General features: G+C 64.8%; 59 protein-coding genes and 1 tRNA gene (2 of these 60 only partly in view). 32 read left to right on the forward strand and 28 right to left on the reverse strand.

Annotation, left to right across the window (positions count from 1 at the left end; all coding sequences use genetic code 11):
- From CIT40_RS00505 to CIT40_RS00535, 7 genes are all read left to right on the forward strand, one after another.
- On the forward strand, positions 1-681 hold the 3' portion of the coding sequence (locus tag CIT40_RS00505; RefSeq protein WP_094894190.1) for a CaiB/BaiF CoA transferase family protein. It extends 540 nt beyond the left edge of the window; only the last 681 of its 1221 coding nucleotides appear in the window; its start codon lies off the left edge, out of view; it ends in the stop codon at positions 679-681.
- Between the two features lie 381 nt (positions 682-1062).
- Positions 1063-2379, forward strand: a complete 1317-nt coding sequence (gene ugpB, locus CIT40_RS00510; RefSeq protein ID WP_094894188.1) for a sn-glycerol-3-phosphate ABC transporter substrate-binding protein UgpB — start codon at positions 1063-1065, stop codon at positions 2377-2379.
- A 50-nt stretch (positions 2380-2429) separates the two neighbouring features.
- Positions 2430-3311 carry a sn-glycerol-3-phosphate ABC transporter permease UgpA gene (gene ugpA / locus CIT40_RS00515; RefSeq protein WP_094894185.1) on the forward strand — a complete coding sequence of 294 codons (882 nt, stop codon included), beginning with the start codon at positions 2430-2432 and terminating at the stop codon, positions 3309-3311.
- On the forward strand, positions 3311-4159 hold the full coding sequence (ugpE, locus tag CIT40_RS00520; RefSeq protein ID WP_094894183.1) for a sn-glycerol-3-phosphate ABC transporter permease UgpE: 849 nt from the start codon (positions 3311-3313) through the stop codon (positions 4157-4159). Before ugpA ends, ugpE begins: the two co-directional genes overlap by 1 nt.
- 10 nt (positions 4160-4169) lie before the next feature.
- Positions 4170-5258 (forward strand): sn-glycerol-3-phosphate import ATP-binding protein UgpC, encoded by a 1089-nt coding sequence (locus CIT40_RS00525; RefSeq protein WP_094894180.1) that lies wholly within the window; start codon positions 4170-4172, stop codon positions 5256-5258.
- A 280-nt stretch (positions 5259-5538) separates the two neighbouring features.
- Positions 5539-5964: an Hsp20 family protein gene (locus CIT40_RS00530; protein WP_028139463.1), complete on the forward strand. Its 426-nt coding sequence runs from the start codon at positions 5539-5541 to the stop codon at positions 5962-5964.
- Positions 5965-6014: 50 nt separating this feature from the next.
- Complete coding sequence (locus CIT40_RS00535; RefSeq protein ID WP_094894178.1) at positions 6015-6287, forward strand: BQ00720 family protein; 273 nt, start codon at positions 6015-6017, stop codon at positions 6285-6287.
- A 285-nt stretch (positions 6288-6572) separates the two neighbouring features.
- Here CIT40_RS00535 and ptsN read toward each other — a convergent pair whose 3' ends face one another.
- The 8 genes from ptsN to CIT40_RS00575 form a co-directional block, all read right to left on the reverse strand.
- Positions 6573-7034, reverse strand: coding sequence for a PTS IIA-like nitrogen regulatory protein PtsN (gene ptsN, locus CIT40_RS00540; RefSeq protein WP_008141251.1), 462 nt, complete (start codon positions 7032-7034; stop codon positions 6573-6575).
- Positions 7035-7256: 222 nt separating this feature from the next.
- Positions 7257-7868, reverse strand: coding sequence for a ribosome hibernation-promoting factor, HPF/YfiA family (gene hpf, locus CIT40_RS00545; RefSeq protein ID WP_094894175.1), 612 nt, complete (start codon positions 7866-7868; stop codon positions 7257-7259).
- An 81-nt stretch (positions 7869-7949) separates the two neighbouring features.
- Positions 7950-9572, reverse strand: a complete 1623-nt coding sequence (gene rpoN, locus CIT40_RS00550) for an RNA polymerase factor sigma-54 (protein ID WP_094894172.1) — start codon at positions 9570-9572, stop codon at positions 7950-7952.
- Positions 9573-9663: 91 nt separating this feature from the next.
- On the reverse strand, positions 9664-10686 hold the full coding sequence (gene lptB / locus CIT40_RS00555; RefSeq protein ID WP_094894170.1) for an LPS export ABC transporter ATP-binding protein: 1023 nt from the start codon (positions 10684-10686) through the stop codon (positions 9664-9666).
- Between the two features lie 248 nt (positions 10687-10934).
- Complete coding sequence (locus CIT40_RS00560) at positions 10935-11657, reverse strand: LptA/OstA family protein (RefSeq protein ID WP_162307797.1); 723 nt, start codon at positions 11655-11657, stop codon at positions 10935-10937.
- A 5-nt stretch (positions 11658-11662) separates the two neighbouring features.
- Positions 11663-12391, reverse strand: coding sequence for an LPS export ABC transporter periplasmic protein LptC (lptC, locus tag CIT40_RS00565; RefSeq protein ID WP_094894165.1), 729 nt, complete (start codon positions 12389-12391; stop codon positions 11663-11665).
- Positions 12392-12523: 132 nt separating this feature from the next.
- Complete coding sequence (locus CIT40_RS00570; protein ID WP_094894162.1) at positions 12524-13138, reverse strand: ribonuclease D; 615 nt, start codon at positions 13136-13138, stop codon at positions 12524-12526.
- A gap of 105 nt (positions 13139-13243) precedes the next feature.
- On the reverse strand, positions 13244-14557 hold the full coding sequence (locus CIT40_RS00575) for a UbiA family prenyltransferase (protein WP_094894160.1): 1314 nt from the start codon (positions 14555-14557) through the stop codon (positions 13244-13246).
- Positions 14558-14808: 251 nt separating this feature from the next.
- Between CIT40_RS00575 and CIT40_RS00580 the strand changes: the two genes are divergently transcribed.
- The 6 genes from CIT40_RS00580 to CIT40_RS00605 all read left to right on the forward strand — a co-directional run bounded on the left by CIT40_RS00580 (position 14809) and on the right by CIT40_RS00605 (position 17739).
- Entirely contained in the window at positions 14809-16080 is a 1272-nt protein-coding gene (locus tag CIT40_RS00580) for an MFS transporter (RefSeq protein WP_094894158.1), read from the forward strand.
- Between the two features lie 127 nt (positions 16081-16207).
- The gene (locus tag CIT40_RS00585; protein WP_244611887.1) at positions 16208-16789 is read left to right on the forward strand and encodes a lysozyme inhibitor LprI family protein; all 582 of its coding nucleotides are present in this window, start codon (positions 16208-16210) and stop codon (positions 16787-16789) included.
- 209 nt (positions 16790-16998) lie between these two features.
- Complete coding sequence (locus CIT40_RS00590) at positions 16999-17157, forward strand: hypothetical protein (RefSeq protein WP_155526007.1); 159 nt, start codon at positions 16999-17001, stop codon at positions 17155-17157.
- A gap of 33 nt (positions 17158-17190) precedes the next feature.
- Positions 17191-17448: a type II toxin-antitoxin system ParD family antitoxin gene (locus CIT40_RS00595; protein ID WP_094894152.1), complete on the forward strand. Its 258-nt coding sequence runs from the start codon at positions 17191-17193 to the stop codon at positions 17446-17448.
- Positions 17445-17612, forward strand: coding sequence for a type II toxin-antitoxin system RelE/ParE family toxin (locus CIT40_RS00600; protein WP_334265233.1), 168 nt, complete (start codon positions 17445-17447; stop codon positions 17610-17612). The genes CIT40_RS00595 and CIT40_RS00600 overlap by 4 nt, the downstream gene beginning before the upstream one ends.
- Positions 17551-17739 (forward strand): type II toxin-antitoxin system RelE/ParE family toxin, encoded by a 189-nt coding sequence (locus tag CIT40_RS00605; protein ID WP_334265234.1) that lies wholly within the window; start codon positions 17551-17553, stop codon positions 17737-17739. The genes CIT40_RS00600 and CIT40_RS00605 overlap by 62 nt, the downstream gene beginning before the upstream one ends.
- A 44-nt stretch (positions 17740-17783) precedes the next feature.
- Here the strand turns inward: CIT40_RS00605 and CIT40_RS00610 are convergent.
- Positions 17784-17870: transfer RNA gene (locus CIT40_RS00610), tRNA-Leu, on the reverse strand.
- 151 nt (positions 17871-18021) lie between these two features.
- Between CIT40_RS00610 and CIT40_RS00615 the strand changes: the two genes are divergently transcribed.
- The gene (locus CIT40_RS00615) at positions 18022-18987 is read left to right on the forward strand and encodes a complex I NDUFA9 subunit family protein (protein WP_094894150.1); all 966 of its coding nucleotides are present in this window, start codon (positions 18022-18024) and stop codon (positions 18985-18987) included.
- A 177-nt stretch (positions 18988-19164) separates the two neighbouring features.
- Here CIT40_RS00615 and CIT40_RS00620 read toward each other — a convergent pair whose 3' ends face one another.
- From CIT40_RS00620 to CIT40_RS00630, 3 genes are all read right to left on the reverse strand, one after another.
- Entirely contained in the window at positions 19165-19905 is a 741-nt protein-coding gene (locus tag CIT40_RS00620; RefSeq protein WP_094894147.1) for an SDR family oxidoreductase, read from the reverse strand.
- A gap of 3 nt (positions 19906-19908) precedes the next feature.
- Positions 19909-21234 carry an FAD-binding oxidoreductase gene (locus CIT40_RS00625; protein WP_094894145.1) on the reverse strand — a complete coding sequence of 442 codons (1326 nt, stop codon included), beginning with the start codon at positions 21232-21234 and terminating at the stop codon, positions 19909-19911.
- Between the two features lie 111 nt (positions 21235-21345).
- Positions 21346-22152 (reverse strand): undecaprenyl-diphosphate phosphatase, encoded by an 807-nt coding sequence (locus CIT40_RS00630; RefSeq protein WP_094894142.1) that lies wholly within the window; start codon positions 22150-22152, stop codon positions 21346-21348.
- 169 nt (positions 22153-22321) lie between these two features.
- Between CIT40_RS00630 and CIT40_RS00635 the strand changes: the two genes are divergently transcribed.
- The 3 genes from CIT40_RS00635 (at position 22322) to CIT40_RS00645 (ending at position 25242) form a co-directional block, all read left to right on the forward strand.
- Positions 22322-23014, forward strand: a complete 693-nt coding sequence (locus CIT40_RS00635; RefSeq protein WP_094894140.1) for a glutathione S-transferase family protein — start codon at positions 22322-22324, stop codon at positions 23012-23014.
- A 97-nt stretch (positions 23015-23111) separates the two neighbouring features.
- Positions 23112-24269, forward strand: a complete 1158-nt coding sequence (gene queG / locus CIT40_RS00640; RefSeq protein ID WP_244611888.1) for a tRNA epoxyqueuosine(34) reductase QueG — start codon at positions 23112-23114, stop codon at positions 24267-24269.
- Positions 24270-24444: 175 nt separating this feature from the next.
- Positions 24445-25242, forward strand: a complete 798-nt coding sequence (locus CIT40_RS00645) for an acyl-CoA thioesterase domain-containing protein (RefSeq protein ID WP_094894135.1) — start codon at positions 24445-24447, stop codon at positions 25240-25242.
- A gap of 8 nt (positions 25243-25250) precedes the next feature.
- Here the strand turns inward: CIT40_RS00645 and CIT40_RS00650 are convergent, their stop codons facing one another.
- Complete coding sequence (locus tag CIT40_RS00650) at positions 25251-25715, reverse strand: nuclear transport factor 2 family protein (protein ID WP_162307798.1); 465 nt, start codon at positions 25713-25715, stop codon at positions 25251-25253.
- Here CIT40_RS00650 and CIT40_RS00655 point away from each other — a divergent pair.
- A complete protein-coding gene (locus CIT40_RS00655) occupies positions 25702-25848 on the forward strand; it encodes a hypothetical protein (RefSeq protein WP_162307309.1) in 147 nt (48 codons plus the stop codon). The genes CIT40_RS00650 and CIT40_RS00655 overlap by 14 nt on opposite strands.
- Before the next feature lie 8 nt (positions 25849-25856).
- Here CIT40_RS00655 and CIT40_RS00660 read toward each other — a convergent pair whose 3' ends face one another.
- Entirely contained in the window at positions 25857-26645 is a 789-nt protein-coding gene (locus tag CIT40_RS00660) for an alpha/beta hydrolase (protein WP_094894130.1), read from the reverse strand.
- Positions 26646-26889: 244 nt separating this feature from the next.
- Between CIT40_RS00660 and infC the strand changes: the two genes are divergently transcribed.
- Complete coding sequence (gene infC, locus CIT40_RS00665) at positions 26890-27429, forward strand: translation initiation factor IF-3 (protein WP_094894656.1); 540 nt, start codon at positions 26890-26892, stop codon at positions 27427-27429.
- A 62-nt stretch (positions 27430-27491) separates the two neighbouring features.
- Here the strand turns inward: infC and CIT40_RS00670 are convergent, their stop codons facing one another.
- Complete coding sequence (locus CIT40_RS00670; RefSeq protein WP_162307800.1) at positions 27492-27896, reverse strand: hypothetical protein; 405 nt, start codon at positions 27894-27896, stop codon at positions 27492-27494.
- A gap of 270 nt (positions 27897-28166) precedes the next feature.
- On the opposite strand from CIT40_RS00670, the gene rpmI reads away from it, so the two are divergent.
- The 6 genes from rpmI to CIT40_RS00700 all read left to right on the forward strand — a co-directional run bounded on the left by rpmI (position 28167) and on the right by CIT40_RS00700 (position 33821).
- Positions 28167-28367: a 50S ribosomal protein L35 gene (gene rpmI / locus CIT40_RS00675; protein WP_008143958.1), complete on the forward strand. Its 201-nt coding sequence runs from the start codon at positions 28167-28169 to the stop codon at positions 28365-28367.
- Positions 28368-28457: 90 nt separating this feature from the next.
- Entirely contained in the window at positions 28458-28817 is a 360-nt protein-coding gene (rplT, locus tag CIT40_RS00680) for a 50S ribosomal protein L20 (RefSeq protein WP_028179126.1), read from the forward strand.
- Between the two features lie 207 nt (positions 28818-29024).
- The gene (gene pheS, locus CIT40_RS00685) at positions 29025-30107 is read left to right on the forward strand and encodes a phenylalanine--tRNA ligase subunit alpha (RefSeq protein ID WP_094894126.1); all 1083 of its coding nucleotides are present in this window, start codon (positions 29025-29027) and stop codon (positions 30105-30107) included.
- A 71-nt stretch (positions 30108-30178) separates the two neighbouring features.
- Positions 30179-30649 carry an endonuclease domain-containing protein gene (locus tag CIT40_RS00690; protein ID WP_094894125.1) on the forward strand — a complete coding sequence of 157 codons (471 nt, stop codon included), beginning with the start codon at positions 30179-30181 and terminating at the stop codon, positions 30647-30649.
- On the forward strand, positions 30646-33054 hold the full coding sequence (gene pheT / locus CIT40_RS00695) for a phenylalanine--tRNA ligase subunit beta (RefSeq protein ID WP_094894124.1): 2409 nt from the start codon (positions 30646-30648) through the stop codon (positions 33052-33054). Before CIT40_RS00690 ends, pheT begins: the two co-directional genes overlap by 4 nt.
- On the forward strand, positions 33051-33821 hold the full coding sequence (locus tag CIT40_RS00700) for a sulfite exporter TauE/SafE family protein (protein ID WP_094894123.1): 771 nt from the start codon (positions 33051-33053) through the stop codon (positions 33819-33821). Before pheT ends, CIT40_RS00700 begins: the two co-directional genes overlap by 4 nt.
- A gap of 8 nt (positions 33822-33829) precedes the next feature.
- Here the strand turns inward: CIT40_RS00700 and CIT40_RS00705 are convergent, their stop codons facing one another.
- The gene (locus tag CIT40_RS00705; protein ID WP_094894122.1) at positions 33830-35218 is read right to left on the reverse strand and encodes a flavin monoamine oxidase family protein; all 1389 of its coding nucleotides are present in this window, start codon (positions 35216-35218) and stop codon (positions 33830-33832) included.
- A 192-nt stretch (positions 35219-35410) separates the two neighbouring features.
- Between CIT40_RS00705 and CIT40_RS00710 the strand changes: the two genes are divergently transcribed.
- Complete coding sequence (locus CIT40_RS00710; protein ID WP_094894121.1) at positions 35411-36388, forward strand: YiiX/YebB-like N1pC/P60 family cysteine hydrolase; 978 nt, start codon at positions 35411-35413, stop codon at positions 36386-36388.
- Between the two features lie 135 nt (positions 36389-36523).
- On the opposite strand, the gene CIT40_RS00715 is transcribed toward CIT40_RS00710, so the two are convergent.
- Positions 36524-36799 (reverse strand): metal-sensitive transcriptional regulator, encoded by a 276-nt coding sequence (locus tag CIT40_RS00715; protein WP_018645028.1) that lies wholly within the window; start codon positions 36797-36799, stop codon positions 36524-36526.
- A gap of 61 nt (positions 36800-36860) precedes the next feature.
- Between CIT40_RS00715 and CIT40_RS00720 the strand changes: the two genes are divergently transcribed.
- From CIT40_RS00720 to CIT40_RS00730, 3 genes are all read left to right on the forward strand, one after another.
- Entirely contained in the window at positions 36861-39311 is a 2451-nt protein-coding gene (locus CIT40_RS00720) for a heavy metal translocating P-type ATPase (protein ID WP_094894120.1), read from the forward strand.
- Between the two features lie 135 nt (positions 39312-39446).
- Positions 39447-39893: a nickel-responsive transcriptional regulator NikR gene (nikR, locus tag CIT40_RS00725; RefSeq protein WP_094894119.1), complete on the forward strand. Its 447-nt coding sequence runs from the start codon at positions 39447-39449 to the stop codon at positions 39891-39893.
- 298 nt (positions 39894-40191) lie between these two features.
- A complete protein-coding gene (locus CIT40_RS00730; RefSeq protein ID WP_094894118.1) occupies positions 40192-40932 on the forward strand; it encodes a sulfate transporter family protein in 741 nt (246 codons plus the stop codon).
- A 6-nt stretch (positions 40933-40938) separates the two neighbouring features.
- Here CIT40_RS00730 and CIT40_RS00735 read toward each other — a convergent pair whose 3' ends face one another.
- Genes CIT40_RS00735 through nth form a run of 3 tightly spaced genes read right to left on the reverse strand, consistent with a single transcriptional unit; the run spans position 40939 to position 44477 of the window.
- Complete coding sequence (locus CIT40_RS00735) at positions 40939-42567, reverse strand: MFS transporter (protein ID WP_094894117.1); 1629 nt, start codon at positions 42565-42567, stop codon at positions 40939-40941.
- Positions 42554-43690: an HlyD family secretion protein gene (locus CIT40_RS00740; protein WP_094894115.1), complete on the reverse strand. Its 1137-nt coding sequence runs from the start codon at positions 43688-43690 to the stop codon at positions 42554-42556. Before CIT40_RS00740 ends, CIT40_RS00735 begins: the two co-directional genes overlap by 14 nt.
- A gap of 34 nt (positions 43691-43724) precedes the next feature.
- Positions 43725-44477 carry an endonuclease III gene (gene nth / locus CIT40_RS00745; protein ID WP_162307801.1) on the reverse strand — a complete coding sequence of 251 codons (753 nt, stop codon included), beginning with the start codon at positions 44475-44477 and terminating at the stop codon, positions 43725-43727.
- A gap of 22 nt (positions 44478-44499) precedes the next feature.
- Between nth and CIT40_RS00750 the strand changes: the two genes are divergently transcribed.
- Both CIT40_RS00750 and CIT40_RS00755 read left to right on the forward strand, forming a co-directional pair.
- Positions 44500-45030 (forward strand): DUF2244 domain-containing protein, encoded by a 531-nt coding sequence (locus CIT40_RS00750; protein ID WP_094894114.1) that lies wholly within the window; start codon positions 44500-44502, stop codon positions 45028-45030.
- A gap of 54 nt (positions 45031-45084) precedes the next feature.
- Positions 45085-45981 (forward strand): methylated-DNA--[protein]-cysteine S-methyltransferase, encoded by an 897-nt coding sequence (locus CIT40_RS00755; RefSeq protein ID WP_094894113.1) that lies wholly within the window; start codon positions 45085-45087, stop codon positions 45979-45981.
- 109 nt (positions 45982-46090) lie between these two features.
- Here the strand turns inward: CIT40_RS00755 and CIT40_RS00760 are convergent, their stop codons facing one another.
- The 8 genes from CIT40_RS00760 to dnaK form a co-directional block, all read right to left on the reverse strand.
- The gene (locus tag CIT40_RS00760; RefSeq protein ID WP_094894112.1) at positions 46091-46714 is read right to left on the reverse strand and encodes a 2,3-bisphosphoglycerate-dependent phosphoglycerate mutase; all 624 of its coding nucleotides are present in this window, start codon (positions 46712-46714) and stop codon (positions 46091-46093) included.
- 80 nt (positions 46715-46794) lie between these two features.
- Positions 46795-47610: a 4-hydroxy-tetrahydrodipicolinate reductase gene (gene dapB / locus CIT40_RS00765; RefSeq protein WP_094894111.1), complete on the reverse strand. Its 816-nt coding sequence runs from the start codon at positions 47608-47610 to the stop codon at positions 46795-46797.
- A 263-nt stretch (positions 47611-47873) separates the two neighbouring features.
- Positions 47874-48185 (reverse strand): DUF1330 domain-containing protein, encoded by a 312-nt coding sequence (locus CIT40_RS00770; RefSeq protein ID WP_094894110.1) that lies wholly within the window; start codon positions 48183-48185, stop codon positions 47874-47876.
- Between the two features lie 24 nt (positions 48186-48209).
- The gene (gene pyrF / locus CIT40_RS00775) at positions 48210-48920 is read right to left on the reverse strand and encodes an orotidine-5'-phosphate decarboxylase (protein ID WP_094894109.1); all 711 of its coding nucleotides are present in this window, start codon (positions 48918-48920) and stop codon (positions 48210-48212) included.
- Between the two features lie 5 nt (positions 48921-48925).
- Positions 48926-49504, reverse strand: coding sequence for an NADPH-dependent FMN reductase (locus CIT40_RS00780; protein WP_094894651.1), 579 nt, complete (start codon positions 49502-49504; stop codon positions 48926-48928).
- 57 nt (positions 49505-49561) lie between these two features.
- A complete protein-coding gene (locus CIT40_RS00785) occupies positions 49562-50161 on the reverse strand; it encodes a class I SAM-dependent methyltransferase (protein ID WP_027534962.1) in 600 nt (199 codons plus the stop codon).
- A gap of 88 nt (positions 50162-50249) precedes the next feature.
- Positions 50250-51377 carry a molecular chaperone DnaJ gene (dnaJ, locus tag CIT40_RS00790; RefSeq protein WP_094894108.1) on the reverse strand — a complete coding sequence of 376 codons (1128 nt, stop codon included), beginning with the start codon at positions 51375-51377 and terminating at the stop codon, positions 50250-50252.
- Between the two features lie 242 nt (positions 51378-51619).
- Positions 51620-53521: a molecular chaperone DnaK gene (gene dnaK / locus CIT40_RS00795; protein WP_094894107.1), complete on the reverse strand. Its 1902-nt coding sequence runs from the start codon at positions 53519-53521 to the stop codon at positions 51620-51622.
- Between the two features lie 393 nt (positions 53522-53914).
- Between dnaK and CIT40_RS00800 the strand changes: the two genes are divergently transcribed.
- A protein-coding gene (locus tag CIT40_RS00800; RefSeq protein WP_162307802.1) for a hypothetical protein crosses the window boundary here: on the forward strand, positions 53915-54754 show its 5' portion. Its footprint extends 102 nt past the window's final position; only the first 840 of its 942 coding nucleotides appear in the window; the start codon lies at positions 53915-53917; the stop codon falls past the right edge of the window.

The following is a 54754-nucleotide window of genomic DNA, read 5'->3' on the forward strand; positions in this document are numbered from 1 at the left end:
ACCGGCCTCTATGCGGCGATCGGCATCCTGATGGCGCTGTCGGAGCGGCAGCGCTCCGGCAAGGGCCAATTCCTGGAGACGACGCTGTACGAGACCGGCCTTGCCATCATGCATCCGCACACCGCGAATTACTTCATGCATGGCAAGCCGCCGTCGCTCACCGGCAACGAGCATCCGAACCTCGTGCCTTATGCGATCTTCCCGACCAAGACCGACAACATCTTCATCGGCGTCGGCAATGACGGCACCTTCCGCAAGCTGGCCAAGGAGATCGGCAAGCCCGAGCTCGGCACCGATCCACGTTTCGCCCGCAACAAGGACCGCATCGCCAACCGCGAGGCGCTGCGCGCCGAGCTTGCCGCCGTGTTCAGCCAGCACGAGGCCGAGCCGCTGTGCAATCGCCTGCTCGCCGCGGGCCTGCCCGCAGGGCCCGTGCAGAAGATCGACCAGGCGTTGACGAACCCGCACACGATCGCGCGCGGCGATATTGTCGAGAAGGATTGGTACAAGGGCGTCGCCTCGCCGATCCGGCTCGATCGCAGCAAGCCGAGCCTGCGCCGGCTGCCGCCGAAGTTCAGCCAGCACTCGGCCGAGGTGCTGGGCGAGTTCGGCTACTCCAAGGCCGAGATCGACGCGATGGTCGAGAAGGGCACGGTCTGCGGGCCGGAGCGCAAGCGCTGAGATAAGCCAGACGTCGCTCGTCAAGGTGGTGCGCTCCCTCTCCCGCTCGCGGGAGAGGGTTGGGGAGAGGGCGTCTCCACTGTGGGATTCCCCTCGAGGAGAGAACCCTCACCCGCGCTACGCGCGACCTCTCCCGCAAGCGGGAGAGGTCTTAGAGCGTGCGGCCCGGTCTTCGGCTCACATCCCGAATGCCGCACTGCGGCGCGATCCACGTGTGTGCACCGCGAACGGAGGAGGCCGCCCGCTTCGTCTTCGCCTATTTGCCGGCTTTCCTTTTCCAGCGCTTGCCGCTTTCGTTTCGCCCGCTTACACAGTCATGTGAACGTCATATGGCGCTGCTAGCGCAAGCGCTTCTCGTGACGGCCAAGGGAGGTTTACTTGATGGCTCTTCGACAATTTGGCGCAGCTACCGCATTTGCACTCACGGTCGGCATGACGGCGTCGCCGGCGCTGGCCGTGACGGAAATCCAGTGGTGGCACGCGATGACCGGTGCCAACAACGACGTCATCGTCAAGCTCGCGAATGATTTCAACGCGGCGCAGAGCGACTACAAGGTCGTTCCGACCTACAAGGGCAATTACGCCGACACAATGAATGCGGGCATCGCGGCGTTCCGTGCCGGCAACGCCCCGCACATCATGCAGGTCTTCGAGGTCGGCACCGCCACCATGATGGCTGCGACCGGCGCCGTGAAGCCGGTCTACAAGCTGATGGCCGACGCCGGCGAAAAGTTCGATCCCAAGATCTACCTGCCCGCCATCACCGGTTACTACTCGACGTCGAAGGGCGAGATGCTATCCTTCCCCTTCAACTCGTCGTCGACCGTCATGTGGGTCAATCTCGACGAGCTGAAGAAGGCCAACGTCGAAATCCCCAAGACCTGGCCCGAAACCTTCGCGGCCGCCAAGAAGCTGCACGACAACGGTCATCCGACCTGCGGCTTCTCCGGCTCCTGGGTCACCTGGGTCAACCTCGAGCAGCTCTCCGCCTGGCACAACGTCCCGCTCGCCAGCAAGGCCAACGGCCTCGACGGCTTCGACACCAAGCTCGAGTTCAACGGACCGCTCCAAGTCAAGCATCTCGAGAAGCTGGTCGAGCTCCAGAAGGACAAGACCTACGACTATGCCGGCCGCACCAACACCGGCGAAGGCCGCTTCACGTCGGGCGAGTGTCCGATCTACCTGACCTCGTCGGCGTTCTTCGGCAACGTCAAGGCGCAGGCCAAGTTCAACTTCACCGCGGTGCCGATGCCGTATTATCCCGACGTCAAGGGCGCGCCGCAGAACTCGATCATCGGCGGCGCTTCGCTCTGGGTCATGGGCGGCAAGCCGGCCGAGGAATACAAGGGCGTCGCGAAATTCCTAACCTTCCTCTCGGACACCGATCGCCAGGTCTACATCCACAAGGCCTCGGGCTATCTGCCGATCACCAAGGCGGCCTATGAGAAGGCCAAGGCCGAGGGTTTCTACAAGGACCAGCCCTATCTCGAGACCCCGCTGCTCGAGCTGACCAACAAGGAGCCGACCGAGAATTCGCGCGGTCTGCGCCTCGGCAACATGGTTCAGCTGCGCGACGTCTGGTCGGAAGAGATCGAGCAGGCGCTGGCCGGCAAGAAGACGGCCAAGCAGGCGCTGGATGCCGCCGTCGAGCGCGGCAACACGATGCTGCGTCAGTTCGAAAAGACCGCCGTCAAGTGAGGCGATGAGCGGCAGGCCGGCCACCCGGCCTGCCGCTTTCGGCGGACACCATGCAAAAGCAAGCCATTTTCCAATCCAAGCTATTGCCTTACGCGCTGGTTGCGCCGCAGCTCGCGATCGTCCTGATTTTCTTCTACTGGCCGGCCTTGCAGGCCGTGATCCAGTCCTTCCTGCTGCAGGACGCCTTCGGTCTCTCGACCACCTTCGTCTGGTTCGACAATTACGTCGAGCTGTTCAGGGATCCCGCCTATTTCGAAGCGATCGTCCGGACCTTCGTGTTCTCGTTCGCGATCGCCGTCTCGTCGCTGTCCTTTGCGCTGCTGCTCGCCGTCATGGCGGACAAGCCGCTGCGCGGCTCGATGCTGTACCGCACCCTCCTGATCTGGCCCTATGCGGTGGCCCCGCCGGTCGTCGGCGTGCTCTGGATCTTCATGCTGCATCCCTCGCTGGGCATCATCGCGCGCTATTTGCGCGCGATCGGGGTCGACTGGAATCCGCTGCTCGACGGCGACCAGGCGGCAACGCTGATCATCCTCGCCGCCGCCTGGAAGCAGATCTCCTACAATTTCCTGTTCTTCCTCGCCGGCCTGCAGGCGATCCCGAAAAGCGTGCTCGAAGCCGCCGCGATCGACGGTGCGCGTCCGATGCGCCGGTTCTGGACCGTGACCTTCCCGCTGCTGTCGCCGACCATCTTCTTCCTACTGGTCGTCAACATCGTCTACGCCTTCTTCGACACCTTCGGCATCATCGACACCATGACCCGCGGCGGTCCGGGCACCTCGACGGTGACGCTGGTCTACAAGGTCTATTCCGACGGCCTGCTCGGCGGCAATCTCGGCAGCTCAGCGGCGCAATCGGTGATCCTGATGATCATGGTCATCGTGCTCACGGGAATCCAGTTCCGCTTCGTCGAACGCAAGGTGACCTACTGATGGTCGAGGAAGAGGGCTTCCGGCGCTACGTCGCCCATTTCATTCTCTGGATCGGGATCGCGGTCGTCGCCTTCCCGGTCTACATCGCGTTCATCGCCTCGACGCAGGACAACGCGCTGATCGCGAACGGGCAGATGTCGCTGCTGCCGGGCGGACATTTCTTCGAGACCTATTACCAGACCATCTTCGTCGGCACGAGCGGCTCGACCCGAGAGCCGGTCGGCAACATGATGCTGAACTCGCTGGTGATGGCGCTGCTGATCGCGGTCGGCAAGATCGCGATCTCGATCATCTCGGCCTATGCGATCGTGTATTTCCGCTTTCCGTTCCGGATGCCGATCTTCTGGATCATCTTCATCACGCTGATGCTGCCGGTCGAGGTCCGCATCTATCCGACCTACAAGATCGTCGCCGATTTGCACATGCTCGACAGCTATGCGGGCCTGGCGCTGCCGCTGATCGCCTCGGCCACCGCGACGCTGCTGTTCCGCCAGTTCTTCATGACGGTGCCCGACGAATTGCTGGAGGCGTCGCGCATCGACGGCGCCGGCCCCCTGCGCTTCTTCTGGGATACGCTGCTGCCGCTGTCGCGCACCAACATGGCGGCGCTGTTCGTGATCCTGTTCATCCTCGGCTGGAATCAATATCTCTGGCCACTGCTCATCACCACCCGCGACGACATGCAGACCATCCAGGTCGGCATCCGCAAGATGATCACCACCACCGACGCGCTGACCGAATGGCCGATCGTGATGGCGACCGCCGTGCTGGCCATGCTGCCGCCGGTGTTCGTCGTCGTCGTCATGCAAAAACTGTTCGTGCGCGGACTGGTCGAGACCGAGAAGTAAGTGAGTTTTTATGGCTAACGTCACCCTGCGCAACGTCCGCAAGACCTATCCCGGCGGCTTCGAGGCCATCAAGGGCGTCAACGTCGATGTCGGCGACGGACAGTTCTGCGTGCTGGTCGGCCCCTCCGGCTGCGGCAAGTCCACCTTGCTGCGGATGGTTGCCGGCCTCGAAACCGTCACCGGCGGCGAGATCGACATCGGCGGCCGCATCGTCAACCAGATCGAGCCCGCCGATCGCGACATCGCGATGGTGTTCCAGAACTACGCGCTCTATCCGCATATGAGTGTCTTCAACAACATGGCCTACGGCCTGCGCAACCGCGGCATGAAGGAAGCCGAGATCAAGACCCGCGTCGACGAAGCCGCGCGCGTGCTCGAGCTCACGCCGATGCTGGAGCGCAAGCCGCGCCAGCTCTCCGGCGGCCAGCGCCAGCGCGTCGCCATGGGCCGCGCCATCGTGCGCCAGCCGAAGGTGTTTCTGTTCGACGAACCGCTGTCGAATCTCGATGCGAAACTCCGCATCGCGATGCGGGTCGAGATCCGCAAATTGCAGCGGCGGCTCAACACCACGTCGATCTACGTCACCCACGACCAGCTCGAAGCGATGACGCTCGCCGACATCCTGGTGGTGATGAACGGCGGCCAGGTCGAGCAGGTCGGCAATCCCCTCGCGATCTACGAGAAGCCGGCGACCACTTTCGTCGCCTCCTTCATCGGCGCGCCACCGATGAATTTGATGGCGACGCGCCCCGAGGAGATCCGATCGCAGCTCGCGGGCAGCGCCGCGGCCGATGCCGGCATCCTCGGCATCCGCCCGGAGGATTTCGTCATCACCGACCAGACCCCGGACGGCGGCGTCACGTTGCCGCTGACCGTGGAGGCGATCGAGCGCGTCGGCGCCGAAACCTTCGTCTACGGCTCGCGCGAACAGGAAGAGCAGCGCATCGCCGCGACGCCCGGCGAGCTGCCGCCCGGCGAGATCATTGTCCGCATTCCCGGCACCGAGGCTCCCGCCATCGGCGCGAAAATCCGCGTCGCGGCGCTGCGTAACAAGCTGCATCTGTTCAGCGGTGACGGCCGCACGCGGTTAGAGGCCTGAGGGTTCCGAGGCCCTCAAACTCAAAAACGCGAAAACAACCCCATGCACAGTAGAAGGGGCTTTGTTTTCGCTGAGAGATTTCAGTCGTGAGATCCGTCATGTCCGCCAGTCCCGGCCATGACAAACCGGGGCATTTTTGGGCGACGGCGGGCAGTCGCTCGTCCACAAGCCTTCCCGCTACATCCTTGAACCACCACAGGGATATGCCCATATTGCTCATCAAGGGGTGCCAGTACGGGCCCTGATGCACCAAAGTCGCTTTGCGAGGACTTTGTAAACTATGTCTCGTGTTCCCACGTTATCCAGTCCGTTCCTTCTGGGCTTCGACGAGATTGAGCGCGTGCTCGATCGCGTCGTCAAAGGCGCCGACGGCTACCCTCCCTACAATATCGAGAGGTGCGGCGGCGCGGACGGCCAGCCCGAGCGCTTACGCATCACCCTGGCGGTCGCCGGATTTACGCGCGACCAACTCGATGTAACCATTGAGGAAAACCAGCTCGTGATCCGCGGGCGTCAGCAGGACGACAAGACCCGGCAATACATCCATCGCGGCATCGCCGCGCGCCACTTCCAGCGCACTTTCGTGCTGGCGGAGGGGATGCTCGTGCTGGGTGCGGATCTGAAGAACGGGTTGTTGTCGATCGATCTCGCCCGGCCTGAACCGGAGAGGATCGTTAAGACAATCGCTATCAATGAGCACGAATAATGGAACGAGTAGCGGACTCGACCGCTTAGTGTTCCAGAGGAGTCGAGACCATGAGTGAAGGTCACGTTGCGTTCGAATACGAAGCCAAGAATGTCTCTCCGGAGACGCTGGCAACCCTGGGCGAAGGCCATATCGCCTATGTGAGGCAGATCCGCTCGGAAGACGTGCCGGGCCTGTTTCCCGAAGCGCCGAAAATCGCGCCGGGCCTCAAGCTCTTCGCGCTCCACGCCGCCGACGGCACGCCGATCATGCTGACCGACAGCCGCGAAGCCGCAGTCGCCAATGCCTGGAGCAACGAGCTGCAAGCGGTGAGCGTGCACTGAGCACGCAAGCTTCGAACGAATAGAGTTTCAAGCGGGCATGCCTTCGCGCGAAGGCGTGCCCGTTTTTATTTTGAGTGATGGATCGCTGTACTCTCCGCGTCATTGCGGGCGAAGCGAAGCAATCCAGAATCTTTCCGCGGAGAGATTCTGGATTGCTTCGTCGCTGCGCTCTTCGCAATGACGGAGTGGGAGGCTCCGGCGAGCTCAACGCTCGTGTCCCGGACAAGCTGCAACGCGCAAGCGTTGCTGCGCCGCGTCCGGGGCACGAGTGCAAATTGCAGATGATCAGGCTGCGGTCGCCGGCGGCAGCGCCAGTACCGAATAGATCGCCTGGGCGTCGCGCGAGGCGCGGAGCTTCTTGGCGATGTCCTGGTCGCGCAGCAGGCGGGCGATGCGGGCGAGCGCCTTGAGGTGGTCGGCGCCGGCGCCTTCGGGGGCGAGCAGCAGGAAGACGAGATCGACCGGCTGGCCATCCATCGCCTCGAAATCGATCGGACGATCGAGCCGCGCGAACAGGCCGAAGATCTTCTCGAGCTTGGGCAGCTTGCCGTGGGGGATGGCGACGCCGTAGCCGACCGCGGTGGTACCGAGCTTCTCCCGCTGCAGCAGCACCTCGAACACCGAGCGCTCGTTCTGCCCGGTCAGCTCGGCGGCCTTGGCCGCGAGCTCCTGCAAGGCCTGCTTCTTGCTGTTGACCTTCAATGCCGGGAGAATCGCCTCGGGTGCGACCAGATCGGTAATCGGCATGGAGGGTTTCCGAGGTGAATTAAACCGTCAGGTTCCGAAATGGCCGGCCTGGAGACAAACCACGCCGGGCCGGCGCGAGAAGGTGAAGCAGGAAGGGGACTTAGCCCCGATCCTGATGTGGGGCGCTTCTACTCCAACGCAATCCCGGTGCCAACTCCCGCGTGCGGCTTTGCCACGGGCATTGTTAAGGCCTGGGGATCCTACGGGGGCTTGCGGTTTCGCCTAGCTGCCCGCCTTGCCGTCCGGTTTCGCACCAGGCGGGTCGATCCAGCCGACATTGCCGTCAGCCCGACGGTAAATGATGTTCACCCGGCCGCTGGAGCCATGCTGAAAGACCAGGCAGGGCGCCCCGCTCAGGTCGAGTTCCATGACGGCCTCGCTGACCGACAGCGGCTTCAGCGAGGTGGTCGATTCGGCGATGATGACCGGGCTGTAGCCGGTGACCTCATCCTCATCCTCGCCCTCACCCGGCGCCTCCAGCACGTATGCGGTGGCGTCCATGGCGGCGAGCGCAGCGGAGGCGACATGGGCCTTGCGGGCCGACCGGTCCTTGAGACGGCTCTTGTAGCGCTTGAGGCGCTTCTCGATCATCACGAGCGCCTGGTCGGCGCTGGCATAGGCATCCGCCGCGTTCGAATCGGCTTCCAGCGTGATGCCGGAATCCAAATGCAGCGCGCAGTCGGTACGGAAGCCGAAGCCGTCCTTGCTGAGCGTGATGTGGCCGGAATAATTGCCGTCGAAATATTTGCGCAGGACCTCTTCAGTCCGGTCGGTCACGCGGCCGCGCAGGGCCTCGCCGACACTGACGCTCTTGCCCGAAATCCGAAGAGTCATGTGATACCTCGCTTGGTTTGCTTGCCAAGATTGGATCGGTCGCGAATGAGGGGAGAGTAGCGCGATTTCGCGCCAGCGCAATCAGGCCGGTTCGGTGTTGCGGGAGCGATCGGACAATGCGGTCGAGAGAACGTTACCAAGAGCGCTCTGTTTGTCGCGGCGACGTTGCACCGAGGAAGGAATGCGCATCGCTTCGCGGTATTTCGCGACCGTGCGGCGGGCGATATCAATGCCCGAGGCGCGCAAGCGTTCCACGATGGTGTCGTCGGACAGGATTGCCGCGGGCTCCTCCGAATCGATCAGCTGCTTGATGTGGTGACGCACGGCTTCCGCGGAATGCGCCTCGCCACCGTCGGCCGAGGCGATCGACGCCGTGAAGAAATATTTCAGCTCGAAGGTGCCGCGATTGGTCGCCATGTATTTGTTGGCGGTGACACGCGACACCGTGGATTCGTGCATCTGGATGGCGTCGGCAACGGCCTTCAGATTGAGCGGCCGCAGATGCGCCACGCCGTGGGTGAAGAAGCCGTCCTGCTGACGCACGATCTCGGTTGCGACTTTCAGGATGGTGCGGGCGCGCTGGTCGAGCGCGCGCACCAGCCAGGTCGCGTTCTGCAGCGCGTCGGTGAAGTAGGACTTGTCGCCGTCCTTGCCGATCTTCTTCGACAGCTGGGAATAGTAGGTCTGGTTGACCAAGACGCGCGGCAAGGTGTCGCTGTTGAGCTCGACATGCCAGCCGCCGTCGGGACCCGGGCGGACATAGACGTCCGGCACCATGGTCTGCAGACGCGCCGAGCCGAACTTCATGCCGGGCTTGGGATTGAGGCGGCGGATCTCGCCGATCATGTCGGCGATGTCCTCGTCGTCGACGCCGCAAAGCTTGCGCAGCGCCACGATGTCGCGCTTGGCCAGGAGATCGAGATGCTCGACCAGCGCCTGCATCGCGGGGTCATAGCGATCGAGCTCGCGGAGCTGGATCGCCAGGCATTCGCTCAGATTGCGCGCGCAGACGCCGGGCGGGTCGAATTTTTGCAGCACGGCAAGGACGCCCTCGACGTCGGCCTGCGTCGCGCCGAGGCGCTCGGCGGCCTGGCCGAGATCGGCCGGCAGATAGCCGGCCTCATCGACGAGGTCGATCAGGTACTGGCCGATCATCCGCTGGGCGGGGCCGGTGAAGGCCACCGAGAGCTGCTCGGCGAGATGGTCGCCGAGCGTTGTCTCGGCTGCGACAAAGGCTTCGAGATTGTAGTCTTCGTCACCCGAGGCGCCGCCGCCCCATTCCGTATAAGTGGTCGGCGCGGCGTCCTGGGCGTTGCGCGCCGCCGCCTCGGCCGGCTCCTCGGAGAAGACGTTGTCCAGGCCCGTGTCCAGGGTCTGCTCGATCTCGGCGCGGGTGCCGAGATCCTTGCTCATCCATTCTTCCTGGCCCGGCTCGAACGCCTCGCCCGGACCGCCGCCCGGCTCGTCGCTGTGGCTGCCACCGAAATCGTCGTTATCGCCGTACTGGCCGGCCTCGGCCGGGGCCTCGCCCGCGGGGGCCTCGTCGTTGGCCCGCTCCAGCAGCGGGTTCCGCTCGAGTTCCTCTTCCACGAAGGTCGTGAGATCGAGATTGGACAATTGCAGCAGCTTGATCGCCTGCATCAACTGCGGCGTCATGACCAGCGACTGCGATTGACGGAACTCTAATCTCTGCGTGAGCGCCATGAAGCAAGAACCGTTCCCAAAAAATTGGTCCGATTTTTGCTTATCCTAGTCCGAGACCGATGTACACGCCTTGACGAAACGCAAAAACGGGCTAGAGGCGGAATTCCTCGCCAAGGTAAAGGCGGCGAACATCCGGATCGGCGACGATCTCATCCGGGCTCCCCTCGGTCAATATTTCACCGGCATAGACGATGTAGGCGCGATCGGTAAGGCCGAGCGTCTCGCGGACATTGTGGTCGGTGATGAGAACCCCGATGCCGCGATTGGTGAGATGGCGGACCAGATCCTGGATGTCGCCGACCGCGATCGGGTCGATGCCCGCGAAGGGCTCGTCGAGCAGCATGTAGTTCGGACGCGTTGCCAGCGCACGTGCGATCTCGACGCGGCGCCGCTCGCCGCCCGACAGCGCGATCGACGGCGATTTGCGCAGCCGGGTGATGTTGAACTCGTCGAGCAGCGAATCGAGCTGCTGCTCGCGCTTCTTGCGCGAGGGCTCGACCACTTCGAGCACGGCGCGGATGTTCTGCTCGACGGTGAGGCCGCGGAAGATTGAGGCTTCCTGCGGCAGATAGCCGATACCGAGCCGCGCGCGCTGATACATCGGGAGTTTCGTGACGTCGTGGCCGTCGAGCTCGATGGCACCGCGATCGGCCTTGATCAGGCCCGTGATCATGTAGAACACGGTGGTCTTGCCGGCGCCGTTCGGACCGAGCAGGCCGACGGCTTCGCCGCGGCGCACATAGATGCTGACGCCGCGCACCACCTGGCGGCTGCCGAATGACTTTTCCACGCTATGCACAGCCAGGAAACCCGGCCGCTTCAGAAGCTGCGGCCCGCCGGCGCCATTCGATTTGGTGGTGCCCCTCAGCGGGTGGACGGCCTGCGGACGCGGCGCCTCGGTTTGATAATCACCTTGATAGTCACCCTGGAACTGATTGGGCGCATGGATCGTCTGGTCCCGGGCCAACGGCGGCGTATCCCTGACAGGGCTGGGCACGAGCCCGCCGACGCCGTCACCGAGCGCGGTGATGTCCTGCCGGGTGTTTTGGCGCGCAAATCCTGGCCGGCCGCGCTTGGCGGGGCGCCGACGGAACATGCTGAAGAGATCGACCATCCCCGCCTTCTAAGCCTTTCGCGACGATCCTGCGCGACGATCCCGCGCGAATTCGCGCGACTTGCCGCACCGGCCATTCGATTCGCCGATGCAGCATGGGTGAAGGGATGTCTCATGCCCAGTGAAACACGCCCGAAAAGCGGCGGACCCCGCTTCGAAAGACCGAACGGATATCCTGCGCGCTAGATACAGTCTCACCGGCCAAGCTTCAACCTCGGTTCGGGAGCATTCGAACCAAGCTGTTGAATTCATTTCGGTTTAGTTGCGCCAGGCAATTGCAAAGGCGGCGCCCCGCCAGGTTTGCCTGAACCGCAATCATTGCCGCCGCCCTGCGGCAGCAGGGCCTGAACCCGGCCGTTGTCGGATTCCACCCGCGACACGCCCGTCGTCATATCGACCATCAGACGGTCGCCGCGCAGCACGTTCTTGCACTGCGTCAGAACCACCTGACCCCCACCGCCCAGCATGGTGATGAGATTGGTCTTGGTGTCGAACACGGCGGTCTCGCCCGTCACCACCTGGTCCTTCTGGGTCACCACGACGTTGCCGCGCGCCTCCAGGCGCTTGATCGAGGAACTGCCGCCGGGGCCCGGCTGCGCCGACTGCATCGGGGCGCCGGTCCCACTGTTCTTGGTCGCCTTGGCCGCAGGCTGCGGCGTGGCGGGCTTGTCGCCGCCCGATTCGTAGAACACCACCAGCGTCTTCGAGGTCATGGTGGTGTCGCCCTGGATGACCTTCACATTGCCGGCGAAGGTCGCCTCCTTCTTCTTGTCGCGCATCTCGAGCGAGGCGGCTTCGATCTGGATCGGCTGATCGCGGTTCTGCGAGAAGCCCTGCATCGCGTTGGGCACGCCCTGCATCGTGCTCTGCGCAAATGCGGCGCCGGCTGCAGCAAGCGCGACAGTGGCGGCGAGTGCCGCCGCACCGACGATGACATTGCGCGTGTGGTTGCGCGGAAAAGACCTGATCATGAAAATCACTTTGAATTGGCAGATTTGTTCTTTGACTTGGCCGACGGCACCGCCGGCGCAGGCTCGACCGCTGCAGGCTGCGCAGCGGCAGGGTCATCCAGCTTGTCCAGATGCATCACCACATTGCCTTCGAAGCGGATGACGTCGCCGCCTTCGGTAATGCGCAGTTTGTCCGCGGTCAGCGTGCCGTTGGTCAGCTTGACGTCGACGCGCTCGTCCGAGGAGACCGTGCCCTTGTTCATGTCGACGAACGCGGAGTTCAGTCGCGCCTCGTAGCCGGTGGAGGTGCGCAGGAAGATGTCCTTGTGCAGATCGAGCTGCTGCTGCTTGTTGTTGAAGCGGCCGGTGCGGGCATCGAGGAACAGGGTCGATTGGTCCTCCATCAGCACCTTGGCGCGCAGGTCCTTGAGATCGACATGGTCGGGGTCGGTGACGTCCTGTGTCGCGGTCTTGGCCCAGAGCTCGTAGGGCCGCTGGTCCGGGGTGAAGCCGGACAGATGCGGCGATTCCATCGTGATCTTGGTGCCCGACACCACCATGTTCTCGACGGTGAGCGGCAGCTCGGGGATCCTGAACTTGTTGAAGAACGCGATGTAGATGATCACGGCCATCGCCATGACCACCGTCGCCGGCACCGAGACCCGCAGAATCCGCACTAGGCGGCTGTGGCGCGCCGCGCTGGCAAACTTCGCCGCAAGCGCGGCGTCGTAGGTGGGATTGTGGGCCGAATTCACCTGAGCTCCAGGGTGCCTGCTAAGCCTGTTCGGGTCGACGGTGCATTGTACCCGGCGCCGGCAAGATATGCAGCTGGCGACAGGCCGTTACGAAAGTGTCCGAAACGGGGCGGCAACTCCCTCCAGATGGCCTCAGGAGTGCGCGAAAATGTCCTCCTCCTCCCAGCCCTGAAGGTCGAGCAGGGCACGGGTGGGCAGGAAGTCGAAACAGGCTTTGGCCAGCGCGGTGCGGCCTTCCCGCACCAGCATGGCATCGAGCCGCTCGCGCAGGGCATGCAGGTGCAGCACGTCGGAGGCGGCGTAAGCAAGCTGCGGCTCGGTCAGGCTGTCGGACCCCCAATCGCTGGACTGCTGCTGCTTCGAGAGATCGACATTGAGCACCTCGCGCACGAGGTCTTTCAGGCCGTGGCGGTCGGTGTAGGTGCGGATCAGGCGGGAGGCAATCTTGGTGCAATAAATCGGGCCGGTCATGACGCCGAAGGTCTGGTACAGCACCGCGACGTCGAACCGCGCGAAGTGGAAGATCTTGGTGTTGGCGGGATTGGCCAGCAGCGCCTTCAGGTTCGGCGCGTCGGTGTGCCCCTTGGGGATCTGCACCACGTCGGCGCTGCCGTCGCCGGGCGAGAGCTGCACCACGCAGAGCCGGTCGCGGTGCGGGTTCAGCCCCATGGTTTCGGTGTCGATCGCCACCGCTCCGGTGTAGCGGGACAGGTCGGGCAGGTCGCCGCGATGCAGGCGTACGGTCATGGCGTTTCAAAACCTCGGGTCGAATCGGTTACGTCGTCACAATATCTAATTCGGATTGCCCGCGATGTAGCCATTGCCGGCGGGCCGCGCAAGCACGGGCTTCGCTCAGATCGCCGCCAGCATGATGCAGATCATCGCCGCAACCGCAATGCGGCTGGGGCCGTCGCGGAAGGCGTACAGGATCGGATCATCGGGCATCTCGCGGCGATGCGCCATCATCAGGGCGCGGCCGAACCAGTACAGCAGCAGCGGATTGAGCAGCCACAGCATCCAGGGACGGCTGTAGAGCGGCGTCACGGCGGACGAGGAGACGTAGAGCGAGAACACGGTCACCGCGTTCATCGCGCTCGCCGCCGCCAGCGCGCCGATGACGTGCAGGTCGGTGACGCGATAGTCGCGGTTGGAGGGATCGGCCAAGCCGGCACTCTCGCGCATGCTGAGCTCGCTGAAGCGCTTGATCAGCGCCAGCGAGGTGAACACGAACAGCGAGAAGATCAGCAGCCATTCCGAAAGCACCACGCCGACGCCGACCGCGCCGGCGACGATGCGCAGCGTGTAGAGCCCGGCGAGCGTGACGATGTCGACCAGCATCTTGCGCTTGAGCACGAGCGAATAGGCGATGGTCGTGGCGAGGTAGGCGCCGAGCACGGCGAGGAACAGCGGCGAGATGCAGAGGGAGGCTGCGACCGCGAACAGCCACAATACCGGGATCGCCATCAGCGCCGAGGAGATCGGCAAATCGCCCGACGCCAGCGCGCGGTGACGCTTGGTCGGATGCTGCCGGTCGGCCGCGAGATCGAGCAGATCGTTCATCAGATAGGCGCCCGACGCACAGGCCGAGAACGCCAGGAACGCCAGCAGCGCCGAGCCGAAGCTGGCAAGGTTGAGCTGATGCGCGGTGATGACAGGCACGAACACCAGCGTGTTCTTGGCGTATTGATAGACGCGAAGCGCTTTCGCCCAGGTCTTGAGGCCGGCACGGCCGCGGCTATGCGCGCCGATGCGCGTGGTGCCATCGCGATCGAAGGGAAGCTCGCCAGCGGCGAGATCGACCGGCGCAACCACGCCGTCGAAGCCGAGATGCGCGGCGATGGACGCTGCATGATCGCCGAAACGGTCGGCGACCAGATAGATCTTCTCGCCGCGCGCCCGCGCCGCCAGCGCCTGGTTCAGCACGTCGGAATCGTAAGGCAGACGGGCGGTGTCGATCTCGGCTTTCGCCAGGATATCGCAGAGCGCCGCCATGCCCGGTCGTCCGCCCGCACCGAAGCGGGCCAGCACGCGGCCGGGGCTGGAGAACAGCGCCTCCATCAGCAGCTCGGACCGCAACAGGCCGCCTTCGAGATCGATGAGCAGAGTCCGCGCAGCCGCCGAAGTGCTCGACGCGCCGGAACCGTACTGCCGGGCAGGCTGCTCCATCCGAAAACGCTCTGACTTGCCGCAAATGACCGGGCATCCCGCCGGGAAGCAGGAAAATGGACGGTCGCGAGCCTAGGGGGCATTCGCTAAAGGCGGCTTAATCGGTGGGTCTGCCGACTGTTGCCGGGATCACACAGCACCGAGCGGGCCTGTTATTCCCGCACATTCTGCGCCAGGCGCCCGGTGAAATTCGCGCTCACCGACCCCATCTGCCAACTTCCCCACCGCCCCTCACCCTGCACCAGGTGCCAATGACCGACCAGACGCTCGCCGCGCCGATCGACGATCCATCACAACGCCAGCGCGGCTTCTCGCGCTACCAGGTTCTCCTCATTGCGCTGCTCGCGTTCGCACAGTTCACGATCATTCTCGATTTCATCATCATGTCGCCGCTCGGCGCCATCCTGATGCCTTCGCTCGAGATCACCGCCGGGCAATTCGGTGTCGCGGTGTCGGCCTACGCGTTCAGCGCGGGACTATCGGGCATCCTCGCCGCCGGCTTTGCCGACCGCTTCGACCGCAAGCGCCTGCTGCTGTTCTTCTATGTCGGCTTCACGCTCGGCACCCTGCTCTGCGCCATGGCGCAGACTTACCACGTGCTCTTGCTCGGCAGGATCGTGACCGGATTGTTCGGCGGCGTGATCGGTTCGGTCGTGCTTGCCATCGTGACCGACCTGTTTCCGTTGCAAATGCGCGGCCGCGTGATGGGATTCATCCAGACCGCGTTCGCCGCGAGCCAGGTGCTGGGCGTTCCGGCCGGATTGTATCTCGCCAATCACTGGAGTTGGCACGTCTGCTTCTTTGCAATCGTCGGCCTGTCGATCGGGACGATTGCCGTCATCGCCTTCGCCATGGAGCCGGTCGACGCGCATCTGAAACTGAAGCAGGACCGGAACCCGTTCCATCATCTGATCGCGACGGTTGGTGAGCCGCGCTATACGCTGGCTTTCGCGGTCACGACGTTGCTCGCGACCGGCGGCTACATGATCATGCCGTATTCCAGCGCCTTCACCGTGAACAATGTCGGCATCGACATGGCGCATTTGCCGATCATCTATCTCGTCTCCGGCCTGTTCAGCATCGTCACCGGCCCGCTGGTCGGCCGCGCCAGCGACGCCTTCGGCAAGTACCCGACCTTCGTGTTCGGCTGCGTGATGACCATCGTCATGGTGCTGATCTACACCCATCTCGGCCACGTCTCGCTCGCGACCGCGATCCTCGTCAACGTGCTGATGTTCGTCGGCATCTTCTCGCGCATGATCCCGTCGCAGGCGCTGATGTCGGCAATCCCCGATCCCGACCAGCGCGGCTCGTTCAGCGCGGTCAGCGCCTCGCTGCAGCAGCTCTCCGGCGGTCTCGGCTCGGTGCTCGCCGGCGCGATCATCGCGCAAGCGCCCGACGGCTCGCTGCTCCATTTCGACCGGATCGGCTACGTCGTCGTCACCACGACGATCGTCACGCTGGCGATGATGTATTTCGTGCAGAAGGCGGTGGCGGAGCGGGCGGGGAAGCGGGTGGTGTGAGGGGGGACCGGTCCACTGCTACCTGTCCCGCGCGCGCAGCGTGAGCTGCCATCTCTCTCGATCCAAGGGAGATCCAAGGCAGATCCAGTCCTATTCCACATTCAGGTGAACCAACGCTGGGCCTTCGATGACCAAGTTGCATGTATCACCTATCGGTCGAAAGCTTCATTTGCCGCAGTGGTCTTGCGTTTCGAATCTTCGACGCGCCGAACGGAGATCTCCAATGAAGCTCAAACTTGCCGCCGCGGTGCTCGCCGCAAGCCTCCCGCTCGCATCGATGGCTTTCGCGCAAGGCGCCGCGCCAGCCGACCTTGCAGTGATCGATGCCTGCCTGAAGACCGCGGAGAAAACCGGCGGTTTCGGCGGCGCATGCGTCGGGCTCGTCGCCGACCCCTGCATCAAAGCGGCGGACGGCGCGAATGACGACGTCGCCAAATGGAAAGCCTGCGCGGCGCGTGAACTCGCCGTTTGGACGCAGAAAACCAGTGACGCGCTAAAAAAGGTCAAGGCCGGCGGGTTCACCGACGTCATCAAGGCGGTCGAGGAATCCCAGAAAACTTTCGCCGCGTCGCGTGATCGCTTCTGCGCCGTCTTCGACAAAGTCGAGCCCGGCATGTACAAGGGCGACGCGAACTACTGCCGCCTGCGCGAGACCGCAAACCACGCGCTGAGCCTGATCAAGCTCGGCGCTGCGGTCAACGAGCACTGAGACCTCTGAGGCGCTCGGGGTCATCAGCTTTGCCGACCGTTTTCCACATAGCGACGACGGCTTCGGCCGCGAGCGTGGTGGACGTCGTTCATGGCTCACCTGGGATCCGGGCAACGGCTGTCGGCGCGTAGCGCTTGCCTGAGCGACTGACCAAGCCATCCGCCTCCAGTCGCCTGCGATCCGTATCGTCCAGACGAGCGATCGACATCGTGTTGATCGTCGCCATCGCCTTCGCCATGGAGCCGGTCGACGCGCATCTGGTCGCGATGCATTTTCGTTCAGAAAGCGGTGGCGGAATGGATGGGGAAGCGGGTGTGGGGGACGGGGCGCCACGGAATTTCCCCTTGGATGCAAACAACAGCCAATAATAGTTATTGATCACTTAGGTTTCGGAGCAGCGGATGGCGGTCAGTGCAGATTTGGGCGAAGCCCTTGAAAACTTTGTGATAAAATTGGTTGCGTCCGGCCGCTATCACTCGAAGAGCGAGGTGCTGCGCGAGGGTGTGCGGCTCATCCAGGAGCGCGAGGCACGGCTGGCCGTATTAGACGCCGCGATTGCTCGCGGGCTCGATGACGCTGAGGCAGGCCGGATGAGGCCTAGTTCCGAGGTTTTTGACCGACTGGAAGCGAAATTGGCCGGCAAGGCCAACCGCTCGTGATCGTCGTCGTCACTGCGGAAGCCGAAAGAGACCTTGAAGATATCGCGGCGTACGTCGCCCAGCAAAGTCTACCAAGCGCACTCACACTCATCCGCGGACTGCGTGAAAAGTGCGATTCTCTTGCCGACGCGCCGCGCAGCTATCCGCCCGCGCTACGAACATAAAGGTATTCGTCGGCGTCCGTTCGGCAGCTATTTGATTTTCTATCGAGTTGGCAACGATGCGATCGAAGTGATCCACGTCCTTCACGGCGCGCGAAACTATGAGCCGCTGCTCTTTCCGGAGGATTAGGGCTTCTTGGGCAACCGCCGATAAGCGATCGTGCCGACCTAAAATGGTGCCCAGGAAAGGACTCGAACCTTCACGGCCGTTAAGCCACTGGCACCTGAAGCCAGCGCGTCTACCAATTCCACCACCTGGGCATGCCGTTTGGGGCACGGAGGCGGTTACTACGGTTCGGTGACGCCGTTGTCAATTCATGCTTCAAGGCCGGTTCGGGATGCCGATTGCGCATCGCAAACCGGCCCGATACAAGCCTGACACGACGCACTCTTTTCCGCAGGAACGGCTCCCATGGCATCGAATCTGGAAACTCTCGTCACGGTTTTCGGCGGATCGGGGTTTTTGGGCCGGAATGTCGTCCGCGCCCTGTGCAAGCGGGATTACCGGGTCCGGGTCGCCGTGCGGCGGCCGGAACTGGCCGGCTACCTCCAGCCCTCCGGCAAGGTCGGACAGGTCCACACCGTGCAGGCGAATCTGCGCTATCCGGCCTCGGTCGAGGCGGCGCTGCGTGATTCGCATGTCGTGATCAATCTGGTCGGCATCCTCGCCGAGGGCGGCGCCCAGACCTTTGACAGCGTCCAGGCCAAGGGCGCCGAGACGGTCGCCAAGGCGGCTGCGGCCGCCGGGGCCCGCCTGGTGCATGTCTCGGCGATCGGGGCCGACGCCGAATCGCCCTCGCGCTACGCCAGGGCCAAGGCGGCCGGCGAAGCCGCGGTATCGGCTGCGGTGCCCTCGGCCACGATCTTCCGCCCCTCCGTGATTTTCGGGCCCGAGGACCAGTTCACCAACCGCTTTGCCGCGCTGGCCCGGATGTCGCCGGTGCTGCCGCTGATCGGCGGCGAGACCAAGATGCAGCCGGTCTATGTCGGTGACGTCGCCACCGCGATCGCGGACGCGGTCGACGGCAAGGCCAAGGCGGGCGCGACTTACGAGCTGGGCGGCGCGGAAGTGCTGACCATGCGCGAGATCATCGAGGCTATTCTGGAGATTACCGACCGCGAGCGGATGCTGATTCCGCTGCCGTTCGGCCTCGCCCGCTTCAAGGCCGCCTTCCTGCAATTCGCGCCGGGCGCGTTCAAGCTGACGCCGGACCAGGTCACGCTGCTGGAGCGCGACAACGTCGTGTCGGAGGCGGCGAAGGCCGCCGGGCTGACGCTGGAAGGACTCGGTATCACCCCCGATTCGCTGGAAGCGATCGCTCCGCAATATCTCTGGCGTTTCCGCCCGGCGGGGCAGTTTCAGCGCATGGGCGTGTGAGAGCGCCTCTCTCTCCGCCGTCATGGCCGGGCATAGCCGTTCGAAGAACGGCGTCGCTTTGCTCGCCTACGTCCCCGCCATCCGCGCCCTTCTTCCCTCGGCGCCGAGAACGTGGATGCCCGGCACAAGGCCGGGCATGACGAGTTCGCGGAGCAAGCGGGGCGAGGGATTACACCCTCAAAACTTCAGCTTCTTGAACACCGCTTCCGGCAGCGTCTTGATGATCAGCATCACGAGGCGCCATTTGCCGCTGACATAGACGACGTCGGTCTTGTTCTCGACCGCGCGGAGAATGGCATCGCCGACCACCGGCGCCTCGACGGTGAGCGGGCCGATCAGCTTCATGCCCTCCGTCATCCTGGTGCGGACGAAGCCGGGCTTGACGGTGACGACATGCACGCCGCCACGGCTGGCGCGGGCGCGCAGGCCGGAGAGGAAAGCGGAGAAGCCGGCCTTGGCCGAACCATAGACATAGTTCGAGGCGCGGCCGCGATCACCGGCTACCGACGACACGCCGACGATCGTGCCGCTGCCGCGCGCCAGGAATCTTTCGGCGAACAGGCCGAGGATCAGCGCCGGCCCTTCGTAGTTCGAGCGCATGATCGCGGTGGCGTGGGCAAGATCGCTCTCGGCATCCGCCTGCACGCCGAGCAGGCCGACGATCGAGATGACGATTTCGGGCAGCGCCGGAAGAGCTCCGATAAAGCTCTCGAACGATGCGGTGTCGAGCACGTCGAATTTGTGGAGGCCGACCTCGACATCGTAACGCGCACGCAGATCGGCGGCATCTGGCTCCAGCGCGGCGACGTCGCGGCCGGCAAGGGCAACATCGTATCCCGCTTTGGCAAAGGCGCGCGCCGCGGCGCGGCCGATGTCGGAGGAGCCGCCGAGCACCAATACGGATTTGCGTGACGTCACGGCCTAGACCTCATCGAACAGACGCTGTGAAAGTTTCGATCGGATGTTGCCGGCGGGATCGAGCGATTTGCGGATCGCGTTGAAACGCCGCAGGGCAGGATAGCCGGCCTCGAAGGTCGCGCGCGACTGCCGGGCATCTTTCGCCAGATACAGCCGGCCGCCGGCGGCGACGACCAGGCGATCGATCTCGTCGAGGAAATTCAGGATGTCGCCCTTCACCGGGAAGTCCAGCGCCAGCGTGTAGCCAGGCAGCGGGAACGACAGGATGCCGTCGCCCTGGCCGAGCTTCTTGAGCACGGCGAGGAAGGAGGCGTCGCCGCGCCGCGCGACCCGATCGAGGATCTCGCCGAGCACGGCGCGCGCGCCGGCTTGCGGGATCACGCATTGATGCTGGAGGAAGCCGCGCTTGCCGTAGATGCGATTCCAGCCACCGACGCTGTCGAGCGGAAAGAAATACGGATAGAGCGAAACCACATGGCTGCCGCCGGCGCGCCGCGCGCCCATGCGGTAGTAGAGCTCGTTGAAGGCGCGGACGCTGGTGCGGTTCAATGCGATCGACGGCAGGTCGACCGGCACGCTGAGGCGAGAGCCCTGGCCGACCGGAAATGCATCGGCACCTTCCGCCAGTTCGCCCCTGTCCGCATGCTCGCCGAGATAGATCAGCGAACGGCCGAGATCGCGGCCGCGTGCCACGCAGTCGATCCAGGCCACCGAATAGGTCGCGGCGTCGCCCGCCTCGAGTGCGCGCATCGCCGCATCGAGATCGGACGCCGAGATCACCCGCTCGCGGATCCACCCGGTTTCCACCGGCCGCAACCGCATCGTCGCTTCCAGGATGATGCCGGTCAGGCCCATGCCGCCGACGGTCGCGAAGAAGGCGTCGGAATTCTCGTCGCGCGAGGCCTCGATGACCTCGCCCTGCCCGGTGCGCAGCAGCAGGCTGTCGACGTAGCGGCCGAAGCCGCCTTCGCAATGATGGTTCTTGCCGTGCACGTCGGCCGCAATGGCGCCGCCGACCGAGACGAAGCGCGTGCCGGGCACAACGAAGGGCAGAAAGCCGCGCGGGCCGAAGGTGTCGATCAGGTCCGACAGCAGAACGCCGGCTTCGAGACGGATGCGACCGGTCGCCGGATCGAACGACCTGACCCGGTCGAAGCCGGTCATCGTCAGCGTTCGCGTCGCGCCGATCGCGGCATCGCCATAGGCGCGGCCATTGCCCCGCGCGACGGTGCCGGCCGAGACGGCTTCGCCGACCGCCGCGAACGAGCGCGGGCGCAGCACGTCGCTATCGACGACCGGGAAACGCCCCCAGCCGCTGACGAGTGTCATGGCTCAGCTCCTGTGCCGGGCGCGCGCCGCCCGGCGTAGGAAACTGACTAGCGACCAAAAGCTTATTTTGCGTTGCAGACGTGATGCGGGCGTAGCCCCGATCAGAAATGCTTAACGCCCGAGCGCCAGCGCGATCAGGCCGAGCGTGCCGACGATGACGCGCCACCAGGCGAACACCACGAAGCCGTGCCGGGTGACGTATTCCAGGAACGTCTTGACCACGATGATCGCGGTGATGAACGACACCACGAAACCGATCGCGACGACGCCCATGTGGTCCATCGTCATCTCGGAGCGGTTCTTGTAGAAGTCGTAGGCGAACGCGCCGATCATGGTGGGAATGGCCAGGAAGAACGAGAACTCCGCCGCCGCGCGCTTGTCGGCGCCGAGGAACATCGCAGCGACGATGCTGGCGCCGGAACGCGACACGCCCGGGATCATCGCCACGCACTGTGCGATGCCGATATAGAGATACATCAGCAACGGAAACCTGGTGGCGTCATGCTCGCGCGGCTTGAGGTCGAGCTTGTCGACCCAGAGCAGGATGGCGCCGCCGACGATCAGCGTGAAGCACACGACCCAGGGATTGAACAGCACGCTCTTGATGTATTTGCCGGCGACGAGGCCGACGATGACGGCGGGCAGGAACGCGACCAGCACGCCGATCACGAAGCGGCGCGAATAGGTGTCGCCGGTGAAGAAGCCGATCACGACGTCCCAGAGCTTCTTGAAGTACAGCCCGACGATCGCGAGGATCGCACCCAGCTGGATCAGAACCGTAAACGAATCCCAGAAGGCGCCTTCGCCGAGATGGAAGAAGCGTTCCGCCAGCAGCAGATGGCCGGTCGAGGACACGGGAAGGAACTCGGTCACACCCTCGATGATGCCGAGGATCACTGCCCGTATTGCGTCTGACATATTTACGGTCCATTTCGGCTGGAAAAGCGGGGCTCTTCTCGCCTATTCGCCCCCATGCCGCAATCGCAAAATGCGAAATCACGCCCTTGCCTCGCGGTTTTGAAGGACTAGTGTGGCGCCGCACAAACATTGATGGAATCTTAAGCACCATCACATAGTCAAAGGCTTCATGTTTACGCTGTTTCATCATCCGTTCTGTCCGCATTCGCGTTTCATCCGTCTGATCGCGGGCGAATATGGGCTCGACCTCAAGCTGGTCGAAGAGCGCAGCTGGGAACGGCGCGAGGCGTTTCTGCTGCTCAATGCGGCGGGCACGACGCCCGTCATGCTGGATGACGAGCAGCCGCCGATCCCGGGCGCTGCGATCATCGCCGAATATGTCGACGAGGCCTATGGCGCCGAGATGGGACCCAAGCGCCTGATGCCGGAGACGATCTCCGAGCGCGTCGAGGTTCGCCGGCTGATGGCCTGGTTCAACGAAAAGTTCTTCGAGGAGGTCTCGCATCCTCTCGTCACGGAGCGCATCTACAAGCGTTTCATGAGCGAGGAGAACGGCGGGGGGGCGCCTTCCGCCGACGTGATGCGCGCCGCCAAGGCCAATGTGCGCTATCATCTGGCCTATATCGGCTGGCTGGCGCAGACGCGTAATTTCCTCGCCGGCGACCGGCTCACTTACGCGGATCTCGCCGCCGCGGCGCATCTCTCGGCGATCGACTATCTGGGCGACGTGCCATGGAGCGAGGACGATTCAGCAAAGGCGTGGTACGCGCGGGTGAAGTCCCGCCCGTCGTTCCGTCCGCTGCTGAGCGAATGGCTGGCCGGCGTGCCGGCATCGCGGACCTACGTGGACCTGGATTTCTGATGAAGGTCGTCATGCCCGGGCTTGTCCCGGGCATCTACGTTGTTTCACTTTCCATGAGCGCCAAGCAAGATCGTGGATGGCCGGGACAAGCCCGGCCATGACGAGCGTGGACATATTGGTGGCTAGATCCAGCACCGACACTGTTGGGCTGCGTGCTGCTCTCGACGAGCAAGCGCGTGCGCTCGGCTTCGACTGCATCGGCATCACCCAGCCCGGGACGATCGAGAGTGCCGGACAACACTTTCTCGAATTCATCGCATCAGGCCGTCATGGCGACATGGACTGGCTCGCGAACCAGCCGGAGCGACGCGTCGACCCGCGCGGGCTGTGGGCCGACGTGCGCTCGGTGATCATGCTCGGCGTCAATTACGGCCCCGATTCCGATCCGCTCGCAGTCCTCGCGCAACGCACGCGCGCGGCGATCTCGGTCTATGCACAGGGCGACGACTATCACGATCTCATCAAGAAGCGCCTGAAGGCGCTGGCGCGCTGGCTGGTCGCAGCCGCGCCGTCGGACGTGAAAGTGTTCGTCGACACCGCCGCCGTGATGGAGAAGCCGCTGGCGCAGACCGCCGGTCTCGGCTGGCAGGGCAAGCACACCAACCTCGTCTCGCGCGCGTTCGGCTCGTGGCTGTTTCTCGGCGCAATCTACACCACGCTCGAATTGCCGCGCGACGATGCCGAGATCGATCATTGCGGCTCGTGCCGGGCTTGCCTCGACATCTGCCCGACCGCGGCGTTTCCCGCGCCCTACGAGCTCGATGCGCGACGCTGCATTTCCTATCTCACCATCGAGAACAAGGGACCGATCCCGCACGAATTTCGAAGGGCGATCGGCAACCGCATCTATGGCTGCGACGATTGCCTCGCCGCCTGTCCCTGGAACAAGTTCGCACAGGAGGGACGCGAGGCCAGGCTCGCAGCACGCGACGAGCTGCGCGCGCCTGATCTTGCCGAACTTGCACGCCTCGACGACACCGCGTTCCGCACGCTGTTCACGAAGTCGCCGGTCAAGCGCATCGGCCGCGACCGGTTCTTGCGGAACGTGCTGATTGCGATCGGCAACTCGGGCGACGCGGGGCTGGCGGCGGAAGCGCGGCGGTTGCTCGACGACGCGAGTCCGCTGGTGCGCGGCGCTGCGGTATGGGCGCTGGGGCGGTTGGTGTCGCTGGAGGAGTTTGAGGCGATGAAGTCGGCCGCAGCAACTAACGAGCACGACGATAGCGTGCGTGCGGAGTGGCACGCCGTTTCCTAACCCTCGGTGTCATTCCCCGCGAAGGCGGGGAATCCAGTACGCCGCGGCCTATCGCGTGACCCAAGTTCGTCACGGAGTACTGGATCGCCCGCCTGCGCGGGCGATGACACCTACTGTTGTGGCTGCGGCCCTCCCGCCCTTGATTTCCCGGCGCGTTCCCGCAAAGTCGGTCATCATGACCAACCTACCTTTCTTCACCCGCGACGGTGACACATTCCATCCGACGGAAGCCGCCAATGGTCCGTGGGATCCGAAATCGCTGCACGGACGCGTCGTCGTCGGGCTGCTCGGCTTTGCCATCGAGGAGCGCCATTCCGGTCCCGAATTGATGCCGGCGCGGCTCACCGTCGACATGTACAAGCTGCCGACCATCGACAAGCCGATCGAGGTGACGACGCGCCTCGTGCGCGATGGATTGCGCATCCGCGTGGTCGAGGCGGAGTTCGTCTCCGGCGGCGTCAGCATGGCGCGGGCCTCGTGCCAGCTGCTGCGCAAGACACAAAATCCGGATGGCAATGTCTGGTCGCCGCCGAACTGGGACGTGCCGAAGCCGGCCGACATTCCAAAACCCACCGATCCCAGGCTCGGCATGAACGGCAAATGGACCACGCGCCCGATCGTCGGCCATATGGGCTCGCTCGGTCCGAGAAAGCTCTGGATGAGCGAGGTGCGCGAGCTGGTCGCCGGCGTGCCGATGACGCCGTTCGTCCATGTCGCCGTTGGTGCCGACTTCGCCAGCCCGTTTGCCAATGCCGGCGACAACGGGCTCGGCTACATCAACAGCGACGTGACGATCTATCTGCACCGCCTGCCGGTGACGAACTGGATCGGATTCGAGGTGGTGAACCATCACGCCACCGATGGCGTCGCGATCGGCGAATGCTGGCTCTATGACGAACAGGGGCCGATCGGCACCGCGACGGTGGCCGCGCTGGCGCAGCGCAAGCCGATGGCGAATCCGTCGAAGCGGTAGCTTGTCGTCTACGCAAGATGCCGCAGCATCTCCGGCCGCGCCTTCAGCTCCGCGCCCTGCTTGGCGACGATCTTCGCGATTCTTTCAGGCGCGAACTTCAGGTCGACGAAGGCCGGTGCGGTATTGGCGACCTCGTGATAGTTCACGATCCTGCCGTCACGCAGCGTCATGATCGCGACACCCTCGAACATCGCCCGCGCGCCGCCAGCTTCCGGCAAGGTCGAACGATAGCTGAAGGTGTAGCGCGCATAGAGCGTGGTGCCGTCCGACACGGGATCATGCATATCCCAGCGGAAATCGGTCGCCGTGCGATAGAACCAGTCGTCGATCATCGCAGCGATTTTTGCGCGGCCAGCGAAGGCGCCGTAGAACACGTCGTGATAGACGCCGTCCTCGGTGAACAGCTCGGCGAAGGCGCGGCCGTTGCGCTGTTCGACGGCGTCGCAGAAGGCGCGCAGCATGGCGGTGGTCATCGGCGTTTCTCCCATCTCCGTCATGCCCCGGCTTGACCGGGGCATCCAGTACGCCGAGGCATCTCGGCTCAATTGCGACCGCTGCGGCGTACTGGATCGCCCGATCAAGTCGGGCGATGACACCGCGTGCTGAGCAACACTTCACCCGATCTCCGCCACCGCGGCAAGGATTCGCGCGATGTCCTGCGGGCGGGAGAGGCGGTGGTCGCCGTCCTGGATCATGGTCAGCACGACGTCGTCGGCCGGCAGGCGATGCGTCAGCGCGAAGGCGTGCTGCCAGGGCACGTCGGGATCCTTCGCGCCCTGCAGGATGCGGACCGGGCAGCCGAGATCGATGGCGCTGCCGAGCACGAGATGGTTGCGGCCCTCCTCGATCAGCTTTCGCGTGATCGGATAGGGCGAGCCGTCGCCATATTCCGACGGGCGCATCCAGACGCCCTTGGTCTCGATCTCCTGCTTCACCGCGGGCGAGAAATTCTTCCACATCAGCTCTTCGGTGAAATCAGGCGCCGGCGCGATCAGCACGAGCCCGGCGAGCGAGGCCGCGCCATAACGCTTCTTGATTTCGCGCGCGAGCAGCAGCGCCATCCAGCCGCCCATGGACGAGCCGATCAGGACCTGCGGGCCATCGCAGAACCGTTCGAACACCGCCACGCACTCCTCCAGCCAGCGTCCGATGGTTCCGTCGGCGAAATCGCCGCCGGATTCGCCGTGACCGGAATAGTCGAACCGGACCATGGCGCGGCCGTGGTCTTTGGCCCAGGCGTCCAAGGCTACGGCCTTGCCACCCAGCATGTCCGACTTGAATCCGCCCAGCCAAACCAGGCCGGGGCCCTTGCCGGCACGGCTGCGCACCGCGATCCTGCGGGCGGATGTGCCCTCGCCCACATCGATGAAGTCGAGAACGGCCTCGGGAATGGCATCACTCATGGAACGTTTACTCTGGCTGTGCAGTTTGAACTGTCCGGGCGTAGTCCGCGGCGCAGCCCGGATTGGCCGTTTGGGACGCTTGCGGAACAGAAGCAAGGTGTCTATGTCCGTCGGGGTGCCGATGGGCGTGACCGAAATGCCTCGCATTTGAGGGTATTTCGCCTCCCGCCCGAGCGAATTGCTTGCCGGCAAACCTATATTCCTGCACAGTAGCCGCCTCTTTCACAACTTTGGAGAACAACCCATTCGCCGTCCCAATAAAGCCCCGCCCGTTGCCAGCAAAGACGGGCCGCGCATCAATGACGATATCCGCAATGCGCAGATTCAGCTGATCGATCAGGCCGGTGACAACAAAGGCACCGTGGAGACCGTCGCGGCTATCCGCATGGCCCAGGAAGCCGGCATGGATCTGGTCGAGATCTCGCCGAACGTCAGCCCTCCCGTCTGCAAGATCATGGACTACGGGAAGTATAAGTATTCCGCCCAGAAGAAAGCCGCCGAAGCCCGCAAGCGGCAGAAGATCGTCGAGATCAAGGAGATCAAGCTCCGCCCGATGATCGACGACCACGATTACGACGTGAAGATGCGCGCGATGCAGCGGTTCTTCGAAGAAGGCGACAAGGTCAAGATCACGTTGCGCTATCGCGGCCGCGAAATGGCGCACCAGGAGATCGGGACAAAGCTTCTGGACAAGGTCAAGAGCGACGTCGCCGAGTTCGCCAAGGTCGAGCAGGACGCCCGGTTCGAAGGCCGCCAGGTCGTCATGGTGCTGGCGCCGCGCTGACGCCGGCTTTTCAAGATAGAGATTTCAACGGCCCGTCCGGATCTCCGGCGGGCCGTTTTCGTTCAGGTCCGCGTCGCCTGCCAGGTGCCGCTGCACTGGTCGCCGGAAATGATGCCCTTCCACGAGCCGGTGCCGTTCACGCCGGCGAGCCGGCCGCCGCCGCTGGCATGGGAGGCGCCGACCGAGACATGGACCGCCACGGCGCCGCCGCGCTTGACCGTACCGGAGACCCGGCCGCCGCCGGCGGAGGAGACCCGGCTGCCCGTCACCGTGAAGGGCACGCTGTAGCCCGAGCTGCAATTGCCCCGGGTGGTGGCGAAGGTGACATTCCAGATGCCGTCATAACCGCCGACGCGGGCATCGGCGGTCGATGGCAGCGCGGCCGTGGCGAGTACGGCAAGCAGCGCCAGACGGCGCGGGCGGACGAAATCAGTCAAAGAGAAAAGCATTTGGGACAAATGGGCCATTTTGGTCCTGCTCCGGGCGACACCGCTTGGACATAAGTGTACCAGCACCGAATAGTCGGCCGGTAGGTTCCGCTGGTTCATCGTTGCCAATTCGCCCGTTCTCTGTCATAAGCCCGGCCTTCATCGCCCGGCTGATTAAGGGCTGCCGTGGCGGTGTCCGTGCGGGTTTCGCGCTTGTTCGCAAAACCTGAGCACAATCAACGCTCTAACGAGCATTTTTGACGGCCAGCCGCCTTCGCGGGCGGATCCCTGTGCCATTAGGAGAGCCAAATGCCCAAGCTGAAGACCAAATCGGGCGCCAAAAAGCGCTTCAAGGTGACTGCCACCGGCAAGGTGATGTTCGCCCATCGCGGCAAGCGTCACGGCATGATCAAGCGGACGAAGAAGCAGATCCGTCAGCTGCGCGGCACCGCGGTGCTGTTCAAGACCGACGGCGACAACGTCAAGAAGTACTTCTTGCCGAACGCCTGATCGCGTCCAAGGACGTCCAAGATCATTGCCGACCGTGCCGCCTGTTACGCGGCAATCCGATAACCAAAGTCATCTCTGAAGGATTTCGTCATGTCTCGCGTCAAACGCGGTGTGACCGCCCACGCCAAGCACAAGAAAGTCTACAAGGCCGCCAAGGGCTTCTATGGCCGCCGCAAGAACACCATCCGCGCCGCCAAGCCGGCGGTCGAGAAGGCGATGCAATATGCCTTCCGTGACCGCAAGCGCAAGAAGCGGACCTTCCGCGCGCTCTGGATCCAGCGCATCAATGCTGCCGTCCGTCCGTTCGGCCTGACCTACAGCCGATTTATCGACGGCATGGCCAAGTCCGGGATCACCGTGGACCGCAAGGTGCTGTCCGATCTCGCGATCAGCGAGCCTGCGGCGTTCCAGGCGATCGCCGAGAAGGCCAAGGCCGCCCTCGCGGCCTGATGAGGCCAGAGCTGTGCTGGCGGCGGAAAGCCGTCCTGCACCGTGCTCTGCGTAGCTTGTGATGGCCCGGGCAGAGGCGCGTTTCCGCGCCCGACTGCCCCGGCCCTCATCCTCGCGCAAACACTTCTCCGACGTGGAAGCCCGGCGCCATGCCGGGTGTGACGGGCTAGGATCATCGGCTCAGCATCCTGGCCAAAAGGGATTGCCATGACCGATCTTGCCCAGCTCCAAGCCCAGATCATCGCCGACATCGCCGCCGCTGCCGACGAGGCCGCGCTCGAAGTCGTGCGTGTCGCAGCCCTCGGCAAGAAGGGCTCGATTTCCGCGCTGCTGGCAACGCTCGGCAAGATGTCGCCGGACGAACGCAAGACGCAGGGCGCGGCGATCAACCAGGCCAAGGACGAGGTCACCCAGGCGCTCGCCGCACGGCGCGACGTTCTGAAATCGGCGGCGCTCGATGCGCGTCTCGCGTCCGAGACCGTCGACGTCACGCTGCCGCTGCGCGATGCGCCGACGGAAGCCGGCCGCATCCATCCGCTGAGCCAGGTCTGGGACGAGCTGACAACGATCTTCGCCGACATGGGATTCTCGGTGGCCGAAGGCCCCGACATCGAGACCGACGATTACAACTTCACCAAGCTGAATTTTCCGGAAGGCCATCCGGCGCGCGAGATGCACGACACCTTCTTCTTCCATCCGAAGGAAGACGGCTCGCGCATGCTGCTGCGAACCCACACCTCGCCGGTGCAGGTGCGCACCATGCTGAGCCAGAAGCCGCCGATCCGCGTGATCTGCCCGGGCCGCACCTACCGCATCGATTCGGACGCGACCCACACGCCGCAATTCCACCAGGTCGAAGGCCTCGTCATCGACAAGACCTCGCATCTCGGCCACCTCAAATGGATCCTGCACGAGTTCTGCAAGGCATTCTTCGAGGTCGACCACATCAACATGCGCTTCCGCCCGTCGTTCTTCCCGTTCACCGAGCCGTCGCTGGAAGTCGACATCCAGTGCCGCCGCGACAAGGGCGAGATCCGCTTCGGCGAAGGCGAGGACTGGCTCGAGATTCTCGGCTGCGGCATGGTGCACCCGAACGTGCTGCGCGCCTGCGGCATCGATCCCGACGAGTACCAGGGCTTCGCGTGGGGCATGGGCATCGACCGCATCGCCATGCTGAAATACGGCATCGCCGATCTGCGCCAGCTGTTCGACAGCGACGTCCGCTGGCTGAGCCATTACGGCTTCAAGCCGCTGGAAGTGCCGACGCTGGCGGGAGGATTGAGCGCGTGATCAGCCATACGAAGACTCTCTCGGTTCCCTCCCCCCTTGTGGGGGAGGGTCAGGGAGGGGGGTAGCCGCGGATGCCGCACGCAGTTGTGAGCGAACGCCAGCGCAGCCGGGCCAAGCAGCTTCGGCGAGCGATGACGTATGCCGAAACACTGCTGTGGCGCTACCTGAAAGCTGACCGCATGGACGGTGTTGGCATCCGCCGCCAAACGCCGATTGGAAATTACATCGCCGACTTCGTGTGCTTCTCCTCGAAGCTCATCATCGAGCTTGATGGAGAATCCCACGATTTCGAGGAACGCCAAAAGAAGGACGGGCGTCGCGACGCCTTCTTCGCAGCCGAGGGCTTTCGGGTGCTGCGCTTCACCAACGATGAGGTCATGACGAACCTCGAGGGAGTTGTTGAGGCAATTCGCCAAGCAGCTGCCGCCGGCGCCCGCGGCTCACCCCCCTCCCTGACCCTCCCCCACAAGGGGGGAGGGAACATCGATACCGCCCAAGATCACTCCGCAATCACCGACAAGAGCCGAGGCAAACAGCCATGAAATTCACCCTCTCCTGGCTGAAGGATCATCTCGACACCGACGAGCCGCTCGACGCACTCGCCGACAAGCTCACCATGATCGGGCTCGAGGTCGAGAACATCGAGGACAAGGCGAAGGCGCTCAAGCCGTTCACCATTGCGAAGGTGATCTCGGCGGAGCAGCACCCGAATGCGGATCGGCTGCGCGTCTGCATGGTCGATACCGGTCACGGCGCGGCGCCGGTGCAAGTCGTCTGCGGCGCGCCGAATGCGCGCAGCGGGCTCGTCAGCGTGTTCTCGCCGCCCGGCACCTACATTCCCGGCAAGGACATCACGCTCGGTGTCGGCACCATCCGCGGCGTCGAGAGCCGCGGCATGCTGTGCTCGGCGGCCGAGCTGCAGATCTCCAACGACCATGACGGCATCATGGAATTGCCGGCCGACGCGCCGATCGGCGCTGCTTACGCCGAATGGGCCGGCCTCGGCGATCCCGTGGTCGAGATCAATCTGACGCCGAACCGTCAGGACTGCACCGGCGTGCACGGCATCGCGCGCGACCTCGCCGCCGCCGACATGGGCAAATTCAAGGACCCGACGATCAAGCCGGTCAAGGGCGAATTTCCTTGTCCCGTGCAGGTCACGGTCGAAGACGCCACGCTGTGTCCGGGTTTCGCGATGCGCCTCGTGCGCGGCGTCAAGAACGGCCCATCGCCGGAATGGCTGCAGAAGCGGCTGACCGCGATCGGGCTGCGTCCGATCAACGCGCTGGTCGACATCACCAACTTCATGACCTACGACCGCGCGCGGCCGCTGCACGTGTTCGACGCCAGGAAGGTGAAGGGCAATCTCGTCGTGCGCCGTGCCCGTGACGGCGAGACGCTGCTCGCGCTGGACGGCCGCACCTACAATCTCGATCCCGCGATCTGCGTGATCGCGGACGAGCACGGCGTGGAATCGCTCGCCGGCATCATGGGCGGCGAAGCCTCGGGCTGTGACGACGAAACCACCGACGTGTTAATCGAATCGGCGCTGTGGAACGAGATCAACATCGCCCAGACCGGCCGCAAGCTCGGCATCAATTCGGACGCGCGCTACCGCTTCGAGCGCGGCGTCGATCCGGCCTTCATGGTGCCGGGGCTGGAGCTCGCGACCAGGCTGGTGATGGAGATGTGCGGCGGCACGCCGTCCGAGACCGTCGTGGCCGGCAAGGCCTTTGGCGAGGATCGCGTGATCGATTTCCCGCTCACCGAGGTGAAGCGCCTCTCCGGCATCGAGGTGACGCAACCCGAGATGAAGCGCATCTTGACCCATCTCGGCTTCATGATGGCGGGCCCCGGCCCGGTGGTGAAAGTCGCGGTGCCCTCGTGGCGTTCCGACGTGCACGGCAAGGCCGACATCGTCGAGGAGATCGTCCGCATTGTCGGCGTCGACAAGGTGCCGATGACGCCGTTCGAGCGGGGCGAGGACGCGCGCAAGCCGGTGCTGACGCCGCTTCAGCAGCGAACCCGGCGCGCCAGGCGCGCGCTCGCAAGCCGCGGCGTCATCGAAGCGGTGACCTGGTCGTTCATCACGAAATCCGCGGCAAAGCTGTTCGGCGGCGGCCAGCGCGAGTTGGAAGTCGCCAACCCGATCGCGGCGGATCTCTCCGACATGCGTCCGACGCTGCTCGCGGGCCTGATCGCGGCGGCACAGGCCAACGCCAACCGCGGCGTCAGCGATGTCGCGTTGTTCGAGGTCGGCCAAATTTTCAAGGGCGACCGCCCGGAGGATCAGTTCACGGCCGCAGCCGGCGTGCGCCGCGGCTTTGCCTCCTCGGAAGGTCTGGGTCGGCATTGGTCCGGCTCGGCCCAGGCTGACGTTTTCGACGCCAAGGCGGATGCGCTGGCCGTGCTGGCAGCCGCCGGCGCGCCGATGCAGGCGCTGCAGATCGTCGCCGGCGGCCCCGCATGGCTGCATCCGGGCCGCTCCGGCACGATCCAGATCGGGCCGCAGAACGCGCTCGGCCATTTCGGCGAGGTGCATCCCAGAGCGCTCGAGGCGCTCGGCGCCGACGGTCCGCTCATGGTGTTCGAGGTGATCCTCGACCGCATCCCCGAGGCGAAGAAGAAGCCGACCCGCGCCAAGCCCGTGATCGAGCTCTCGGCATTCCAGCCTGTCACGCGCGACTTCGCCTTCATCGTCGATCGCAGCGTGAAGGCCGGCGACATCGTGCGGGCCGCGCAGGGTGTCGACAAGAAGTTGATCACCGGCGTGAACGTGTTCGACGTCTACGAGGGCAAGGGCATCGACGACGGCAAGAAATCCATCGGCATCGCCGTGACGATCCAGCCGCGCGAGAAGACGCTGACCGATCAGGAGATCGAGGCCGTCGCCGCGAAGATCGTGGCCGAGGTCACGAAGAAGACCGGCGGCACTCTTCGCGGATGACGCTGACGGATTTTCTTCCGAAGGACGTCAACCTCAGCATCGCGATGGCGCTCTGCGCCGTCGCGTTCGTTTCCGGTACCGCACGCGGCTTCTCCGGCTTCGGCTCCGCGCTGATCTTCATGCCGCTGGCGAGCAGCATCGCCGCGCCGCGGCTCGTCGCCGCCTTGCTTCTGGTGATTGATTTCGTCGCGGCCGCGCCGCTGCTGCCGGATGCGTGGCGGAAGGCGGATCGCAAGGCAACCGCCGTGATCGTGCTGGGCGCGCTGGTCGGCGTTCCCGTCGGCACCTATTTCCTCAGCGTGCTCGAGCCCGTCACCACGCGCTGGATCATCTCCTGCTTCGTCGCGGCGCTGCTGCTCCTGCTGCTGTCGGGATGGCGCTATCGCGGCAAGGACCACGCCTGGCTTTCGGTCGGCATCGGCGGCCTCTCGGGCTTCTGCAGCGGCCTCGCGCAGACCGGCGGCCCTCCGATCGTCGGCTATTGGCTCGGCCGCCCGATCGCACCGATCGTCGCGCGCGCCAATATCGTGCTGTTCTTCGGCGCGTCCGATTTCTTCTCGCTAATCAGTTACGCGACCACAGGCCTGATCAGCCGCGAATCGCTTGTGCTCTCGCTGATCGTCGGCCCGGTCTACGCCATCGGCGTCGCGTTCGGCGCCTCGCTGTTCGGACGCGCGAGCGAGAAAGTGTTTCGTGCGATCTGCTACGCGCTGATCGCGATTGCGGTGATCGCGGGGCTGCCGGTGCTGGACGGGGTGTTGCGCTAAATCCCCGCCTACTGTCGCGGCGTGCGGCGCCGCTTCGTCGACTGCGTCGGCACATCCGCAGGATCGTCCTTGAGCGCACCGATCTTGCGCAAGGCTGCGTCCGCGGCGCGCTCACCGCTTTCCCAGGCGCCGTCGACGGTGCCCCACAGCGTCTCGTGCGTGGCCTCGCCCGCGAGGAACACATTGCCGATCGGCTCGCTCAGGATTTTTCGCGACAGCTGGCCGCCGGGGGCAGCCGCCGACATCGCGCCCATCACGAAGGGCGAGGCGTTCCAGCGCGTGGCGCTGGTCTTCCCGACGGCAGAAGCGGCTTCGCTGCCGAACAATTTGGTGATCCACTCCCTGGCAAAGGCAGCCATCGCCTTCTCGCCCTGCTCGGAGAGATCGCGGCCGAACGAGCCGCCGACATCGATCGAACACAGCGAGGAGCCGCCGATATTGGCGAACATCAGCGCCGTGCGGGTCGAATTGCTCTGCTCGATCAGGATATCGTCGCGCGACAGGCCGAGCGGATTGCCCGGCAATTGCAGCACGATGCGATCATAGCTGCCGAGGCCGAGCTTCGAGGCCGCGTCCAGCGTGCGTTTGGGAATGTCGGGCGTGAACTTGATCGCGCCCGATGTCAGCACGTTGGTCGAGACCGTGACGATGACGGCGCGTGCGGCGATCTTCCCTGCTGGCGTCTCCACGTTGACGTCGCGATTGCTCCAGCTGATACGGCTCGCCGGCGTCGACAGCGCCACCGGCGCCTGTTCGCCGAGCTTCGTGATCAGCGTGCCCAGGCCCTGACGACAGACGATCGCCGCGTTGCGGTCCTGCGCACGCCCCTTGTCGATCGCGGACAGCTCCTTCAAATCCTTGCCGGCGAAGCTCGCGCCCAGCATGAACTCGGCCGCGCCGGCCCAATCGCCGAGATCCTTCGGCAGCACGGAGGCGCAGGACGTGTCCAGCTTGGCCCGCGAGGCATCGTCGATGGCGCGGTTGGCGCGCACCAGCGCCGCCAGGAATTGCTCGGTCTCGCCCGCGCGCGCGTTGCGGCGGCCGATGCGCATCTTCTGGCCCGTTGGCGCCGGCAGCACGTCCAGCCCGACGCTGCGCGCCAGCCGGATCATCGGATTGGTGTCAGGATTGTGCATCAAGCGCGCACCGCGGTCGAACGGCACCTCAAAGGTGGTTCCGTCGGTGATACAGCGGCCGCCGATCTGCGATGCCGCTTCCATCACCACGACCTTGCGGCCGGTCGCCATGATGCGCCGCGCTGCGGCGATTCCCGCGGCCCCGGCGCCGATCACGACGATGTCCGCCTCGCGCGGCAGGGGCGCGGCGTTTGCACGCAGGACCGGCATTGCGGCAAGGCCCGCCGACGCGACAAGGAAATCGCGGCGCGTGATTGTCATGTCATGGTTTCCGAGGACTTGCGGCGAACGGGAACAGTCAGCGAACTTTGCCGCATCTGATGTTGCACGGCAACCATCATGGTGAATCAATCGTGCTTGATGTCACGGAGTGATGAACCGAATTGCAACAGGTTTAGACCATGATAGAGAAGGGAAAAAGACGGCCGCAAAAGGCCGTGGGGGGAGTTGGAAATGGGGACGGTCCTGGATTCAGTCGGCAAGCTGATTGCCGCGTACCTCTCAAAGGAGGTGCCGGGCTACGAGCCGTTCACGCCGAGCGACCCGGAGCACCTGCGCGGCGTCATCGAACCCGGCGACGTGCTGCTGGTCGAGGGCAACAACCGCATCTCCGGCATCATCAAATATCTCACGCAGTCGACCTGGTCGCATGCTGCGCTTTATGTCGGCCCGGTCGAGGGCGCCGAAGAGCCCGACGGTGAGCCCCACGTGCTGATCGAGGCCAATATCGGCGAAGGCGTCACCTCCGCGCCGCTGTCGAAATATTTCCCCTATCACACCCGCGTCTGCCGTCCGGTCGGGCTGTCCTATGAGGACCGCACCACGGTCTGCCGCTATGCGATCAACCGCATCGGCTTCGGCTACGACACCAAGAACATCGTCGACCTCATGCGCTTCCTGTTCCCGCTGCCGGTGCCGCAGCGCTGGCGGCGGCGCATGATCGCGATCGGCTCGGGCGATCCGACCAAGATCATCTGCTCGGCGCTGATCGCGCAGGCGTTCGATGCCGTGCGTTACCCGATCCTGCCGAAGATCACCAAGGCCGGCAGCCGCGCCGCCCGCCGCGAAATCCTGCATATCCGCGATTCCTCGCTCTACATGCCCCGCGACTTCGATATCTCGCCCTATTTCGAAGTCGTCAAACCCACCATCGTGCACGGGTTCGACTACACCGCGCTGCACTGGGCCGACAAGCAGAAGCCGCTCGAGGAGGTAGCGGGCTCATTCGGTGTGTTTCCAGAAACGTTCATGGCGCCGCCGCTCGTTCCTGAAGCGGTTGACGAAGAGGCGCCGTCTGAGATTCCGGCTGAGCAAATGAGCGCGTGCGTTGCGGAGGCGAGCGCCGCCTTCTCCGAGCATTTCGTGCAGCTGAGCGAACTTGCGACGTACCGCGCAAGGCGCCGCGGAGACATGTACGAGATCGCGGCGTAAATCTCGCTGTAGCGCGGTGCGATCACGCTTCCACAACCGTCATTGCGAGGAGCGGAACGACGAAGCGATCCAGAATCCCTCCGCGAAAGATTCTGGATTGCTTCGCTGCGCTCGCAATGACGGCGGAATACCGATCTACCGCTCCGCCCGTCCGATCACCGCCATCAACTCCGCGATCTTCGCGCGCTGGTCGGCCTTGTCGCCGCTCGATATCGCGTGCTCGACGCAATGGGCGACGTGGTCCTTGAGGACCTCCTCCTCGACCCGGCGCAGCGCGGCACGCACCGCCGAGATCTGCGTCACGATGTCGATGCAGTAGCGGTCTTCCTCTACCATTTTCGAGAGACCGCGAACCTGGCCCTCGATCCGGCCGAGACGTTTTCCGACGGATGCCTTGATGTCCTTGCGCATGGCGTCTATATACCCCTACCGGGTATGGGTTGCAAGACCTGGGCACCGCTGGAGCAGGACAATGAACAATCCCGAACACGGGCATCACCACGACGCAACCGCTCACGCCGGATGCGGCTGTTCGAGTCACATGGCGACGCCAGCCGCCAAGCCCGCGGCCTCCTCCTGCTGCGGCGGACACGGCGATCATTCCGGCCACTCTCATGATCACGGTGACACCGCGACCAAGGTCAAAGACCCCGTCTGCGGCATGAGCGTCGATCCTGCGACCTCGAAGCACCGCTTCACACATCACGGCGAGACCTTCCATTTCTGCTCGGCCGGCTGCCGCACCAAGTTCGCGGCCGATCCCGCCAAATATCTCGCGAAAGAGAAGGCGCCCGAACCCGAAATGCCGGCGGGCACGATCTACACCTGCCCGATGCATCCGGAGATCCGTCAGGTCGGCCCCGGCAGCTGCCCGATCTGCGGCATGGCGCTGGAGCCCGAGATGGCGAGCCTCGACACCGGTCCCAACCCGGAACTCGCCGACATGATGCGGCGGTTCTGGATCGGCGGCGCGCTCGCGTTACCGGCCGTGGTGCTGGAGATGGGCGGCCATCTCGCCGGTCCGCACAACTGGATCGATCCTACCCTGTCGAACTGGATCCAGCTCGCCTTCGCCACACCGGTCGTGCTGTGGGCCGGCTGGCCGTTCTTCGTTCGCGGCTGGCAATCGCTGCTGACGCGCAACCTCAACATGTTCACGCTGATCGCGATGGGCACCGGGGTGGCCTATGTCTACAGCATCATCGGCACCGTCGCGCCGCAGGTTTTTCCTGCCGATTTCCGCGGCCATGGAGGTGCGGTTGCCGTCTATTTCGAGGCGGCTGCGGTCATCACCGTGTTGGTGCTGCTCGGCCAGGTGCTGGAGCTGCGTGCCCGCGATGCGACGTCCGGCGCGATCAAGGCGCTGTTGCAGCTCGCGCCCAAGACCGCGCGCCGCGTCGAGCATGACGGCAGCGAGCACGAGGTCGAGATCGACACGCTTCACGCCGGCGACCGCTTGCGCGTTCGCCCCGGCGAGAAGGTGCCGGTCGACGGGAGCATCCTGGAAGGACGCTCCTCGCTCGACGAATCCCTGGTCACCGGCGAGTCCATGCCTGTTACCAAGGAGACCGGCGCCAAGGTCATTGCCGGCACGCTGAACCAGTCCGGCAGCTTCATCATGCGCGCCGACAAGGTCGGTCGCGAGACGCTGCTGTCGCAGATCGTGCAGATGGTTGCGGACGCGCAGCGCTCGCGTGCGCCAATCCAGCGGCTGGCCGATCAGGTCGCGGGCTGGTTCGTGCCCACCGTCATCGCCGTCGCGATCGCCGCTTTCGGCGCCTGGGCCTGGTTCGGACCGGAGCCGCGGCTGGCCTTCGGCCTCGTTGCCGCCGTCAGCGTGCTGATCATCGCCTGCCCCTGCGCACTGGGCCTCGCGACCCCGATGTCGATCATGGTCGGCGTCGGCCGCGGCGCGCAAGCGGGCGTGCTGATCAAGAACGCCGAGGCGCTGGAGCGGATGGAGAAGATCGACACGCTGGTGGTCGACAAGACCGGAACGCTGACCGAGGGCAAGCCCAAGGTGGTCTCGATCGTGCCGGCGTCAGGTTTTGTGGAAGACGACATCCTCCGGCTTGCGGCCAGCGTCGAGCGCGCCAGCGAGCATCCCCTGGCTGACGCGATCATGCGCGCGGCCAAGGAGAAGCAGCTTGCGCTCGGTCAGGTCGAGCAGTTCGACTCGCCGACCGGCAAGGGCGCGACCGGCAAGGTCGACGGCAAGACCATCGCGCTCGGCAATGCCGGATATCTCGCCTCGCTCGGGATCGACACGACGACACTCCACGCCGAGGCCGAACGGCTGCGCCAGGACGGGGCCACCGTGATCAACATGGCCGTCGACGGCCGGCTCGCCGGCCTGTTCGCGATCGCCGATCCGGTCAAGGCTTCGACCCCGGAGGCGCTGAAGGCGCTCGCGGCCGAAGGCATCAAGGTGATCATGCTGACCGGCGACAACCGGACCACGGCGGAGGCCGTGGCACGCCGGCTCGGCATCGCCGATGTCGAGGCCGAGGTGCTGCCGGATCAGAAGAGCGCGGTGGTCTCGAAGCTGCAAAAGGCCGGCCGCATCGTCGCGATGGCCGGCGACGGCGTCAACGACGCACCGGCGCTGGCCGCCGCCGAAGTCGGCATCGCCATGGGCACCGGCACCGACGTGGCGATGGAGAGCGCCGGCGTGACCCTGCTCAAGGGCGATCTCGTCGGCATCGTCCGGGCGCGAAAGCTGTCGCAGGCGACGATGAGCAACATCCGGCAAAACCTGTTTTTTGCCTTCATCTACAATGCCGCGGGCATCCCGATCGCGGCGGGCATCCTCTATCCCGCCTTCGGCCTGCTGCTCTCGCCGATCGTCGCCGCGGCCGCGATGGCGCTGTCCTCGGTGAGCGTGGTCGGGAACGCCCTGCGGCTGCGCGCGACGCGGCTGTAACGACACGGCGTAGCCCGGACGGAGCGCAAGTGAAATCCGGGGTCTTGCCCGCATATTGGCACCGTCCCGGATTGCGCTTCGCTCCATCCGGGCTACGGTTCACGGGACACAGGCGAGACGCACGAAGGGGATCTGATGCAGCGAATTACGATCACGATCGAGGACGATCTGCTGGCGGAGATCGACGCCGCGGCGGAAGCGCGCGGCTATCAGAACCGATCCGAGATCATCCGCGATCTCGCCCGCGCTGGCCTGCAGCAGAGCACCGAGGACACCGCGCAAACCGGCCAATGCGTCGCCGGCCTCGTCTATGTCTACGACCACGCCGCGCGCGATCTGTCGAAACGGCTGGTGCAGGAATTTCACGGCCATCACGACCTCGCGCTGGCGACCCTGCACGTCCATCTCGATGACAACAATTGCATGGAGATGACGGCGCTGAAGGGGTCGGCGGACGAGGTCAAGCATTTCGCCGACCACATCATCGCCGAACGCGGCGTCCGCTACGGCCGCGTGGTGATGATCCCGACCGGCGAGGGCAGGCCGGCCAAAGCGCGCAAGCACGGGCACCGGCACGGGTAGTGTTGGCTTAGGAGAGAGTAGCGGTTCTTACCCTCCCCTGGAGGGGGAGGGTCGATCGCGCGCAGCGCGAGCTGGGGTGGGGTGACGGTCTCTCCGCGTCGAGCAGTGCCCGTGGGGAGAGATCACCCCACCCCGTCTCACATTTCGCTACGCTCAATGTGAGCCGACCCTCCCCCTCCAGGAGAGGGTAAGCAAAAGCTCGCACCGCGTTTGCCGGCGACGGCAGGCTAACACCCTCCCTTGCCGAAGCCGCAATCGGTGTCTACCTCTCGCGAAGTGTTTACCTGAGAGGGTCCCCATGCTGGATGCCGCCATCAAGACGCTGTCGCAAATGATCTCGCCGCCGATGCGCTCGATCCTGTGGCGGTCGATCGGGCTAGCGCTCGTGCTGATCACCGTGCTGGCGATCGGCCTGCAGCGGCTGCTGAGCTGGTTTGCGACCTCCGGTGAGGTCTGGCTGGAAGGCCTGCTTGGGCCGGGCTGGCACACGTCCATCGAGGTCTTGTCCTGGATCGTCTCGATCGCGGCGGGCCTCGGCGTCGTGTTCGGCGGCGTGTTCCTGATGCCCGCAATCACCTCGCTGGTGGCGAGCCTGTTCGTCGACGACGTCGCCGACATCGTCGAGCGCGAGCATTATCCCGCCGAGCAGCCGGGCCTCGCGCTGCCGTTCAGCCAGGCGATCTTCGAGGGCATCAAGACCGCGCTCCTGACCATCCTGGTCTATCTGATCGCGCTGCCGCTGGTGTTGTTTGCCGGCGCCGGCTTCCTGGTGTTCTTCCTCGCCGCCGCCTGGCTGCTCGGCCGGGAATATTTCGAGCTCGCCGCGATGCGCTTCCGTTCGCCGGAGGAAGCCAAGGCGATGCGGCGCGACAATGCCGCCACCATCTTCACCGCCGGCCTGTTCATCGCCGCCTTCGTCTCGATTCCGATCGTCAATCTGGCGACTCCGATTTTTGCCATGGCCTTCATGGTCCACATGCACAAGCGGTTGTCAGGCCCGCGGCCCGAGCTGATCGAGCCGGCGCGGCAGATGCGGTGACGCGCTCTACGTTACTTGCATGCCGCACTTCCGCAGCACCGTCTTGGCGAAGCCGAACGGCGCCGGCGTGAACGGACCGGGCGGCGCGCGGGTGATCAGTGCGATGACGCCGAGGGCGGCCACCGCAAGCCAGAAGCAAAGCCAGAAGCCGTCGATATAGGCGAGCACATTGGCCTCGCGCTGCACGAAGCCGGCGAGCGTTCCGACCGCGCGGGCCTGCGCCGATCCTGTCCCATGGGCGGCGAACTGATCGGTGAGCTGCTTCAGAATACCGACCACATCAAGATCGCCGACGCCGAGGTTCTGGCCGAGATAGAAGGAATGGACCTGCTCGCGCACGCGCAGCCACGTCCCCATCAGCGCCACGCCGATTTCGGCACCGCCGAGCCGCATGATCTGGATGTAGGCGGCGAACGAGGTGGCGCGGCTCGGATCTGAGTTCGACAGCAGCGTGATGATCAGCGGCAGCAGGGTCAGCGCCTGCCCGATCGCCTGCAGCAGCACGATGCCGATGAAGTCCTCGCGCGCCCAGTCATGGGTGAGCTGCGTGCCCCAGAGATTGGCGGCGGCGAAGCAGGCGAATCCAGCGATCACCGCGGTCCGCGGATCGAAATGCCGCAGCAGCCAGATCGAGAACGGCACCAGCACGAACATCGGCAGCGCGCCATAGGTGAGCAGCAGCATGCCGCTCTGCTCGGGCCTGAGCTGGGTGATGGTGGCCAGGAAGTTCGGCACCAGCGAGGCGTTGGACAGGCTCGTCAACGTGTAGAGCAGGATCAGGACGAGTCCCAGGCCGATATTGCGCGAGAACAGCACGTTCACATGCGCCCAGGGCTGACGCACCAGCGACTCGTTGATCAGGAAGGCCGCGAGCAGCGCCGCGCCACCGGCGAGCAGCGCCATCACCGTCCCCGAGCCGAGCCAGTCCAGCCGGTTGCCCTGATCGAGCCCGGCATAGATCATCGCGACGCCTGCGCCGAGCAGCAGCATGCCGCCCCAATCGGCCTCGCGCAGCAGCGCGCGGTTCACGGGTTCGTTCGGCGTCCCGAGATAGACCATCAGGCCCATCAACGGCGCGATCACCACACCCTGCCAGTACAGCCATTGCCAGCCGAGATGCTCGACATAGAAGCCGACCAGCGAGCTCGAGGTGTCCAAGGCGAAACCGACGCGGATCGAATAGATCGAGATCGCCGGCAGCCACCAGCGGATCGGCAAATTGCGGAACACGATCATCAGCGTCGCCGGCACGAAGGTGCCGAGCAAAAGGCCGTGCACGACGCTGAGCGTGAGCAGCGTCGGATAGTCGTGCACGAACGGGATGACCAGCGAGATCAGCGCATAGGCCAGGCTCGGAATGCCAAGCACGCGCCGCAGCCCGAACACCGTCGCAAGCCAGGCCACCGCCGGCGCGATGAAGATCTGCGAGCCGATGCCGGCGGTGGAGAGCCAGGCGCCCTCATCGAACGAGAGCGAGAACGCGCCGCGCAGATCAGGCAGACCGACCGTGGTCAGCCGGCTGTCGAAATTAGCGAGAAACGAGCCGAGCAGCACCGCCGCCACGGCGAACAGCGGCTGCGGCGCGACGCTGCCGCGCGAGAGCGGTCCGCGATCGGCGTCGTCATTTTCCGCCATTGCCGTCCCGGGTGTCGATGCGGGTGACGACCGACATGCCCGGCACCAGCCGCGCCAGCAGCGGCTGGCCGTCGTCGAACTGGATGCGCACGGGGATGCGCTGCACCACCTTGGTGAAATTGCCGGTGGCGTTGTCAGGCGGCAGCAGCGCCACCTGCGAGCCCGTCGCCGGCGCGATGCGCTCGACCTTGCCGCGCAGCGTCTCGCGCGGGAAACTGTCGACGGTGATCTCGACCTTCTGCCCCGGCGCCACGTGCGTGAGCTGGGTCTCCTTGTAGTTGGCGATCACATAGACCTGCGGCAGCGGCACCACGTTGATGAGGTTGGTGCCGATATTGACGTAGTCGCCGGGCTGCACCTGGCGTTCGCCGACGACGCCGTCGAACGGCGCCGTGATCTTGGTGTAGCCGAGCTTGAGCTTGGCGCCCGCCAGCGTCGCCTTGGCCGCCGCGACGTCGGCGGCGCGCTGCTTCCGGGTGCCTTGCAGGACCTCGAGCTGGTGTTGCTGGGCCGCGATCACGGCGCGGCTCGCGCGCACGTCGGCCTGCGCCTTGGCGTAGGCCGCGACGGCCTGCTCGAACCTCTGCCGCGTGCCGGATTCGGTCTGCGACAGCGATTGCTGGCGCTCCTGCTCCTGCCGCGCCTCGACCTCCATGGCTTCCGCGGAAAGCCGCGCCGCCTGCGCCTGCGCGATCGTCGCATATTGCAGCTCGATCTGGTTGGCGAGATTGTCGAGGGTCGCCTGCGCGGCGGCGACATTGGCGTCGGCCTGGGCGACCTGGGCCTCGTAATCGGCGGGATCGATCTGGATCAGGAGATCACCGGTCTTGACGCGCTGGAAGTCGGTGACGGCGACGGTCAGAACTTCGCCCGAGACGCGGCTCGACAGCCGCGTCAGCTCGGCGCGCACATAGGCATCATTGGTGGTCTGGATCACGGCATTGCCGACCCATTCGTCGAACCGCAGCGTCGCCAGCGCGACGAAGCCGAGCGCGACGATCACCGCGAACAGCGGAATTGCGAACCGGCTCCACAGCGAGGCGGCCGGCCGCTGCGTCGGCTTCGAGGACGGGGCCGGCGTTGCGGCGGCAGCCGGGGACGGGACTTGTTCCTGTTGACTCACGACATCCCCTCAAGACGCTCTGCTCTCACCGCCGTCACACCGTCTTCTCCGGCCACCGGCAGAGATCGTTGATCAGGCAAACTTCGCAGCGCGGCTTGCGCGCGAGGCAAGTATAGCGGCCGTGCAGGATCAGCCAATGGTGGGCATGCAGCATGAATTCGGCAGGGATCACCTTTTCGAGGCCGAGCTCGACCTCCAGCGGCGTCTTGCCCGGCGCCAGCCCGGTACGGTTGCCGACGCGGAAGACATGCGTGTCGACCGCCATGGTGTGCTCGCCGAAGGCCATGTTGAGCAAGACGTTGGCGGTCTTGCGGCCGGCGCCGGGCAGCGACTCGATCTCGGCGCGCGTGCGCGGAACCTCGCCGCCGAATTCGCTGAGCAGCTTGGCCGACAGCGCGATCACGTTCCTGGCCTTGGTGCGGTAGAGGCCGATGGTCTTGATGTATTCGCGTAACGGCTCCTCGCCGAGATCGAGCATCTTCTGCGGGGTGTCGGCGACCTCGAACAGCGCGCGCGTCGCCTTGTTGACGCCGGCGTCGGTCGCCTGCGCCGACAGCACCACGGCGACCAGCAGCGTGAACGGATTGACGTGCTCGAGCTCGCCCTTCGGCTCAGGATTTGCCTTGCGAAAGCGGCTGAAGGCTTCGTGGACCTCGGCGGGCGTCCAGCGCTTCATCGCCTTGAGCGGCTTCCTGGCGGGCGCGTTGGGCTTCGCGACTTCAGCCTTTGCCTTCTTCTTCGGCACATTCGCCTTGCGCGGAGCCGGCTTGCGGGTGATTTTCGCCATGATCGGGATATACTGAGGGACGATGAGCACAGGCAACGAAATTGAGCGCAGCGATCCTGATCCGCGCGACGTGCAGATCTTCTCCGCGCTGCTGACGCCGCATCGCTCGCTGAACCGCGCCGGCTTCCTCGCCGTGATGCTGTTCCTGAGCGTGGTCAGCTTCGTCACGGGTCTCGTCTTCCTGATGATGGGGGCCTGGCCGGTGTTCGGTTTCTTCGGCCTCGACGTTCTCGTGATCTGGTGGGCCTTCAAGGCCAATTTCCGCGCGGCGCGGGCCAGCGAGGAGATCGTGATCACCGCCTCGGAGCTGCGGGTGCGGCGCGTCAGCCATCGCGGCCAGGTCTCGGAGTGGACGTTCAATCCGCTCTGGGTCCGGCTCGACCAGGAGGTCGACGAGGAATACGGCATCGAGCACCTCTATCTGATCTCGCGCAGGCACCGGCTGCACATCGCCGGCTTTCTCGGGCCTGAGGAAAAGGCGAGTTTCTACAAAGCCTTGGTTAGCGCCCTGAATGCCGCCCGACGCGGCCCGACCTACAATCCGGTGACGTGAGCGCAGTCGGGAATCGGGTGGTTTCCGAGCCGTCCCTCCCCTACATTTCCGGTCATGATGACACTCGCCATACATGACCAGCGCCTGACCAAGCCGGGCCCCCAGAACGCCGCGTTGCGCGATTATGATTCGGTGCGCCGGGCGATCGCCTTCATTTCGGAGAACTGGCGCGCGCAACCGACCATCGAGGCGATGGCGGATGCCGCCGGGGTCACGCCGGATGAGCTGCACCATCTGTTCCGCCGCTGGGCCTCGATCACGCCGAAGGCTTTCATGCAGGCGCTCACCCTCGATCACGCCAAGGGATTGCTGCGGGACTCCGCGAGCATCCTCGACGCCGCGCTCGACTCCGGGCTGTCGGGCCCCGGCCGGCTGCACGATCTCTTCGTGACCCATGAAGCGATGTCGCCGGGCGAATGGAAGAACGGTGGCGCCGGCCTCACCTTGCGTTACGGCTTTCACCCCTCGCCGTTCGGCACCGCGATCGTGATCGCGACCGATCGCGGCCTGTCAGGCCTCGCCTTCGCCGATCACGGTGACGAAAAGGTCGCGCTCGCCGACATGACCCGGCGCTGGCCCAACGCAACCTATGTCGAAGATCACGAAGGCACCGCGCCGCTCGCTGCGCGCATCTTCGACACCAGGCTGTGGCGGCCGGACCAGCCGCTGCGCGTGGTGATGATCGGCACCGATTTCGAGGTGCGGGTATGGGAGACGCTGCTCAAGATCCCGATGGGACGCGCGGTGTCCTATTCCGACATCGCCTGCAACATCAACAGCCCGAAGGCTTCGCGCGCCGTTGGTGCTGCGGTCGGCAAGAACCCGGTCTCGTTCGTCGTGCCGTGCCACCGCGCGCTCGGCAAGAGCGGCACGCTCACCGGTTATCACTGGGGCATCACGCGGAAGCAGGCAATGCTGGGCTGGGAAGCCGGGCAGCTGGGGATGCAGTAAGGCCGATGTCGTAGGGTGGGCAAAGGCGCAAAGCGCCGTGCCCACGATCTCTCTCAAGTCGCTAAAGGGCGTGGGCACGCTGCGCTTTGCCCACCCTACGAGATCTCGCTTAACCCGCCAGATCCAGCTTCGAGGCCACCGTCGAATCCGCGTTGAGGCGGTAGATGATCGGCACGCCCGTCGCCAGCTCGCGCTTCAGGATGCCCTCCGGCGAGAGCTTTTCCAGCACCATGATCAGCGCGCGCAGCGAATTGCCGTGGGCGGCGACCAGCGTGCGCTTGCCGTTGAGCACGCCCGGCAGGATCTCCTGCACGTAATACGGCAATGCCCGCGCCAGCGTGTCCTTCAGGCTTTCGCCGCCGGGCGGCGGCACGTCGTAGGAGCGGCGCCAGATCAGCACCTGGTCCTCGCCCCATTTCTTGCGGGCATCGTCCTTGTTGAGACCCGAGAGATCGCCGTAGTCGCGCTCGTTCAGAGCGAGGTTCTTCGTCGTCGGCAGGCCCTTCTGCCCGAGCTCGCCGAGAATGAGATCGAGCGTGTGCTGCGCGCGTGTGAGCACCGAAGTGTAGGCAACATCGAACTGGAGCCCTTGCGCCTTCAGCTTGCGGCCCGCTTCGGTGGCTTCCTTGACGCCGAGTTCGGTGAGGTCAGGATCCTTCCAGCCCGTGAACAGGTTCTTCAGATTCCATTCGCTCTGGCCGTGGCGCACGAGCACGAGGAGACGTTCACTCATCGACTGCTTTCCATCTGGTTCATTGTTTTGAGCATGATCTTGTCGGAAAACCGCTTCACACTTTTCCGGATCATGCTCGTTCAAATATCAGACAAGCCGAGCACGTCGGCCATGGAGTAATGCCCCGGCTTCTTGCCGTGCGCCCATAGCGCCGCCTTCAGCGCACCATGGGCGAACAGCATGCGATCCTCGGCCTGATGCGTCAGTGTCAGGCGCTCGAACGGGCCGAGGAAGGTGACGCTGTGATCGCCGGCGACGGTGCCGCCGCGCAACGAGGCGAATCCGATATTGCCCGGCCTGCGCGCGCCGGTGATCCCGTCACGGCCGCGTTCGGAATGTTCATCGAGGGTGACGCCGCGACCGCTCGCTGCGGCCTGCCCCAGCATCAGCGCAGTGCCGGATGGCGCATCGACCTTCATGCGATGATGGGTCTCGACGATCTCGATATCAAAATTCTGGTCGAGCGCCTTGGCGACGCGCTTGACCACCGCGGCCAGCAGATTGACGCCCAGGCTCATATTGCCCGACTGCACCACGACGGCGCGGTTGGTGACGCTCTTGATCACGGCATTGTCTGAGCCGGACAATCCGGTGGTGCCAACGACGTGGACGATTCCCCGCTCCGCGGCGATCGCGACGTTGGCGATGGTCGCCGCCGGCACGGTAAAATCGAGGATGCCGTCGGCTTCCTTCGACATCGCCCAGAGGTCGGCAGAGAGCTTGATGCCGTTGGCCGGCAGGCCCGCGAGCACACCGGCATCCTTGCCGAGCAGCTCCGAACCCGGCATCTCCAGCGCGCCCGCCAGCACCGCGCCTTTGCTCTCGCCAATCGCCCGCACCAGCGCGCGGCCCATCCGGCCACCGGCTCCAGCAACAATCAGGCGCATGTCGGACATGGTGTGATCCTCTCACGGCCGTTGTAGCGGGGGCGCGCAGTTCCGGCAACCGAGGGGAGATCAGGCGTGGCAGGCGTGCTCTTACCCTCCCCTGGAGGGGGAGGGTCGCTGGGCATGCAGCGAAGCGGAATGCACAGCGGGGTGGGGTGACAGTCTCTCCGCAATTAAAAGTGCCCGTAGGGAGAGATCACCCCACCCCGCTCGCGCTACGCGCGATCGCCCCTCCCCCTCCAGGGGAGGGTAAGAGAGACGGAGACTGTGCCTCAGCCGTCCGACGGCTGCGGGCCGTCATAGCCCTCGATGATGATGAGGTCGGCGATCGAGTGCGGCTGGCGCACCTTGATGTTGGCCTGGTATTCCGGCGAATTGTAGCAGGCGATCGCGGTCTCGTAGTCCGGGAATTCGATCACGACGTTGCGGGTGCGGCTGGCGCCTTCGACGGTGGTGAACTTGCCGGCGCGGACGACGAAACGGCCGCCCCATTTCTTGAAGATCGGACCGTTGGCGACGGCGTAGGGCTTGTAGCCCTCGTCACTGCTCACGTCGACGCGTCCGATCCAGTAGCCTTTTGCCATTGTTCTTCTCCCTGTTGTCAGTTGTTAACCGAGCGCTTGGGCGATCTCGGCATGGATCGCCTCCGCGATTGCCTTGGGGTCGGCGGCTTCCAGCACCGGCCGCCCGACGACGAGATAATCGGCGCCAGCCGTGATCGCTCGGCTGGGCGTCATGATGCGCTTCTGGTCACCGGTCGCCGAACCTGCCGGCCGGATGCCGGGGGTGACGAGGCTCATCTGGTGGCCGACGATCTTGCGCAAATTGCCGACCTCTTCCGGCGAGCAGACGAGGCCGTCGATGCCAAGCACCTGTGCCTGCTGCGCGCGCGCCTCGACCAGCTCGGAGACGCCGAGCCGATAGCCGGCCGCGTGCAGATCGGCCTCGTTGTAGGAGGTCAGCACCGTGACGGCGAGGATCTTCAGGCTCGAATTGCCGCGGCCTTCGACCGCGCCCTTCATGGTCTGCGGATAGGCGTGCACGGTGAGGAAGGTGGCGCCAAGCCTGGTGATGCTCTCGACGCCCTGCATCACGGTGTTGCCGATGTCATGCAGCTTGAGATCGAGAAAGACCTTCTTGCCCTTGTCGGCGAGCTTGCCGACCAGCGGCAATCCGCCGGCATAAGCGAGCCGGTAGCCGATCTTGTAGAAGGTGACGCTGTCGCCGAGACGATTGATGGTCGCCTCGGCGGCCTCCACGCTCGGCAGATCGAGCGCGACGATCAGGCGGTCTTTCGGGGCGATCTCGGCTGGCGTCATGTCACTCACATCATGCGTTGGGAAATGTCGATCAACTGCGCCACCATCTCCTTCAACGCGGCGATGTCGGCCTCGTTCTTGAGCCTGTCCATATCGTCATAGGCCTGGTCGGCAAAGGCGAGCGTAAGCTGGCTGGCAATCACGTTGGCTTGGCAGGAGGTCAGGATCAGCCTGAGCGCCTGCAGCGCACGCGCCGCGCCGAGCCGGCTCTGCGAGGCGCCGGCGAGGGCAAAGGCCCGGTTGCGGAACACCTCGCCGCGCGCCTCGTGAGGATCCTGCACGCGGCTGACCCAGTCGATCGCGTTCTTGAGCAGCGGCGGCACCGAGGCGTTGTATTCGGGCGAGACCAGCAGCACGCCGTGATGGGCGCCGATCATGCGCTTGAGATTGAGCGCTTGCTTGGGCACACCGGACTTGGCCTGGAGATCGCCGTCATAGATCGGCAGCGGAAAATCGGCGAGCGAGATGCGGGTGACGTCGACGCCGGCCCGGGCGAATTCATAGGCGGCGACCGCCGCCAGTTTCGCATTGTGCGAACCGGTGCGCAGCGAGCCGGGAATGACCAGGATTTTGGGGGCGGACATCCGCTTCCATGCGTTCGGCGAAACCAGGCCGCCGCGCAAAGGGAAACGCCGGCGGAATTAGTCCTTGCGATACACCCAGACGCGGGCGGGCGGAAGGTTCATCCAGATCCGTTCCGACGCCTCTGTGGACACGCCGGGCAGCGATTTCGGGATCGGCGGCACCACCGCATAGGTGAACTGGACGAAGGGAGCGCCCGGCGCCAGCGCCGTGAAGGCGTCGCGGATCAGCCGCAGCCGCGTCAGCATCGGTTTTGTCACCAGCGGCAGGCCGGAGACGACCGCGGAGGCCGGCGCGCTCAGGACGTTCCAGAGCGTGTCACGCAGGCGATAGGCATCGCCCTGCACCACCTTGGCCTGCGGATAGCGGTCGCGCAGCAGCGCGCAGAAACCGGGATTGTATTCGACAAGGACGAGACGCTTCTGATCGACACCGCGCTCGACCAGCGCCGAGGTGATGGCGCCGGTGCCGGGTCCGAGTTCGACCACGGGCGCGTCCGAATCGACATCGACGTAATGGGCCATGGTCCGGGCCAGCAGCTTGCCGGACGGCATCACGGCGCCCATGTGCAGGGGCTTTTCGATCCATGATCTGAGAAAGCGCACCTCGTCGTCGAGACGAGGCTTCTTCAACGCACGCGCGGACGATGGCAATGGCATGTCAGGACCGGACGGGACCGCAGGACCGCGGCGTGTCAGAAAATGGTCATAAAGACGTATAGGCCGAAGGCGGCATGGTCAAGCCGAGTCAACTCGCCCGATTACCGAAGAAATCCTTGACCTTGGCGAAGAAGCCCTCGGATTCCGGCTGAGTGTTGCCGCTTGACAGCTTTTCGAACTCGGCCAGCAATTCCTGCTGTTTCTTGGTGAGGTTCTGCGGGGTCTCGACCACGACCTGAACATACATGTCGCCCATCTGGCGCGACCGCAATACCGGCATGCCTTTTGATGCAATGCGGAATCGGCGGTTCGACTGGGTCCCGGCCGGCACCTTCACCTTGGCCTTGCCCTTTTCGATGGTCGGCACCTCGAATTCGCCGCCGAGGGCGGCCGTCACCATCGAGATCGGGACACGGCAATGCAGATCGGCGCCGTCGCGCTGGAAGAACTGGTGCTGGGTCAACGACAGGAAGATGTAGAGGTCGCCGGGGGGACCGCCGCGGACCCCCGCCTCGCCCTCGCCGGCGAGCCTGATCCTCGTGCCGTCCTCGACACCCGGGGGAATGTTGACCGAAAGATTCCGCTCGCGGGTGACGCGGCCCTGGCCCGAGCAGGACGGACAGGCATCCTCGATCATCTGGCCGCGGCCCTGGCAGCCCGGACAGGTCCGCTCCAGCGTGAAGAAGCCCTGCGACTGCCGCACGCGGCCGGCGCCACCGCAGGTCGAACAGGTCTTCGGCTTGGTGCCGGCCTTGGCGCCGATGCCCGAGCAGGCCTCGCAGGTGACCGAGACCGGAATCTCGATCTGCGCGGTCTTGCCGCCGAAGGCTTCCTCGAGCGTGATTTCCATGTTGTAGCGCAGGTCGGCGCCGCGCTCGCGACCACCGCGGCCGCGCTGCCCGGCCATGCCGAACAGATCTTCGAAAATGTCGGAGAAGGAAGAGGCGAAGCCCGCACCGAAGCCGGCGCCACCGCCGCCCTGCTCGAAAGCGGCATGGCCATAGCGGTCATACGCGGCGCGCTTGTCCTTGTCCTTGAGGACCTCGTAGGCCTCGTTGATTTCCTTGAACTTGACTTCGCTGGTGTCGTCCCCGGGATTGCGGTCCGGGTGGAACTTCATCGCAAGCTTGCGGAACGACGATTTCAGAACGGATTCGTCGGCATCGCGTTCGACTTCGAGGGTTTCGTAATAGCAGCGTTTGGTGGACGTGGACATGTGGGACTCGGTCTATCCAATCGCGATTCAAGTCGAAGCGAAACGACGTCGCCACGCGGCGATATAGGCAGCCTTCTGCCTGGCGGCAGAGGGCGTGGCGGCCTTCAGCATAACGGCTGGGAATTGATCGATCGTAACGGGCGACCTGCCCGGCCTTCCCGACACGGCGGCCTCCCCCGCGAAGGGGGAGGCCGGTCGAGCGTGTGGGGTCCAAGCCGCCCGCATCATGACCCTCTCGGGGTTCAGGCGGACTTCTTGTTGTTCTTGTCGTCGTCGACTTCGGTGAACTCCGCGTCGACGACGTCGTCCTTGGCCGCATCCTTCTTGGCGTCGGCCTCGGCCTGCTGCGTGTACATGGCCTCGCCGAGCTTCATCGAAGCCTGGGCCAGCGTCTGGGTCTTGGCCTTGATCGCCTCGGCATCGTCGCCCTTCAGCGCTTCCTTGAGGTCGCCGACGGCATCCTCGATGGCGCGGCGCTCGGTCTCGCCGACCTTCGAACCGTGCTCGGCCAAAGCCTTCTCGGTCGAATGCACCAGACCATCCGCCTCGTTCTTGGCGGTCACGGCCTCGCGGCGCTTCTTGTCCGCCTCGGCATTGGCCTCGGCGTCCTTGACCATCTTCTCGATGTCGGCTTCCGACAGGCCGCCGGAGGCCTGGATGCGGATCTGCTGCTCCTTGCCGGTGGCCTTGTCCTTGGCCGACACGTTGACGATGCCGTTGGCGTCGATGTCGAAGGTCACCTCGATCTGCGGCATGCCGCGCGGAGCCGGCGGAATGCCCATCAGGTCGAACTGACCGAGCATCTTGTTGTCGGCCGCCATTTCACGCTCGCCCTGGAAGACGCGGATGGTCACCGCGTTCTGGCTGTCCTCGGCGGTCGAGAACACCTGGCTCTTCTTGGTCGGGATCGTGGTGTTGCGCTCGATGATGCGGGTGAACACGCCGCCCAGCGTCTCGATGCCCAGCGACAGCGGGGTGACGTCGAGCAGCAGCACGTCCTTGACGTCGCCCTGGAGCACGCCGGCCTGGATCGCAGCGCCGATCGCCACGACCTCGTCCGGGTTGACGCCCTTGTGCGGCTCCTTGCCGAACAGCTGCTTCACGACTTCCTGGACCTTCGGCATGCGCGACATGCCGCCGACCAGAACCACTTCGCCGATCTCACCGGCGGTGAGGCCGGCGTCCTTGATCGCCTTGCGGCAGGGCTCGACGGTCTTCTGGACGAGATCGTCGACCAGCGCTTCGAACTTGGCGCGGGTCAGCTTCATCGTCAGATGCTTCGGGCCGGTCTGGTCCGCGGTGATGAAGGGCAGGTTGATCTCGGTCTGCGTCGTCGAGGATAGCTCGATCTTGGCCTTTTCGGCGGCTTCCTTCAGGCGCTGCAACGCGAGCTTGTCGTTGCGCAGGTTGATGCCCTGCTCCTTCTGGAATTCGTCGGCGAGATAGCCGACCAGACGCATGTCGAAGTCTTCACCGCCGAGGAAGGTATCGCCGTTGGTCGACTTCACCTCGAACACGCCGTCGCCGATTTCGAGAATGGAGATGTCGAAGGTGCCGCCGCCGAGATCGTACACGGCGATCGTGCCGGCCTTGGTCTTGTCGAGGCCATAGGCGAGCGCGGCCGCGGTCGGCTCGTTGATGATGCGCAGCACTTCGAGGCCCGCGATCTTGCCGGCGTCCTTGGTCGCCTGGCGCTGGGCGTCGTTGAAGTAGGCGGGAACGGTGATGACGGCCTGATCGACCTTCTGGCCGAGATGGGCTTCCGCGGTCTCCTTCATCTTCTGCAGGATGAACGCCGAGACCTGCGAGGGCGAGTAGGTCTGGCCGTCGGCCTCGACCCAGGCGTCGCCGTTGGAAGCCTTCACGATCTTGTAAGGGACGAGCTTCTTGTCCTTCTCGACCATCGGGTCGTCGTAGCGGCGGCCGATGAGGCGCTTCACTGCGAAGAAGGTGCGCTCGGGATTGGTGACGGCCTGGCGCTTGGCCGGCTGGCCGACGAGGCGCTCACCGTCGTCCGTCACGGCGACGATCGAAGGCGTCGTGCGCATGCCTTCGGAATTCTCGATGACTTTGGCGTTCTTGCCGTCCATCACGGCGACGCACGAATTCGTGGTGCCGAGATCGATCCCAATGACCTTTCCCATGGTCCGATATCCTTGTTTTTGCGGCAGGTTGGCTGGGCCCAGAAGGCACCCGACCGAAACCCCCTAAGATCAAACATTCGCGATATTGCGATGGTCGAGGCTCATATAGGAGGGGGGCAGGGGCCCGCAAGGACCGAAGCTACGTTTCTGCCGTGAAAACATTGGGTTTTGGATGATGATATCCGGGCTGCACCGCCCTTGCGGGTGAGGAATTATTAACAGGTTCAGGCGTCAGCAAGCCCCGGCTACCGCAAGCTCGCCCGCCCTGTTGCCGCAAGCCCAAACCCGGTAAAAGGCGAACCGGCCCGGACAGCCGCCACGGCTGCTTCGCGCGACAAAGCGGCCCGGTCGCCGACCATCGAACGGCCTCAATGTGAACCAATCAGAGTGCCCATGAAGCTGATCCGTCCCCTCGCCGCGCTCGCCCTCCTCGCCGCAACAGCGTTTCCGGCCCTCGCCGCCGACGCCGTGTTTCCACCCGGCTTGCGCCTCGGCATGGTGCCGCTGGTCGGCCTCACCACGGCAAAGACCTTTCCCGGCTTCGAGAGCGAGGACGGCAACGTCAAGGTGCTGATCACCGAGTTGCCCCCGGCCGCCTATGGCGAGGTCGTGAGCGCGTTCAATTCCAATCCGGCCGGCACAGGCGCCGTCAAGCAGGACAAGATCGAGACGCCCGCAGGCCTCGCTTATTTCACCACCGAGAGCGGCAAGGCGGGCGACACGCCGGTAAAGCGCTATTCGATGATCGTGCCGGGTGCCGGCTTCTCCGGCTACGTCGCGGTGCAGGTCCCGGAGAACGCGACCAAGATCTACACGGATGAGGCGGTGCGGCAGATGTTTGCGAGCGCCACCACCCGCAAGCAGGTCTCGGCAGAGGAGCAGATCGGGTTGATGCCTTTCAAGATCACCGATCTTGCCGAATTCAAGGACATTCGCACGCTGGCGCCGGGCTCAAGCATCATCCTGGCCGACGGCGACGAGAGCTCCGGCTATGAGTCGAAGCCGTTCATGATCCTCGGCCTGATCGGCGCCACGCCGCAACAGGCCGACGACCGCGCCCGCTTCGCCCAGGAGGCGGCGCTGCAGATCCCCGGCGTGCGCGAATCGCGCGTCACCATGTCCGAGCCGATCCGCATCAACGGCCAGCAGGGCTTCGAGACCCGGATCGACGGGGTCAGCGGCAAGGACAAGGTCCCGGTCACCGTGGTGCAATGGATCCGCTTCTCGACCGGC

The organism is Bradyrhizobium amphicarpaeae (genome assembly GCF_002266435.3).
GTDB classification, from domain to species: Bacteria; Pseudomonadota; Alphaproteobacteria; order Rhizobiales; family Xanthobacteraceae; genus Bradyrhizobium; species Bradyrhizobium amphicarpaeae.

Bases quoted from the DNA above. Each gene is read 5' to 3' on its own strand.
- rplT (WP_028179126.1), top strand. From the start codon at position 28,458: ATGTCTCGCGTCAAACGCGGTGTGACCGCCCACGCCAAGCACAAGAAA.
- CIT40_RS00655 (WP_162307309.1), top strand. From the start codon at position 25,702: ATGGCGGTGGTCATCGGCGTTTCTCCCATCTCCGTCATGCCCCGGCTT.
- ugpE (WP_094894183.1), top strand. From the start codon at position 3,311: ATGGTCGAGGAAGAGGGCTTCCGGCGCTACGTCGCCCATTTCATTCTC.
- ptsN (WP_008141251.1), bottom strand. From the start codon at position 7,034: ATGCCGATTACCGATCTGGTCGCACCCGAGGCGATTCTCCCGGCATTG.
- CIT40_RS00595 (WP_094894152.1), top strand. From the start codon at position 17,191: ATGGCGGTCAGTGCAGATTTGGGCGAAGCCCTTGAAAACTTTGTGATA.
- CIT40_RS00625 (WP_094894145.1), bottom strand. From the start codon at position 21,234: ATGACACTCGTCAGCGGCTGGGGGCGTTTCCCGGTCGTCGATAGCGAC.
- CIT40_RS00535 (WP_094894178.1), top strand. From the start codon at position 6,015: ATGAGTGAAGGTCACGTTGCGTTCGAATACGAAGCCAAGAATGTCTCT.
- CIT40_RS00630 (WP_094894142.1), bottom strand. From the start codon at position 22,152: ATGTCAGACGCAATACGGGCAGTGATCCTCGGCATCATCGAGGGTGTG.
- CIT40_RS00560 (WP_162307797.1), bottom strand. From the start codon at position 11,657: ATGATCAGGTCTTTTCCGCGCAACCACACGCGCAATGTCATCGTCGGT.
- CIT40_RS00700 (WP_094894123.1), top strand. From the start codon at position 33,051: ATGACGCTGACGGATTTTCTTCCGAAGGACGTCAACCTCAGCATCGCG.
- dapB (WP_094894111.1), bottom strand. From the start codon at position 47,610: ATGTCCGACATGCGCCTGATTGTTGCTGGAGCCGGTGGCCGGATGGGC.
- CIT40_RS00570 (WP_094894162.1), bottom strand. From the start codon at position 13,138: ATGACCGTACGCCTGCATCGCGGCGACCTGCCCGACCTGTCCCGCTAC.
- CIT40_RS00750 (WP_094894114.1), top strand. From the start codon at position 44,500: ATGAGCACAGGCAACGAAATTGAGCGCAGCGATCCTGATCCGCGCGAC.
- CIT40_RS00720 (WP_094894120.1), top strand. From the start codon at position 36,861: ATGAACAATCCCGAACACGGGCATCACCACGACGCAACCGCTCACGCC.
- dnaJ (WP_094894108.1), bottom strand. From the start codon at position 51,377: ATGTCCACGTCCACCAAACGCTGCTATTACGAAACCCTCGAAGTCGAA.
- hpf (WP_094894175.1), bottom strand. From the start codon at position 7,868: ATGACTCTTCGGATTTCGGGCAAGAGCGTCAGTGTCGGCGAGGCCCTG.
- rpoN (WP_094894172.1), bottom strand. From the start codon at position 9,572: ATGGCGCTCACGCAGAGATTAGAGTTCCGTCAATCGCAGTCGCTGGTC.
- nth (WP_162307801.1), bottom strand. From the start codon at position 44,477: ATGGCGAAAATCACCCGCAAGCCGGCTCCGCGCAAGGCGAATGTGCCG.
- CIT40_RS00580 (WP_094894158.1), top strand. From the start codon at position 14,809: ATGACCGACCAGACGCTCGCCGCGCCGATCGACGATCCATCACAACGC.
- CIT40_RS00730 (WP_094894118.1), top strand. From the start codon at position 40,192: ATGCTGGATGCCGCCATCAAGACGCTGTCGCAAATGATCTCGCCGCCG.
- CIT40_RS00660 (WP_094894130.1), bottom strand. From the start codon at position 26,645: ATGAGTGATGCCATTCCCGAGGCCGTTCTCGACTTCATCGATGTGGGC.
- CIT40_RS00525 (WP_094894180.1), top strand. From the start codon at position 4,170: ATGGCTAACGTCACCCTGCGCAACGTCCGCAAGACCTATCCCGGCGGC.
- dnaK (WP_094894107.1), bottom strand. From the start codon at position 53,521: ATGGGAAAGGTCATTGGGATCGATCTCGGCACCACGAATTCGTGCGTC.
- CIT40_RS00755 (WP_094894113.1), top strand. From the start codon at position 45,085: ATGATGACACTCGCCATACATGACCAGCGCCTGACCAAGCCGGGCCCC.
- pyrF (WP_094894109.1), bottom strand. From the start codon at position 48,920: ATGACGCCAGCCGAGATCGCCCCGAAAGACCGCCTGATCGTCGCGCTC.
- CIT40_RS00530 (WP_028139463.1), top strand. From the start codon at position 5,539: ATGTCTCGTGTTCCCACGTTATCCAGTCCGTTCCTTCTGGGCTTCGAC.
- CIT40_RS00785 (WP_027534962.1), bottom strand. From the start codon at position 50,161: ATGCCATTGCCATCGTCCGCGCGTGCGTTGAAGAAGCCTCGTCTCGAC.
- CIT40_RS00585 (WP_244611887.1), top strand. From the start codon at position 16,208: ATGACCAAGTTGCATGTATCACCTATCGGTCGAAAGCTTCATTTGCCG.
- CIT40_RS00575 (WP_094894160.1), bottom strand. From the start codon at position 14,557: ATGGAGCAGCCTGCCCGGCAGTACGGTTCCGGCGCGTCGAGCACTTCG.
- CIT40_RS00650 (WP_162307798.1), bottom strand. From the start codon at position 25,715: ATGACCACCGCCATGCTGCGCGCCTTCTGCGACGCCGTCGAACAGCGC.
- CIT40_RS00670 (WP_162307800.1), bottom strand. From the start codon at position 27,896: ATGGCCCATTTGTCCCAAATGCTTTTCTCTTTGACTGATTTCGTCCGC.
- rpmI (WP_008143958.1), top strand. From the start codon at position 28,167: ATGCCCAAGCTGAAGACCAAATCGGGCGCCAAAAAGCGCTTCAAGGTG.
- CIT40_RS00780 (WP_094894651.1), bottom strand. From the start codon at position 49,504: ATGTCCGCCCCCAAAATCCTGGTCATTCCCGGCTCGCTGCGCACCGGT.
- queG (WP_244611888.1), top strand. From the start codon at position 23,112: ATGACGAGCGTGGACATATTGGTGGCTAGATCCAGCACCGACACTGTT.
- ugpA (WP_094894185.1), top strand. From the start codon at position 2,430: ATGCAAAAGCAAGCCATTTTCCAATCCAAGCTATTGCCTTACGCGCTG.
- pheS (WP_094894126.1), top strand. From the start codon at position 29,025: ATGACCGATCTTGCCCAGCTCCAAGCCCAGATCATCGCCGACATCGCC.
- CIT40_RS00690 (WP_094894125.1), top strand. From the start codon at position 30,179: ATGCCGCACGCAGTTGTGAGCGAACGCCAGCGCAGCCGGGCCAAGCAG.
- CIT40_RS00710 (WP_094894121.1), top strand. From the start codon at position 35,411: ATGGGGACGGTCCTGGATTCAGTCGGCAAGCTGATTGCCGCGTACCTC.
- lptB (WP_094894170.1), bottom strand. From the start codon at position 10,686: ATGGTCGATCTCTTCAGCATGTTCCGTCGGCGCCCCGCCAAGCGCGGC.
- CIT40_RS00735 (WP_094894117.1), bottom strand. From the start codon at position 42,567: ATGGCGGAAAATGACGACGCCGATCGCGGACCGCTCTCGCGCGGCAGC.
- nikR (WP_094894119.1), top strand. From the start codon at position 39,447: ATGCAGCGAATTACGATCACGATCGAGGACGATCTGCTGGCGGAGATC.
- CIT40_RS00645 (WP_094894135.1), top strand. From the start codon at position 24,445: ATGACCAACCTACCTTTCTTCACCCGCGACGGTGACACATTCCATCCG.
- ugpB (WP_094894188.1), top strand. From the start codon at position 1,063: ATGGCTCTTCGACAATTTGGCGCAGCTACCGCATTTGCACTCACGGTC.
- CIT40_RS00770 (WP_094894110.1), bottom strand. From the start codon at position 48,185: ATGGCAAAAGGCTACTGGATCGGACGCGTCGACGTGAGCAGTGACGAG.
- CIT40_RS00615 (WP_094894150.1), top strand. From the start codon at position 18,022: ATGGCATCGAATCTGGAAACTCTCGTCACGGTTTTCGGCGGATCGGGG.
- CIT40_RS00705 (WP_094894122.1), bottom strand. From the start codon at position 35,218: ATGACAATCACGCGCCGCGATTTCCTTGTCGCGTCGGCGGGCCTTGCC.
- CIT40_RS00635 (WP_094894140.1), top strand. From the start codon at position 22,322: ATGTTTACGCTGTTTCATCATCCGTTCTGTCCGCATTCGCGTTTCATC.
- pheT (WP_094894124.1), top strand. From the start codon at position 30,646: ATGAAATTCACCCTCTCCTGGCTGAAGGATCATCTCGACACCGACGAG.
- CIT40_RS00760 (WP_094894112.1), bottom strand. From the start codon at position 46,714: ATGAGTGAACGTCTCCTCGTGCTCGTGCGCCACGGCCAGAGCGAATGG.
- CIT40_RS00715 (WP_018645028.1), bottom strand. From the start codon at position 36,799: ATGCGCAAGGACATCAAGGCATCCGTCGGAAAACGTCTCGGCCGGATC.